This window comes from uncultured Henriciella sp. (genome assembly GCF_964005855.1).
Lineage (GTDB): Bacteria > Pseudomonadota > Alphaproteobacteria > Caulobacterales > Hyphomonadaceae > Henriciella.
The window spans coordinates 1-56,359 of record NZ_CAXFSW010000007.1; the positions used below are offsets into that span (position 1 = coordinate 1).

The window sequence follows — 56,359 nt, forward strand, 5'->3', positions numbered from 1 at the left end:
GGTCATCTTTCTGTTGTTTGCTCAAGGTTTTTCCGGTGCGTGCCTCTTCATTCGATATGCAAAAATTCCGCATTTCCTTAAATTTTCCATGTCTTATCAGAAAGCACGCAGCGCCTATCTCAAATATCATTCGAATTAGCGCTAGCCCCGAATATCGCGAGTCATAGATATCGTGGGCTTTAGCCTCATGAACTAAATCTAAAAACTTATCCGTGCAGTGAACTTCGTTGATGTCCTTAGGTAAAACGCTTCGATAGCCGATGGGCTTTGTGATCGGTTTTTGAGACGGATGTTGCTTAGCTTTTGGGGCTTGTGGCTTCGGAACTTTTGGTTTGGCTGGAGGCGGGTGAATGGGAGAACTTTTAGGCTGCCGCTTCATTGAAGAAATAAAGCGTCGCCAAGTTCGCGTGAAATTCCTCATATCTTCAAGAACTTGCTGATAGGTGTCATCAGAGACGACGACATCATTTTTAGGTGAGTTCCAAGGTAGTAGTTCCCCATTCTCTGCCGAGAACGAAACTGAACCTACAAAACCATTAAATTCGTTATGCCAATTCTGGTCCCATCCGGTCTTGGGGCTTCTGTCAGCCCGCACCACAACCCGACCATTACAGGATACAGACCAGCCATATTCACTACCCAGGGCCGTGTTTGTAGCTAAGTCGTAGTCTGGCTCTCGCTTGAAACGATGCTCTTCGTGCTGTCCTGCAACAATTGAGACTCTTACGCCCGATGGCGTTTGAAAATTTTTCGTGAGCGGCTTGAATAGGCCATTCTCCCTAACGACGACACTCCTTGGCTGAATGCTGTTCTTATTGATGTTCAGCGTGAGGCCGCGTTCTAAAAACCTGCAATACCTAATAGAGGCCTCAGTGGATAAGCGATCAACAAAGCTCGTATCCGAAAGATGTCGAATTATGGGTGCGGGCGGACTGGTGATCTCAATTGTGGTGCCGGCTTGGGCCTTAGAGGTTTCAGTTTCTCCCTCAATAAGCCATTCATCATCGTCTGATCGATAACTAGTCATATCGAGAGAGACGTGAGAGCGTTCCTTCCCTGTGTGGGTGCTGATCGTAGTGTGCTCGCCAAGTTTGAAGATCGCCCTGTTTAGACCGACGCCGTACATCCCAATTGAGAAAGGCTGCGCTGAACGATGACCAAACTTCAAGATGGAGTTTTCTAGGTCTGCCGACGACATTCCCCCGGAATTATCGACTATCTTCACTCCACGAGCCGATACAAATAGCTTAATCTCTATCGGGTCATAAGTTTTGAGAAGGCCTTCTAGATCTGGCTTTGCGCCTAAAGTTCTCAGATGCGCGCTGCCAGCATCAATTGAGTTATCTAATAAGTCAAAAATGCAATCAATGGCGGACGCATCGCGGGAGAAGGTGTCAATAAGAAACTGCTTGTCGGGCGACGTATCTACGCGGAGTTGTTTCTTGACCACTGGCTCTCACTCAGCCGCTAACACCCTATGATGTAGCTGCTTGCTTTCGATTCGGGTTTTGATTTTAGATAGAATTGACTTCGATACCAGCGGTGGAACGCTATTTCCTATCATTCTAAAGCTGTGCCATTTTGTTGGGTGAAAGACAAACCAGTCAGGAAAGCTTTGCAAACGGGCTGCTTCTCTGACCGATATTACCCGAGGTTCAACGGGATGTAGAGGACGCATAGACTGATAGCTGCCGCGGTCTGCGCCCGTACCTGCGCGAAGAGTTGGACATTGCCCATTTGAGCTTAGTCGCGGGTATCGGCTGACACTTTCAGTTTTGCCTGGCGGTGTATTACGAAACCGATCCACAACAGCGGGCGAATGTTCCGTTGCTAAATTTCCCGACGTTTGGTTGTTGAGCAATTTAGCGACAGCTTCTTTCCACCCTAGATGCTCATTAGGTGCTTGACGCATGAGTTGCGCATACGTGGAAGCTTCCTCAACCGCGCACGTGTACTCTCCCCAGTCGAACTGACCTCTCTGAGATTGCTTCGAAGGAGAAGGGAGGTCGCTGATTGCATCCGCGATGGTGACGAGTGACGTTTGTTTGGGGACGAAGTCGGATGGCTTGAGGTCGATGGCGGAATCGTTGCGAGCGCCAATTACTAGAACTCTTTTTCGCTTTGTAGGCGCCCCAAATTTTTCAGCAGAAATGGTTATCGGTTGCAAGATACGATAGTCATCGATGATCGAAGACATACTGCTTTGCAACATTTCGGAAAATTTCGGGTCTAAGATCCCTGCGACATTCTCCATTACAAAGAAGTCTGGCTGAATAATCGATACCTGCTTGAAAAAGCTCGCCAGCAAAGTGTTTCTAATATCGTCAGGCGCTCTCTTCCCGATTGTGCTGAAGCCTTGGCAAGGAGGCCCGCCAATGACCCCTGCTGGTCGCTTGCCACGGAGTATTTTTCTCCAGAAAGCATCATCAAGTTCATTCACATCCGAAACGACAGCGCGCGCCCTTGGAAAGTTTAGGCTATAAGAAGACTGAAGATCGGGATCTTTGTCGACCGCTACAATAGTCTCAAAACCTGCCCATTCCGCACCCAAGCCGAAGCCGCCGCAGCCTGAGAATAAATCAACTATAGAAGGCTTATCCTCTACCAAAATTCGCTCCTGCGCAAACCGTGGATTATTGACTGATTCTCCTCGATCATGCGGTTTTGTTAACATCAGATTGACCTTCCCCCGCCTCCCAAAACCCGCTAAACGCGGCGCCATGAGCGATACCCCACAAATTCCCGCGCAATTTACCGCTGAAACCCTGTCTGAGGCGCTGCCCTATATCCAGCGCTATGACCGTCAGACCGTGGTCATCAAATATGGCGGGCATGCCATGGTGGATGAGGCGCTGTCGGAGGCGTTTGCGCGCGATGTGGTGCTGCTGAAGCATCTGGGGGTGAACCCGGTCATCGTGCATGGCGGGGGGCCGCAGATTGCGAGCCTTCTGGACCGGCTGTCCATCAAGTCGGAGTTTCGCGACGGGCTGCGGGTGACCGATGATGCGACGATGGAAGTGGTCGAGATGGTCCTGTCGGGCCCGATCAACAAATCCATCGTGCGGGCGATCAACAAGGCGGGCGGCAAGGCGGTGGGGCTATCGGGCTCTGACGCCGACATGATGCGGGTGCGCCGGGCAACGCGCACGGCGCGCGACCCTGACAGCCATGTCGAGCAGGTGATCGACCTTGGCTTTGTGGGCGAGCCGGAAGCCGTCGATGTGGCGGTGCTGAAACTGCTGACCAATTACGACCATGACTTCATCCCGGTGATCGCGCCTGTGGGCGTCGATGCGTCGGGCAAGCGCTATAATGTCAATGCCGATACCGCGGCGGGCGCGATTGCCTCCGCGCTGGGGGCGAGCCGGTTGTTGCTGCTGACCGATGTGGCCGGTGTGCTGGACGGGAACAAGGAGCTGATCCGCGAGCTGAAGGCCGATGATGTGCCGATGCTGGTGCGCGACGGGGTCGCGTCCGGCGGGATGATCCCCAAGCTTGAAACGGCCGCGTCGGCTGTGAAGAATGGCGTCGGCGGGGCGGTCATTCTGGACGGACGTGCGAAACATGCGCTTCTCATGGAGCTTTTCACCGAACACGGGGCCGGGACGATTGTCCTTTAGGGCGCTGGCGGTTGCGGGTCTGCTGGCACCCCTGCTGGCTTTCGGGGCCGCTGGCGGGGCGGGGGCGCAGGAGGCGTCTGCGGATTTGCCGGAAAGCCCCGGCGGCTGGCAGCTGTGTAATCAGACAAGCTATGTGATCGAGGCGGCGACGGGCCATTATGAAGGCCAGGGCGTCACGGTCGAGGGGTGGACGCGGCTGCGGCCGGGCGGGTGCGCGGTGGCGCTGGAGGGCCCGCTGGAGCCGGGGGTGCATTATCTCTTCGCGCGCTCTTCGTCTGCCCATCGCGGCGGGCGCAAGGTGTGGGGCGGGGAGAGCGCCTATTGCGTCGACACGACGGGGAGCTTCTCGGTCGAGAGCCCGGCGGACTGTTCCTCCATGGGGCTGGCGGCGCGCAAGTTCCGCCCCGTGCTGATCGAGGCGGCGGGCGGCTGGACGACGAGCTTCACCGAACTGGACGAATATGACCTTGAAAAGGCGACGGCGGCGGGGGTGCAGCGGCTGCTGAATGAGGCGGAGGTCTATGAGGGCAATATCGATGGCTATATTGGCCGGCGCACGCGCGCGGCGATTGGCGAGTTCCTGGCGGAGAATGACCTCTCTGCCGAGACGAGCGATGCCGACCTCATCGACCTTCTGGAACAGATTGCGCGCGAGAAGGGCCGCGAGGTGGGCCTGACCCTCTGCAACCGGACGCATGAGCGGATCTGGGCGGCGATTGCGCGGCGCAAGGGCGAAGGCTGGGAGAGCCGCGGCTGGTGGCAGCTGGAAAGCGGCGGCTGCGCGCGGGCCATCGATGACGCGCTGCTGGCGACGCCGCATTTCGTCTTTGCCGAGATGGAGGGCGATGAGGGCGGCCTGCGCCACCTGAAGGGGGCGAGCGACGCGTTCTGTGTCGCGCGCGGGCGGTTTGCGATTGCGGGGCGGACCGATTGCGAGGCATCGGCCTATCGCACGGTGAATTTCAAGGGCACGGCGCCGGCGGCTGGCGGGAAGCTCACCTATGAGTTCTTCGAGCGCGATTTCGATGAGGGGGAGCGCTGATGGCTGGGACGGACGGGTTTGAGGCGCTGGCCGGGCGCGATGTCTGGGTCTTCGATCTCGACAATACGCTCTATCCGGCAGAATGCGACCTCTTCGCCGAGATCGACCAGCGGATGACTGATTTCGTCGCGCGCTTCCTGCGGATGGAGCGGGCCGAGGCGCGGGCGCTGCAGAAGCGCTATTATGCCGAACATGGCACGACGCTGAAGGGCATGATGACGATGCACGGCATGGCGCCGGAGGACTTCCTGGCGCATGTGCATGAGATCGACCTCTCGCCGCTGCCGCACCTGCCGGACCTCTGCGAGGCGATTGGGGCGCTGCCGGGCCGGAAGCTGGTCTATACGAACGGGTCGCGCCAGCATGCCGAGCGGGTGACCGAGTATATGAAGCTGGGCGCGAGCTTTGACGGCCTCTTCGGGATCGAGGACAGCGACTATACGCCGAAGCCGACGCAGGCGGCCTATGACGCCTTCTGCCGCCATCATGATGTCGATCCGGGCCGCGCGGTCTTCTTTGAGGATCTGGAACGCAACCTCGCGCCCGCGCATGCGATGGGGTTTGCGACGGTTCTGGTCCATTCGGCCAAGGACTGGAGCCATGAGCCCATCGAGGCGCGCCCGGCAAGCGCGGCGGATGCGGACCATCCGCATGTCGATTACCTCACCGATGACCTGACGGGCTTCCTGCAGGGGGTGCTGGGTGCGCTCAAGCCAGAGACAGGTTTGACTTAAGGCGTCTGCCCCCTAACTTTATACAGTGTATGCTTTCGCAGACGCTCACCCCTCCCGTGCACGGCTTCCCAGCCGTTCTTCTGCAAAACTGAGCACCAATTGAGTGCGGGTGAGACACCTGCCAACCCACGCGCGCGCCCTGCTGCGCGACCAAACCGACACATGACCCGATGGAGGTCCAATGACTGACTACAATCCCGACAAAGGCTATATCGCGCTCCTTGGCTGGAGCCTCAACGCAATCGACGCGATGGAGAAGTTCGACCGGCGGTATATCGTCGTCGCGCCGAGCTGGGCCAAGGACTATGCCGACAAGCACGATATCCCCTTCATGTCGTGGAATTTCGAGCGGCTGAACGAGAATTCCTTCGAGATCGCGCAGATGCTGAAGGATGAAGGTGTCGATGTCGCCGTGCCGCTCTATGAGGAGACGGTGGAATGGGCGGGTGCCGTCAATGCGGTGCTGCTCGACAATCCGCGCCTGCTGGCCCAGTCCATGCTGTTTCGCGACAAGTCGCTGATGAAGCGCCGCGCGCAGCTGGGCGGTATCCGGGTCGGCATTTTCGAGGAAGCCCATGACCGCGGCGATGTCGAACGCTTCCTGAAACGTGTGAACCAGACCCTTCTGAAGCAGGAAGGCGATGACAATGATCCGATCCACATCAAGGCCTTCGACCTGGCGGGCTGTATGGGTCACCGCGTCGTGCGGACGGTCGAGGATGTGGGCGAAATCCCGGACAGCGATTTCCCGGTCCTGATGGAAAGCCATCTGGACGGCTGGGAATACGCCGCCGAGGCCTGGATCCATGACGGCAAGATCCGCTTTCTCAATATCTCCGAATATGTCCGGCTTGGCTATTCGGTCTTCGTGCCGGCCAGCCCCGAGCTCGAAGCGATGCGGGCCAAGGTCGAGGCCGAGATCGAGAAGCTGATCAAGACGTTCGATATCAAGTTCGGCTTCATCCACCCGGAATATTTCATCGGGCCGGACGATGTCATGTATTTCGGCGAGGTCGCCTATCGCCCGCCGGGCTTCAAGGTGTTCGAGCTTCTGGAGCGCGTCTATGGCTTCAATGCCTATCAGGGCATGGTCATGATGTTCGACCCCAAGACCACCGAAGAGGAAATCGAGGCCTTCTTTCCCAAGCCCGTCGAGGATGCCAATGGCTATGCAGGCTGTTTTGGCGTCTATCCGCGAAACCAGGTCGTTTCCCGCCTCGAAATCCCGAAAGAGACCGAGGACCATCCCTATTTCGACTGGCATGAGCTTGGCGAGCCGATGGAAAACAAGGTCGCCAAACGCTCTGCGTTCGGCACGCATTGGGGGCTGGTCTATTTCCATGGCGAGGACGCCATCGAGATGCGCGATCTTCTGAAGGCACAGGAAGACGTCGATTTCTACGTCTGATGCCGCTTGCCGGTGCTGGTCAGGCCGGAACCGGTCGGCTAGCTTTTTAAAGCAAGTGACTCGAAGGGCACAATTGAGTTGAGCAAATTGAGCGAAGCCGAGGGCAGCGCTTCAGTGGATCCTGTTCTGCTGAAGCGGCTCGATTCCGCGATCGAGCGCCTGGCGAAAACAAGCGACAAGTTCAAGCTGACCCAGCAGGGGCCGGCCCTGGATCAGGCTGCGCGTGTCCTGCGCGCGCCGGGCGGGGTTGGCGCGTGCGCGACGCGTATTGGCGCCATGGTGGACGCCGGTATTTTCCGCGGCACCGACTGGGATGAGCCGGCTCGTCTGAAGCCTGTTCTGGTGCGTCAGACCCTGGAGTCTAACGACCCTCGCTCGCTGACGGTGGAAACGCTGAGCGAGCTGCGCTTTCTTGCCATCGCGCGCGGCGACAGGGTGAATCCCGGCGTGTCAGGCGAGCAGGCGCACCGCTTTCTTGCGCAGGTGCTGGGGCTGAATCTGGAGCGGCTTTTCGGCGCCTCCAGCGAGGCTGCGCGGGCACAGGATCCCGAATGGGGCGCGGCGCTGGGGGAGCTTTTCAAGCGCATTGGCGAAGAGGTCGGCTATACCCGCGTCTTCGACGCCGTCATCGATGAAATCTGGCGTATCCTGACGCAGCGGCCGATCCAGATCGACCGCGTCAGGACGATGATTGGCCAGCTATCGGTCTGGACGCAGGACGGGGCAAGCGACAGCTCTCCTTCCGGATGGGGCGCTGACCGCCTGACAAGTGCCTTGTTCAATCCGACAGCGGCCTGCCGTGAGGACCCCGGTATTGAGGTCTATGGCGAGCGGCTGACCGCCCTCGACAATATGGCTCTGTCGCAGGAGGCTGCCGGGATGGCCCGGGCCATGCACGATACCGGGCTCGTCTCTGCCTATCATGCGGTCCTGCTGCGCTATCTGCGGGAGACGCGGCGCGATCTCATCCCCGACTGTCTGGGGCTGACCGCCACGGGCCGTGACAGCTATTCGACCTATGCCGAACTGGTGGACGCCCTGATAGACCGGGCCATTACGGTCGAGACGGCGCAGGCGATTTATGGCCTCTCGCTTCTTCTTGAGCGGGGGATTCTTCACCTGAGCGCCATGCCGCCGGCCCTCTGGCGCCAGATCCGCCTGCCTCTCTCCGCAAGCGTGCGCGACCGGCTGAGCACAGAATTCGGGGCGAGCGACCCGGAAGCCTCTCTCCTTGCCGGCGTTGTCAGCGTCCTCGGACAGCCGCTGGGCGTGGGGCAGGGCAATAATCCGACCTGTCAGGCCGCGCGTGCGATTGCCATGTGGTCCTATACCGATCCGGACTATCTGCTGCAGCTGATCGCGTCGGCGGCCAGCCTGGATGACCTGCAGATGAATTTTGAGGGGACGCTTCTGTCTTCCAATGCGCTTTCGGGCGGCCTTGCCAAGGGCCGGCTTGTGGAGGTGGACCCCGTGTCGGCCGTGCTCGTGCCGCATCTCGACCGCCTGTATCTGGAGATGGGACGGCTTTGCGCGGACCGGGGCGGGGACCCGCATGAGTGGATCAATCCGGAGATGCATGGATGGTGGGTGCCGCGCCGCTTCAACATCGCCGTCGATGTCCCGACCGGCAAGCTGGTCGATATCGACGGATTCATTTCGCGGATCCATGCCACTTTCCATCCCGCCTATAATGGCGACCAGCCCCTGATCCATCCGAGCCCGGCAGGGATCGCGGTGACGGACAGTTCAGCGCGGTTTGTCGGCTGGCACGCGATTGCGTTGCTACGGGTGGCGCCGGACCCTTCGGGTGAGATGCGGTTCTATTTCTTCAATCCCAATAATGATGGCGGACAGGACTGGGGCAATGGCGTCCATGTCTCGACGTCCGGGAATGGCGAATTCTATGGCGAATCCTCGCTGCCCTTCGCCGATCTTGCCTCACGTCTCTACATCTTCCATTCTCAGCCGCACCCGGTGGAGAGCCACCCGGAAGTGAGCGCCGCAGAAACAGGGCGTATCCGTCAGATGATCGTTGAAAGCTGGGGCGCAGACCGGGTCTAGGGGCGCGGCGCGCTATAATTGCGCGCGTCAGGTGACTTTCTTGAACACGGTCAGCCCGAGAATGAGCAGGACCGCGAAGATCACCAGCGCGGCGATGAAGAGGAACATCGCGATATCGACCGCGACGCCGGCAATGCCGGTCAGGCCCAGAAGGCCAGCGATCAGCGCGATGATGAGAAAGACGAAAGCAAGCTTGATCATGTCGGGGATCCTTGGGTGGTGGTCTGAGAGAAAACAGGGCTGGCGGGGATAAGTTCCGGGCGCTGGCGTCAGCCGCGCTGATGGGCGGGCGTACACGTCGGTGTGTTTGGCGGGCAACGCGGTGCGGCGAATTTGCGCCATAGGCGCTAAAGTGCAAATAATTCTCATCCGCGCCCTTTACATCCGATCCGGCTTGACCCTATGCGCATGCGACTAAGTTGCAATTGCGTGGGCGAGGGGCCCGGAAGACCATGAAGAAAACCGTATTGATCGCATCGGCAAGCCTGTTGGCGCTGGCGGCAGGTGCCCAGGCGCAAACCCCTGAGGGGGCGGCAGATGATGAGGCCCGTCAGGATACGGTTATCGTCACCGGTCAGAAGATCGACACCGCGCTGCAGGATGTTGCGGCGAGTGTCGAGGTTGTCACCGGTCTTGAAATCGCGCGCGAGCCGGTCACTGACCTCTATGACATTGTCGAGCGTATCCCCAATGTCACGACATCCTATGGCGATCTCGGCTTTGCCATTCGCGGGATCGACCAGCGTGGGACTGGAGGGTCCAGTATAAGCCAGTTGTTGACGGTCTATGTCGATGACGCTTCCCTGGGCAACTATACGACGTTCTTCGGGCCGCTTGACGCGTGGGATCTTGGCCAGGTGGAGGTGTTCCGCGGGCCGCAATCGACCAATTTCGGGCGCAACTCGCTGGCAGGCGCGATCTATGTGCGCACGCAGGACCCGACCTATGAGAGCGATTTCCGCCTGCGTATGGAGGCGGGCGAATACGACACCTATCAGCTTGCCGCAGCCGCAGGCGGGGCGATCATCGAAGACAAGCTGGCCTGGCGCGTCGCCGCCCAGCAGCGCGGCAGCGATGGCTTCATCGATAATACCTTCCTGAACGAAGACGCGGATTCGAGTGAGCTCACCAGTGGGCGGTTCAAGCTGCTCTGGGAGCCGACGCAGGACATCCGGGTGCTTTCGACCACGTCCTATACTGACAATTCAGCCGGCGAGGATGGGATCGACCCGACCAACGGCTTCACCCGCGAGGCGCAATACGATGTGCGCGGCGAAGAAGGCACGGAGACCTTCCTGCAGTCAGTGAATGCGACCTGGTCGATCAATGAAAACTGGGAGGTCCAGTCGATCACCGCGTATCAGACGACCGACTACACGCGCATCGAAGACTACGACAAGACAATCGTGCCGACCTCCTCGCTCGAGCGGTTTGGTGAGGACGAAGCCATCTCTCAGGAGCTGCGCCTGAAATATTTCGGGGACCGGCTGAGTGGTGTTGTGGGCGCGTATTATGCAGATGCCTCGACCGACTATACCGACAGTTTCAGCCTGCCGCTGACCTTTGTCTATCCGCAGCTGCCGGTGGATAATCTGGTGGCGCGCGACAGTTTTATTGAGTTCGCGGTGGAGAACTATGCGGTTTTCCTTGATGGCGAATATGCGCTTTCGCCCAAGCTCGACCTTCTGTTCGGTGTGCGCTACGACAATGAAACCCAGACCAATGAAGCCGTGGCCGATACCCAGATTGTAGGTCAATTGCCCCCGCTGCCGCCCAGCATCCTGGCTCTTCTGGAGTCGCAGATTGGCGTGAGAGAGGAGCAGAGCGAGACCGAATATGACGCGTTCCTGCCCAAGGCGGGGATACGGTTCGAGCCCAATGACAATTCGACCTATGCCTTTGTAATCCAGAAGGCCTACCGCGCCGGTGGGTCGGAAATCTCCCAGCTTGACGGGACAATCAATTACTATGAGCCGGAATATCTCTGGAACTATGAGGCGTCCTCGCGCCAGCAGCTGATGGATGGTCGGCTGACCTGGAATACCAACGTCTATTATGCCGACTGGACTGACCAGCAGGTGTCGGTGCAGGTGCCGAACTTCCCGAACTTCTTCACAACAGCAAATGCCGGTGAATCCACAATCTACGGGCTTGAGAGCGATCTTTCCTATGTCGTGACACCCGAGATCGAGATCTATGGTGGCCTCGGCTATGCCCATACGGAATTCGAGGATTTCCCCGACCCCAACAATCCGGGTGAAAATCTTGCCGGCAACACTTTCCCGATGGCACCAGAATGGACTGCAAATGCCGGTTTCGACTACGAAGCCGCCAATGGTCTCTTTGCGGGCGTGGATGTGAACTATCAGGCCGCGAGCTATTCCGACACCGACAACCTCGAAAAGAACAAGGTGCGTTCGCGCACCCTGGTGAATGCGCGGATCGGTTATGCCTTCAATGAAAATCTGCGCCTGTCGCTGATCGGCCGGAATATATTCGACGAGGACTACTACACCTTCCTCAATCGTGAGCCGACAACGGGTTTTGCCCGGCTTGGCGATCCGCGGGTGGTGAGCCTGCGCCTCGACGCAGACTTCTAGGAGCGGAAGGGGAAGCGATGCTCGCGACGGCCACAGGAATAGGCACTCTGCTCGCCGGGATTGGCAGCCTGCGGCTGGCATGGGCGGGGCCGGCGGCGCGGCGGCCCTGGCTCATCGCCGGGGGCTGGCTGTTGCTCGGCGGCGCCCTGCTGGCCTTTGCCGCGGCGATTGGCGGAGAGACGGGCATACCGTTTGCCATCGCCATGTTCTGTGTGGCGGCGCTCGGCTTTGTGCTTGCCAATCGCGAGGTGCGCCCCCGCAAGGAGGGCCGCGAGCGCGAGGCGGTGATCGACCCGTCCGACCGCAGGCGCCGCTGGTGGCGCGGGGCTTTGCGGGTGATCCTGGCGGGTCCGCTCTCGGGCGCGGCGGCGATCCTGGTCGGCGTGGCGCTCGCCAAGCAGCTGCCGCTGAGCGATGTCGACGCAATTGCGATTGGCGGGCTGACCGTGCCGTTGCTGTGGGCGGGCGGTATGGCGTGGACACTGGCCGATGACAGGATATTGCGCGCGCTGGCGGCGCTTTTGATCGTGTCGGGCGTGTCCTATGCTGTGGCCTTCCTGGTCTAGAGGGGCGGAAGATGGCGCAAACGATCTGGCCGAAAGTCAAACCGAGCTTTGTCAGCGCCATGCTGGCGGGCCATTCGGCGCTGGGCCTTGCTTTCGCGGTGCTGATCTATGTGGTCTGCCTCTCCGGTACGGTTCTGGTAATGGCGCATGAGATCGACCGCTGGGAGACCCCCAATGCGCCGGTCATGGAAGAGGTCGAGACGCCCGTCCTGGCCGCCGCGCTTCAGGCCGGTATCGTCGAGGCGCGGGCGGCGGGAGTTACCGACTATGTAAACGTCACCACGCCCCATGACGGCACGCCGACGCTTTCGGTCCGCTATGCCGACTTCGAGACGGGCGAGGAAAAGACCTTCGCGCTGGATGAAACGGGCGCGGTTGTGGGCGAGCGGGCCGATGGCTTTGGCCACTTCATGGAGCATCTGCATTTCTATCTGCACCTGCCGCAGACGATCGGGCTGTTCGTGGTCGGCCTGATCGGGGTGGCGCTGCTCTCTTCGGTCTGGTCGGGTGTGCTGTCCCATCCGCGCATCTTTCGCGACGCCTTCCGCTTCAGGCGCGGCGGGACGAAGCGTCTGGAAGAGGCGGACCTGCACAACCGGCTGAGTGTCTGGGGGCTGCCGTTTCACATCGTGGTGCCGCTGACCGGGGCGATCCTCGGCCTGTCGACACTGGTGCTGGGTATTCTTGCCATGGCCGCTTTCGATGGCGACATGGCGCGCGCCGGTGAAGTTGTGGGCGGCCCGCGCGTGGAGGCCAATGACGCGCCCATGGCGCTGCCGGACATCGTTCCGCTGGTTGACGGGCTGAAGGCCGATCATCCGGATGCAAAGGTCGCGCGCCTCGGCATCCGCAGTGTCGGGACGAAGGGGCAATGGGTGCAGGTGGACCTTGCCACAGCTGACGACCTGACCGTGACGGACCGGTATATCTTCGACGGGGAAGGGGCCTATCTTGGCTCGCGCGGCTTTTCCGACGGGTCGCTCGGAAATCAGGTGATCGGGGCGCTCGGGCCGCTGCATTTTGGCTGGTGGGGCGCGGGTGTCTGGGCGGGCCTTGTGAAGGCGAGCTATGTGCTGCTGGGATTTGCGCTGACCGTCATCACCTCCAGCGGGGTCGCGATCTGGATTGCGCGGCGCAAGGCCAAGGGCAAGCCGGTGCCCGGCTGGGAGAAAGCGTGGACCGGTGCAGTCTGGGGCCAGCCGCTCGCCTATGCGGGGGTCGCGCTGGCGGCGCTTGCGGGGCTCCATGTGCCCGAAGTGGCGCTCTACCTTCTGTTATGTGCAGCCGCCTTTGTGCCGGCCTTCTTCGTCCCGGCGCTCACCCTTTCGCGCATGCTTCGCATCGCCTCTGCCGTGGCAATCGTGCTGGTCGTCGCCGTGCATGTGGGCGTTCATGGCCTCTTCCCGGCAGATGGCATGGCGGTGTTCATCAACCTGCTGCTGCTTCTGGCTGCAGGTCTGCTGGCCGGGTCTGTTGGCAATCTCCTCGGTGCCCTGTCCGGGCGCAGGCCTGCGGGCGTGCCCGCCGAATAGGACTGCGCCTGCCTGCGATTGAGGCGTCAGGTTTCCCCTGCGTTGGCGATTGTCAGAACGCGTTCCAGGCGCGACCATGACCGCAAAACACACAGGGAGAGACCGGTCATGAAACTGGACATCGCAACGACAGCCCTTCTTGCGCAGCTGGCGTCGGCGGAGGGGCCGCCCATGTATGAGATGAGCCCGGAGGAGGCGCGTCTTGTCGGCGAGGGCATGGCGGGGGCCTATCCTGACGGGCCTGAAATGGCTGAGACCCGTGAGGTGGAAATTCCGGCCAGTGACGGCGCGAAGATCCGCGCGCGCATCCACCGCCCCGTCGACAAGCCAAAGGGCGTGATGGTCTTCTATCATGGCGGCGGCTGGGTTCTGTCCAATATCGACCAGTATGACTGTGTCGGCCGCCAGCTGGCGGAGCGGACTGCCTGCACCGTGCTGCTTGTCGATTATCGCAAGGCGCCGGAGTTCAAATATCCGACCGCGCCGAATGATGCCTGGGATGCGCTGAACTGGGCGGCGGACAACAGGGACCAGCTGGGCGGCAAGGATTTGCCGATCATGGTGGGCGGTGACAGCGCGGGCGGCAATCTGGCCGCCATTGTCTGTCAGAAGGCCAAGGCCGCCGGGGCGCCGCAGATTGCGCTGCAGATGCTGGTCTATCCGGTCACCGATTGCGACATGACGCGTCCGTCCTATGCCGACATGGACAACCAGCTTCTGCTCAATACGCCGATGATGAAATGGTTCTGGGACCATTATGCCCCGGATGAGGCTGACCGGAAGAAGGTGGATGCCTCGCCGCTGCGCGCCGGAGACCTCTCCGGCCTGCCACCGGCCATCGTGGTCACGGCGGAGTACGACATCCTGCGCGAGGAGAGCGAGGACTATGCCGAGGCGCTGCGCAGGGCCGGCGTTCCGGTGACGTTCAAACAGTTTGACCGGCAGATGCACAATTTCTTCGCCATGCCGGGTCTTCTGCCTGCGCAGGCCAAAGCCATTGAATATGTCGGCGACCAGATCGAGCAGCATCTGGCGCGGTTTTCAGAGGCTGATGCTGTGATCGTCGGCGCGGGCTTTGCCGGTATGTACCAGCTCAAACGCCTGCGTGAGATGGGCCTCAAGGTGCGGGTCATCGAGGCTGGCGACGGTGTTGGCGGGACCTGGTACTGGAACCGCTATCCGGGCGCGCGCTGCGACATTGAGAGCATGGGGTATTCCTATGGCTTCGACCCGGAACTGGAGCAGGAGTGGAACTGGAGCGAGCGCTATGCAACGCAGCCGGAAATCCTGTCCTATGCCCAGCATGTCGCTGAGCGCTATGATCTGAAGAAGGACATCACCTTCCAGACCCGGGTGACCCGCGCGGTCTATGATGAGGATAGCGCGCGCTGGACGGTCTATACCGACACTGGCGAGGCGATCTCCACCCAGTACTATATCATGGCGACGGGCTGTCTGTCCGTGCCGAAGGATCCTGACATCGAGGGCAAGGAGAGTTTTGAAGGGGCGACCTATGTCACCGGCAAATGGCCCCATGAGGGCGTCGATTTTACCGGCAAGAAGGTTGCGGTGATCGGCACCGGCTCCTCCGCGATCCAGGCCATCCCGCATATTGCCGAACAGGCAAGCCACCTCACTGTCTATCAGCGCACGCCAGCCTATTCGCTGCCCGCCGGCAACCGGCCTCTCACAAATTCCGAGGTTTCGGAGATGAAGGACCGTTACCGCGACTTCCGCGAGGAGCAGAAGTATAATTTCGCGGGTATCCCGAAGCCGGAGCGCCATCTGGAGCCTGCGGCCATGGTGCCGGAAGAGGAGCGCCAGCGCCGTTATGAGCAGGGCTGGAAGGAAGGCCTGACGGGGCTGACCACCAAGTTTGCCGACGTGCTGTCTGACGAGACGGCGAATGAAGGCGTGGCGAATTTTATCCGCGAGCGCATCAAGGCGCGGGTCGAGGATCCGGAGATTGCCGAGGCGCTGACGCCCTATTCCTATCCCTTCGGCACCAAGCGGCCCTGTCTCGACACCAATTTCTACGAGACCTTCAACCGGGAGAATGTGACGCTTGTCGACCTTCGCAAGACGCCGATGGAGCGGATCACGCCGAAAGGGATCGAAACCAGCGAAGGCGAGGAGGCGTATGACGTGATCGTCTATGCAACCGGCTTCGATGCGATGACCGGGGCGATCCTCAATGTGGACATTCGCGGCAAGAGCGGGCTGGCGCTCGCCGACAAATGGGCAAACGGGCCGCACACCTATCTGGGGCTGGCCATTGAAGGCTTTCCGAACCTTTTCACCATTACCGGGCCGTCCAGCCCGTCGGTCCTTTCCAACATGATGGTCTCCATCGAGCAGCATGTGGACTGGGTCAGCGACTGTATTGCCTGGATGCGCGAGAAGGGACTTGCGGCCATCGAGCCGACCGAGGCGGCCGAGGATGAGTGGGCCGAGCATAATGAGGCGATGGCGGAGCAAACGCTCTTCCCGCAGGCAAACAGCTGGTATATCGGCGCCAATGTGCCCGGCAAGCCGCGCACCTTCATGGCCTATGTGGCGGGCGTCGATGTCTACCGGATCATCTGCGACCAGATCGCCGCCAGCGGCTATCACGGCTTCGAGACCAGGCGGGCAAAGAAGAGGCTGGAGGCGGTGCCGGCTTAAGTGCGCTTGAAGGACGAACAAAAAAGGGCCGGGCATGGCTGCCCGGCCCTTGCCTTGTGAGGGGGGAGACAAGGCCTTCTATTGCAGGAGCTGGCTGCGGATCGAGGCGAGTTCTTCGTCAGTGACGTCGACCTCTTCCTTCAGGAAGGCCATGACCGATCCGTATTCCTCTTCGATGTCGGCAAGCGCGGTCTCGATGTAGAACGGGTCAGAGCGCATCAGTGGTGCAACCAGTTCGGGCGGCAGCTTTGCGAGGAAGGCGTAGGGGCTGTCCTCATTGGCCGCGGCCTCATCCCCGGCAAAGGCTTCCATATAGTCCACATAGACCTCAGACAGGGCGTAGTCGGCAACGACCGTCTCACGCGGCACACCGAGCGCGGTGAGGAGAAGGGCGGCGCCGATGCCGGTCCGGTCCTTGCCGGCCGAACAGTTGAAGGCGAGCGGGATTTCACCTTCGGCCAGCCGGTCGAACATCTCCCGATAGGCGGGCGTCTGGTCTTCGGCGATGCCAGCATAGGCCTCGGCCATGGTCTGGCTGACCTTTTCCGGCGTCACGTCGGGATCCTGAAAGACCGCCATCAGGCCCATGGAGTCGTCTGAGGATGGATCGGGAAAGGTGATGTAGTCGATCTCGGAGCCTTTCCACTTTGTCGGCTCGTCTGCGCGTTCCTCTGCGGTGCGCAGGTCGCAGATTACCTGAATGCCAAGTCCGGAGAGATAGGCGTAATCCTCATCCGTCAGCTCTGACATGACGCCTGAGCGGTAGAGATGGCCCCAGCGGACGGTTTGGCCGTTTTCGGTCTCATAGCCGCCAAGGTCACGGAAGTTGCGGCCGCCCTCGAGCGGCAGGAGGCGAAGCGCGGTGCGCACCGGCTCACCCGATTGCGGGACGAGGGTGAAATAGTGGCGGGCGTCGAGGGTGTCGGCCGTCCATTCATAGCGGGAGGCTTCGGGCTGTTTGACCAGACGCTGGCCCTCGCCCGCCGGGGTGTCCGGCGAGGATGAGACTTCGAGGTAAAGGTCGGTGCCGATCTCTTCCGGCCAGTCGATGGTGTAGGTCTTCGATGCCTTGTCGAGGGTCACCGTGACGCCGGCCGGATCCTGAACGGGTTCCTGGGCGGAGACGGACAGGGCCAGGGCAGCCGTGGCCGACAGGGCGACAAGGCGAAAGCGCGACATTCTTGAGAACTCAGTCATTCTATTTTTCTCTCTCTGTGGTTTTTTCTAGAAGTCGACGCTGACGCCGAACATGTAGGCGCGGCCGAAAGCCTCGACCTGATCGGGGGTTGCGTCCGTTTCGATGTAGCGCCGGTCGCGCGCGTCGGTGAGGTTGTTGGCTTCTGCGAATATGACTGTGCGGGCCCCGCCATATTCGAAGGGCAGGGTGTATTGGATTTTGGCGTCGAGGCGTTCGGTCTCATCCCAGTACTGGTTGAGGTTCGGCCCGCTTTCGGTGGTCGAGAGCCAGGCGTCGCGCCACTGATAGGAAAGGCGGGCCGACACGCCGTACTTCTCGTAGAAAACCGAGGCGTTGTAGATGAGGTCCGATGTGCCCGGAATAGGGGCGTTGATGCCATTCGCCCCGATTTCCGGCGCGAAGAACTCGCTGTCGAGAATGGTGAGGTTGCCCGACGCGCCAAACCCGTCGAACGGACCGGGCAGGAAGTCTGCGGCTGAATAGATGAGGTTGAACTCGACACCGGTCAGGCGGCCATCCTCGCCGTTGAGGAAGGTGTTGTAAGGGACCTGCTCGCCAGCCGCGAAGACGCCAGGCGCAAAGTCAGATCCGTCCACGGTGGCCCCGCCTGGATAGATGACATTGTCGATGCGGCGGTGGAAGACGCCGGCCGAGAGGATGCTGGCGGTATCGAAATACCATTCCAGGGAAGCGTCGAAGCCAAGGGATTCCTCTGCCTCAAGGTCCGGATTGCCACCGCTGATCGTGCGGTTTGTCGGATCGACGGACTGTGAGGCGCGCGCTTCTGTATAGGTCGGCCGGCTGATCCCGGTCGTGGCTGAGAGGCGCAGTTTCCAGTCCTCAGCGAGGTCCACATTGAGGTGCAGGCTGGGCAGGACATTGGTGTAGTCATTGGAGGCGTCGATATCGGTCGCGACGCCGTCGATCACCTGATTGCCGGATGTCGAGAAGTCGGTGCGCTCGACGCGCACACCGTAGACCAGATTTGCGCGGCCGAACTCGGTCGTGCCCATGGCGTAGCCGGCGAGGATGTCCTCCTCGATGCCAATGGCGTCTTCGGGGGTGAATTCAGGTATTGGCGAATAGGTCGGGTCCGCCGCGAGGAGAGCGTTAAAGGTCGAGTCCCGCAGCGCTTCATTGCGGTAGTAGACGCCGCCAATCGTGTTGGTGAACTCAGCGTCCCAGAGCGTATCGGTGGCATAGTCATTGACGTTGACCGGCAGGCCCACGGTTACGACCTGCGCATTGTTGCCGGTGGCCTCGCGCTGGTCATAGCTGAGGCCGGCCTCGAATTTGGTGTTTCCGAAATCACGCTCGACATCGATGATGCCCTTGGTGGAGTCGGTTTCCAGCTTGTTGAAGATGTTGATCAGCAGGCTGAGATTTGGCGACAGCGTGTTGACATCGACCGGCGTGCTGGTGCCCAGCGCGAAGGGGGTCAGTACCGGATCATCAAGGTCGCGAATGTCGTAATTGGCCGAGATCGGCGTGAAATTCATCGTCTGCACGAGCGGCAGGCGCATATAGTTTTCGGTCTCGGTATAATTGAGGCGCGGTTCGACCAGCCATTCGCCGACCTCGAAATCGGCCCCGATCGTGTTGGTGAAGGTGGAAGTCTCATAGCGGCCCTGTTCGAGCAGGCGGGTGACCGAGATGCCGTCGATGCGGCCGGCTGATTTGAGCGGCACCGGGTCAAAGTCGAAGACAAGCTGGTTGCGTTCTTCCTCATCGGCGAAGCCGTAATAGATGCTGGAGGCAAAAAGGCGGTCCAGCGGGCCTTCAGCGGGGCGGTACTCGGCCTTGGCGCCGTAGGAATTGTTCTCGCGGTAGCCGCCATACTGGCGGTAGTCGAGCGATTCCAGACTGTCGAGCGTGCCGTTTCCGGTGGTATCGACAGGGGCGAATTCGCGGTTGTCGACGTTGCGGTCGCGCTTGTCGAGCGTGCCGAAGGCGAGGACGCCGAACCGGTCATTCGACCAGGAGGCGCGAAGGGCGTAGCGCTGCGTCTCGGCATCGTTGAGGTCGCGCGTGCCGGCGCCAACGGTAGCCGAAAGGCCGAAGCCCTCGGTCTCGAACGGGCTGAACGTGTTGATATTGATATGGCCGAGGATAGGCGCGCCCGGCAGGTCTGGGGTGACAGCCTTGTTGGCTTCGACGGAGCTCGTGATGACGGCCGGGATGGAGTCGAAGCGGGGGATGCGCCCGTTTTCGGCGCCGAGGACGTCAATGCCATCAAAGGAGATGGTGGTGTAGCGGAAGCGCCCGCCGCGGAAGTTCACAAAGCGCGCTTCGCCCTGGTCGCCCTCAACGGCGAGGCCGGGCACGCGGGTCAGCGCGGCGGCGAGCGTCTGGTCTGGAAACCGGCCGATCGTGTCGGCGGCGATAATATCGACGACATTGTCGGCATTGCGCTTGGCCTCGATGGCGGCCTGCTGGCTGTCGCGGATCGGTGAGGCGGTGACGAGGATGACCTCCTGGCGCGCTTCGGCGTCAATCTGGGCGTCGCCGGCTTCGGCGAAGGCGGGCGAGACGGCGATGGATGCCGCGCCGACGAGCAGCGCCGCCTTGATGGATGACTGGCTCATGTCTTTAAGCTCCCCTGTAAGACTGAGCCGCGCCATTAACAATTTCTGTTCAAATGTACCAAAACAGCTTCGTGAATTTTTTGGTGCGGATTTGTGACAGCTTCGGCGTGCGTTACCGTCGCTTTGGCCTAAACATAAAGCGAGAATGTGCGTGCACGGATCGAATCGAAGCAGAGTGGGTTGCGGGCGCGAAAACTTAGGTTATGGAGCGCGTTAAAAGCGTAAATCACGGATATACTGTTCTAATGTACCAAGATCGGGATGCAGGAGAGAAGGTCGAGGATCGGGACGCCATTCTGCTGGTGCAGGCGGGCGGCCTGGTCATGGAGGGCGGCCTGCCAAGCCTCACGCTGAGGAGTCTGGCGCAGGCCGCGGGCGTAAGCCCTTCGCTGGTGACCTATCGCTTCGGCTCGCGCGAGATGCTGGTCCGCCGCATGTTCGAGGCGGCGCGGGTGCGTGACGGGGCTTTCTGGCAGCGCATGGAAGAGCGAACCGGCGGGCTGGCCTTGTCGCCCGGGGGGCTGGCGGGGCTCATGGCGGGTCTTGCCATGACGGCGGTGACGGCAGGCGCGCGCGAGCAGGTGCTGCGCTGGGCCTGCGCGTCAGAGGCGGCGCGTGTGCCGGCGCTTCAGGATATCTCCCGCGACTGGAGCAGGCATGGCCTCGCCTTCTGGCGCAGCATCCTCGCGCGGGCCGGTTGCGATGAGGCGCTGGCGCCCGCCATGAGCGCCTGCATGCTCTGGGTGATCCGTGTCGGTCTGACCGCGCCGGGAGAGGCCCTCTTGACCCATAGCTGGATGATGGACCTTGCGCACCGTCTTGCCGCGCGTCTGTTTGGCGAGGGGGTGGTTTCGGCGGCGGACAGTCCTGCACGCCAGCAGATAGAGGCACTGGCGCAGCGCGGCCGCACGCCTGCCGAAGGGCCGCGGAAGCCGACGCCGGAGCGCATCATAGACGCGGCTGCAAAGCTTGCGGGCGAACGCGGGCCGGGCGCGCTGACCCACAGGCTGATCGCGAAAGAGGCGGGCGTGTCGCTGTCCTCCATGACCCATCATTTCGCCTCGCTGGGCGAGATCCAGCATCGTGCTTTCGCGAAGCTTTATGAGCACGCCCGCAAGGCCTCTGTGCCGGACCTGCCGGCAAACCTCTCCATCGACACATTCACCCGTGAGATCATGCCCGCTATTCTGAGGCGGGCCGAGGCGCAGGGGCATAGCGCAATCGCCATGGATGAAATCATCCTGGCGGCCAGCCGTGCGAGCCACACCGAAGCGCTCGGCAGCGGTCTGATGGCGCTTGTCGGCCAGTCGTCGACTGTCATGCTGAAGGCGATGGCGGGGGATATGGAGACCGACCGGCTGGACGGTCAGCTGTTCCGCTTTGTCATCACAGGGCTGAACGAGCAGGCGGACCTTCAGCCGGAAGACCAGCGCGACACATGGTTTGCAGAGAATTGCGCCCTGCTCCTGCGCCGCTATCTCAAGGGGCGTGCGTCAGACGATACGCAGGGGAGGGCAGGCTGACGCAGGATCAGGGCTGGACGGGCGGCCTGGTTGCGGGTGAATGGCAGGCAAAAGAGGAGGCCCGATTTGGCTGCCAATGACATGTTCGCGTCACTTAGCTTTCCGCATGGTCCGGCCTGGAAAAGCCGGCTTGCGCTTGCTCCGCTGACCAATCAGCAAAGCCATGCCGATGGCACATTGTCCGAGGAGGAATTTCGCTGGCTGACCATGCGGGCCGAGGGCGGCTTTGCCATGGTGATGACGGCGGCGGCCCATGTGCAGGCCTGCGGGCAGGGCTTTCCGGGGCAGCTAGGTGTCTGGGATGACAGGCATATTGAGGGGCTAACGCGCCTTGCCGATGCGATCCGGGCGGCTGGGTCGGTGTCCTCGCTACAGCTTCATCATGCCGGGATCCGGGCAGACAAGACGGCCGTGAAAGAGCGGGTCGGACCGTCGGATCATGCTGAAACCGGCTCGCGCGCGCTGTCATTGGAGGAGGTGGCCCAGGTTCGCGACGATTTCATCGCGGCCGCCAAACGCGCTGAGACCGCCGGCTTTGACGGCGCCGAGATCCATGGTGCGCATGGCTATATCCTGGCCCAGTTCATGTCGCCGGATACCAATCAGCGCGGCGATGAGCATGGCGGCAGCGTGGAGAACCGCACGCGGCTGACGCGTGAGATCACTGATGGCATCCGGGCGGCCTGCGGGCCGGACTTCCAGCTGGGTATTCGCCTGTCGCCGGAGCGGTTCGGCCTCAGCCTGCCGGAGAATGTCGACTTCGTGCGCGCGCTGATGGCCGAAGGCAAGCTCGATTATATCGACCTCTCGCTCTGGGATTATAAAAAGCTGCCCGATGACGAAAACTTGCGCGGCAAGAGCCTGCTTGCGCATTTCACCGATATTCCCCGCCATGGCACACGGCTTGGCGGGGCTGGCAAGATCCGAGATGGCGAGGACATTCGCAATGTGCTGGAGGCGGGGCTCGACTTTGCGCTGATCGGCCGGGCGGGGATCCTGCATCACGACCTGCCCAGGCGTGTGGAGGCTGACGCCGGTTATATGGCGCCGCAGACGCCGGTTTCGGTGGCGCATATGGAAGCTGAGGGCGTGAGCCCTGTTTTCGTGACCTATCTGCGCGACACCTTCCGCATGGTTGAGCCGCTTTAGGCCGGAAGTACAGGCGGAAGTCACATCGCAGGCCCTTGCCCAGAACGCTCAATCGCGCTTGAAGACGCGGGCTATAAGAACAGGACGGAGACCGCCATGACTGCAGCCCTTGAAACCGCGATTGAACAGGCGTGGGAAGACCGCGCAAACGTCTCGACCGAGACCAAGGGCGAGGTGCGCGATGCTGTCGAAGAGGCGCTCGCCATGCTGGACAGCGGCAAGGCGCGCGTTGCGGAAAAGGGCGCAGATGGCGACTGGATGGTTCATCAGTGGCTGAAGAAGGCGGTGCTTCTCTCTTTCCGCCTCAACGCCAATGGCCCGATCAAGGGCGGCCCGGACGGCTCGACCTGGTGGGACAAGGTGCCGAGCAAATTCGATGGCTGGAGCGAGAAGGACTTTGCCGAGTCTGGCCTGCGGGCTGTGCCGAACGCTGTGGCGCGGCGCGGCTCCTATATCGCGTCCGGTGTGGTGCTGATGCCGTCATTCGTGAATATCGGCGCCTATGTCGATGAGGGCACCATGGTCGACACCTGGGCGACCGTCGGCTCCTGCGCGCAGATTGGCAAGGGCGTGCACCTGTCGGGCGGCGCCGGGATTGGCGGCGTGCTTGAGCCGCTGCAGGCAAACCCGACCATCATTGAGGACAATTGCTTCATCGGCGCGCGCGCCGAAGTCGCCGAAGGCGTGATCGTGCGCGAAGGCTCCGTGCTCGCCATGGGCACCTTCCTGTCGCAGTCGACCAAGATCGTGCACCGCACGACGGGCGAAGTCGTGATGGGCGAAGTGCCGCCTTATTCTGTGATCGTGCCAGGGAGCATGCCGGCCGCGGATGGCAAGGGGCCGGGCCTCTATTGCGCGGTGATCATCAAGACGGTGGACGAGCGCACGCGCAGCAAGGTGGGTATCAACGAGCTGCTGCGGCCTTGATCGACCGCGCGCGCCGTTTCAAATTCTGGCGCGTGATTGATACAATCCAAAGTTTCGTAAGGGTGAGCCTTCCTGCCCTGATGCTTGTTTGCCTGCCGGGCGCAGTCGCGCCGGCTGCGGGTGAGGCTGCCGGTGTCAGCTATCCGTTGCAGGCTGGCACGCCATGTCCGTCCGGCCGTACGGTCAGCATTGCCGGCCCCTCCACGCTGCGCTTCTGCGGTCAGATCAATGATGAGACTGTCGACCTGGCGATCCGCGCGCTGGAGACGGGATATTTCGATAAACTCCTGATCGACAGTCTCGGGGGCTTCACGAAAGCCGGTGTCCGTCTGGGGCGTTATCTGAATGGTCAGGATATCGATCTCTATGTGGATGGTATTTGCATGTCTGCCTGTTCTCAGTTTGTGATGCTTGGCGCTCGCCGGGTGGCGCTTCGTGAGAACTCGATTGTTGCGATGCACGATACGCAGATGGCGACCAATCTGCTGACGGGGCCGCGCCTTCGATCACCCGAAAGCGATGCTGATCCTGCACTCGAGGCAGGCTTTTATGAAGAGATCGGCGTGCCGGAAGAGATGCTTTATGTCCCGCTGGCGCAATTAAGACCCAGCTGTCTCGCTGGGGCGGTGGAGATCGATGGTCATACCGGACTCCGCATAAAGACCCGCTATAGCTACTTCATGCCCGACGAGCGCTATTTCAAAAATATCTATCCGGGTTTGCTGCTGACCGACTGGCCGGACCGAGAGATGGTTCTCGACAGAGCCGCAGAGATAAATGCACGCTCTCCTGAATTCGACTTGAGACTGGTGTATGGTTATCCTGACAGGTCGATGACAGTGGAACGTATTCCAGATTGCGACAGGTCATGAGGAGGGGCACATCGCAGACACGATTGAGCGCACCAAGGCGCAGGCGCTGGTCGGCGATGCGCAGCCAGAGCCGAATGGCCGTTGGGAATTGCGGCTGACGATCCGGACAAAGATGATCGGGGTGGGCGCGATCAAGGCGGTGGCGGACTTCTTCCGGATCGGCGCGCAATTTGCCGGGCAGACGCAGATTGCCATCGGTGCGAAAGGCCAGGAGCTTCCGAGCCGTCCCGCCGACATTGAAGGCGAGATGACCGATAGCGAGGTCAGCCTCGACCTGCAGGTCCATGAAGGACTGCTCAAGGCCTATCGTTTTCATTGCACCGGCACGGCGGTTGCAGATGGCAATCGCTATGAAGGCAGCTGGCACGCGCCCTGTGTCCACCCCGGCGATTGCGGCTGTGAGGGCACGCGGAATGATTTCGTCATGGTGCGGCTGGACTGAACTCAGAAGCTTGAGCTTGCTGCGAAGCCGGTCAAAGTTCACGCTTCAGGCCTGTTGAAGCTGAAGAGTGTGCCGTGTTTGCCAGACTTGTGATCAGTTTCGCCGTCCTGCTCGTCAGCTTGCCGCTGTCGCAAGCTCAAACTTCAGAAGACGGCGATCCGCTGGAAAGCTATCTCGCATATCAGGGTGAAAACTTCCTGATCGAAGGCGTGAAACTCGTGGATGTCGGCAATGGGACCGCCGGGGACACTTACGATGTCCTCCTCCTTAATGGCTGGATCGCCAGGGTCGCGCCTGCCGGATCGTTAGAGGCTTCAGAAGGCACAATAGTGGTGGCCGGGCACGGCAAAACACTGATCCCCGGACTTGTGGGGATGCACAATCACCTGCACATGCCGGGTGCACCCTCAATGGCCGCTGAGGCGGCGCGCCTTTATCTGGCGTCCGGCGTCACCACCATCCAGACCGCTGGTAGCGCGGACCCTATCGGCGAACTTGCCTTGCAGCGAGACATCGAAGCTGGACTGGCGCCGGGCCCGCGCATCGCGTCATCTGCGCCTTATATCACCGGGCCGGGCGGAAATGGCCCGATGGAGAAGCCGCTCGACGAACTTGCCGCAAGGCGCTTCGTCGATGAGTGGGCAGGACGCGGGGTCAGCACGATCAAGCTTTACCGGCACACCGATCCAGTGATCGCCGAGATCATCATCGAACAGGCTCACAAGCGAGGGCTGAGGGTTGCAGGGCATCTCTGCTCGATAACGTATGAAGAGGCGGCCCGGATGGGCATCGATTCCATCGAGCATGGCCTGCACCCGGCCAGCGATTTCGTTGCGGAAAAGTCAAAAGGCGTATGCATTCCGAGCGTCGATGCAAAGGCGGAACTGGCCGTGAATGATCCAAGGCTGGACGAGCTTATCTCTATTCTGGTGGAAAAGAACGTTGCGCTGACCTCTACACTCGCCATTCAGGAATCGCGGTTTCCCCAGCGCCCGCAGGCCGATGACCGGGTTCTTGACCTGCTGGCGCCCCATCTTGCTGAAGCCTCCCGTCAACGCACTGAGGCTATGGCCGGAATGGACGTGACCCCGGCCATCTCTGAGGCTTATTGGGGGCTTTTGCTTAGCTTCGAGCGCCGCTTTGTTAAGGCCGGTGGTACCTTGCTTGCGGGGCCCGATACGGGGCGCCATGTTTTGCCGGGATTGGGTGATCAGCGAAATTTTGAACTGCTGCGCGAAGCCGGATTTTCAACGCAGGACGTGCTGAAAATCATGAGCCAGAATGGGGCCGATGCACTCGGTCTGGGGAAAGAAATTGGTGGCGTGCAAACTGGCCGCCGCGCTGAGCTCGTGCTTCTAAATGGAAATCTTGAGGCCGATCCATCCATTATTCGTGAAGTTGTGGTCGTGTTCAATGGCGGGCGGGCCTATGACCCGGCCCGTCTGATAATGGGCCTTGAGGGGATGATCGGAAAGTGAGGCTACTCATTTCGCCTGCGGGCCGCGATGGTGATAATGCGCCATCAGGGTCAGGGCAGGGGCATAGTCCGGATCGAGCCGAAGCGCGGCTTCCAGCGCGTCGCGGGCTTCATTTTTCTGTCCGGTTTCGTGACAGGCGAGGGCGAGGACCATCTGATCCTGCACGCGGTCGGCCGGGCTGCGGTCCGGGGCGCCGCCTGGCGCGCGCGCGAAGGCTGAGATCGCGAGGAAAGCTGCGGCGGTGGCTGTGAGGCCGAGACCTGTTCTGCGTCCGATATTTGCCATGTCCTGATCCTTTCCGGGGGTATCTGGCTTCGATGCTGGAAAGATGAGGGGTTGAACCGGCAGCGGGTATTGGCGATAAAGACATCATGTGGTCATTTTTCGCCAAATCGCTTCGCGTCGTTTTCGACCGGCGGGGTGTGTCATGAGTGGGGTGGTTTCCGGCAAGGCGCACCGTGTGGTCGTGCTGGCCTATGACCAGCTCTGGCCTCTGGAATTCGGGATCGCGGTTGAGATCTTCGGCTGGTCGCGTCCGGAAATACTGGATGTCGGCTGGTATGATTTTGCCGTGGCGGGCCCCTCCGCGCCCATCCGCAGCCTGGGCGGAATGACGCTGCAGCCCGATCACGGCTATGACATTGCTGCCGAGGCCGACACGATCATCATTCCGGCCTGGCGCGATGCCAGCGAACGCCCCCCGGAAGATATGCTGGACGCGGTCCGCGTGGCCGCCGCCAGTGGCGCGCGGCTGGTGGCATTCTGCACGGGAAGTTTCGTCCTTGCACATGCCGGGGTGCTCAGCCGCAGGCGGGCGACCACGCACTGGCGCAATTTTTCGCTGATGGCGCAGGAATTTCCCGACATCCAGCTGGTCGACGATGTCCTTTATGTCGATGATGGCGACGTGATTACTTCTGCCGGCTCAAGCGCCGCGGTTGATTGCAGCCTGCACATCATCCGGCGCGACTATGGCGGCGAGATCGCCAACCGCATCGCCCGCAGCCTTGTCACGCCGCCGCACCGCGAAGGCGGCCAGTCACAATATATCGAGGCGCCCTATCAGGAGCGGGCGGGCCAGTCTGTGGCAGGTGTGCTCGACTGGGCCCGGGAGCATCTTCATGAGCCCATCGATATTGCGGACATGGCGGATGTCGCGGGCATGAGCGGGCGCACTTTCCTGCGCCGCTTTCGCGAGGGGACGGGGACGACGCCGCTGAAATGGCTGCGGCGCGAACGGGTAATGCGGGCCATGCGCCTGCTTGAGAAGACAGGGATCGGCCTGTCGGACATTGCCGACCAGTGCGGCTTTGGCTCTGTCGAGACCTTCCGCACGGCGTTTCGCGATATCGCCGGGGTCGCGCCCTTCACCTATCGCAAACGCTTCGACCCGGCGCGGGTATCTGAGCCTGAACCGCGTATCAGCTAAGGTATGACCGGCGGGCGCAATTTGTCGCCCGTGATCGCGCTTGCAGCTGACGGCGGATGTTGGGACAGTCGGCCCTCACGCAATTGAGGGATATGGAATGCGTAAACTGGTGATGGCGTGCCTGGTGGCGATGTCGGTTGCGGGTCTGGCCTGCGCGCAGGAGAGCGGCGACGAGGCGGCGGTGGAAGCTGCAAGCGGGACGGAGAAGCCAATTCCCGACCCCGTCATGTTCGAGACCACGCATAGCGGGACCTTCAATGGCAAGCGCATCTCCTACCGGGTCGAGGCGGGGGAGACCTATATCACCAATGAAGAGGATGAGCCGGCGGCGAGCCTCTTCACGATCTCCTATATCAAGGAAGATGCGGGCGCGGACCGCCCGGTGGCTTTCGTGTTCAATGGCGGACCGGGGTCGGCGTCGGTCTGGCTGCATCTGGGGCTGCTGGGGCCCAAGCGCGCTGTCGTGGCGAGCAATGCGGACGCGGATGATGGGGCCGCCCCCTACCGCATGGTGGATAATCCGCTGAGCCTGCTGGACGTGACCGATCTGGTTTTCATCGACCCGGTCGGCACGGGATTCAGCCGCGCCATCGGCAAGGGCGAGGGCAAGGATTACTGGAATGAGGATGGCGACAAGGGCTCTATCGGGGAGTTCATCCGTCTCTGGCTGAACACGCATGGGCGCTGGAATGCACCGAAATACCTGATCGGGGAGAGTTTCGGCACCACACGGGCGGCCTATATCGCCGAGGATCTGACGACGGGCGATGTGAACATCGCCCTCAACGGTCTTCTCCTGATCTCACAGGCGCTGGATTATGAGGGATCAACCTCGGTCCATGACAATGTCTATTCCTATATCACCTATCTGCCGAGCATGGCAGCGGCGGCCCAGTATCATGGGCGTGCGGGCCAGGGCGTACCACAGGCGGAGTTCCTGGCCGAAGCGCGGGCCTTTGCGCGCGACGAGTATGCGCCGGCGCTGCTCAAGGGGGCGGGGCTGAGCGCGGCAGAGCATGACCGTATCCGGGACCGGCTGGCCTATTTCACGGGGCTGGACCCGGTCTATATCGAGCGCTCGGACCTTCGCATCCTGATGCCGCGTTTCCAGAAGGAGCTGCTGCGCGATCAGGGCCTCGCCATCGGGCGGCTGGATGGGCGCTATGCGGGCGATGAAGCCGATGATGTCGCCGAGCGCCCGGAAGGGGATGCGGCGAGCTATTTCGTCTCCTCAGCCTATTCGGCGCTGATGAACCAGTATCTCATCGATGAGCTCAAGGTGGAGATGGACCGGCCGTATATCACCTCCAGCCGCGAGGCCGGTGAGGGCTGGAGGTTCGGGCCTGAGGATGGCAGCGGGGAGCCGAGCTATGTCAATTCCGCACGCCAGCTGACCACCGCGATGCGCCGCAATGGCGCGCTCGAGGTCTGGGTGGCGAATGGCTATTACGACATGATCACGCCCTTCTTCGACGCGGAGATCACCTTTGCGCGCTATGGCATTCCGCAGGATCGGGTCACGATGAGCTACTACCCGGCAGGCCATATGATGTATCTTCATGAGCCATCGCTTGAGGCGGTCGCGGGCGACATGCGCGCCTTCCTGCGCGGTGATCTGGAAGATGCGCGGCCCTGAACGCGCTAGCCGGTTGAGACCTGTATCGCCATGAGGCCAACATAGGCGGCAAGGATGCCGAGGCCTTCGACGCCGATGCCGCGGCGTTCGCGCAGGATGAGCCCCATCAGAAGGATGGTGGTGATGACGGTCGCGCCGATCAGCATCAGCGCGTCGGCCTGCGTCATCGCATGATAGATCGAGCCCTCGCGATAGGCGATGTCGGAGAGCGAGAGGAAGAGCACGTCAAAGGTGTTGCCGCCGATGATGCCGCCGACGGCGAGCTGAAGCGCGCCGCGGCGCACGGCGGCGAGCGTCGTCACAAGTTCCGGCAGGGAGGTCGCGACAGCCGTGAGCAGGCCGCCGACCACGGTTTGCGAGATGCCGAGATTCGCCGAGATGACCGCGCCGCTTTCGGCAATGGCAAAGCCGCAGGCCGCGAGCACCAGGCTGAGGCCGACAAAGATGGCGATCATGACGGGCAGGCTGTGGATCTGGGCTTCGGCTTCATCCGGCTCATCGTCGCGCGTCTCATTGGTCTGGCGCGGGCGCCACATCGGTCGGTCCCGCAGCTGGACGGCGGCACGCGTGCCGAAAAAGTAGACCGCGAAGAGCAGGATGGAGACCGGGTGGATGCCGAAGAGGGCGACTTCAGGCGCATAATTGGCGGCGAGCGGCAGGCTCATCAGGAGGACGAGCATGGCGGCCATCAGCATATTGTTGGCGTCGGCTGCGGCGTGTTCGAGATTGACCCGCTTGTAGATCATGTCAGCGATGACAAGGAAGGATGTCTGCGCGGCGATACCGCCGACGGCATTCGAGACAGCCAGTGAGGCCATGCCCTGAGAGGCCGCGGTCAGCGATGTAACGATACCGGAGAGCGAGGTACTGGCGCCGAGAAGGACGCCGCCGAAGACCGCTTCGCCGAGACCGGTCCGGTCTGCCAGCCTGTCAGCGGTGGAAATGATACGGATACCGGCCAGCGCGACGACGAAGGTCGCTGTCAGGAAGACAATGATAGCGATATGTGTCGAGATGGTGTGCGTCCCTTCAGCCCGGCCGGAGTACCCTTGCTGAATGCACCTGCCGCCCCAGTGTTCCGGCGGGGTATCTGGCTAGCTGTTGCGGGCGCGGATCGACCAGCAGCTGGCAGTATAGCGAACCATGCCGTCTTCGATGAAAGGGTCATAGGCCTCGCGCACGGCTGCCTGGAGCGCATCGCGGTGTGCCTGCGGGTTCATCTCAAGTAGACGCGGCAGGGGGCCGAGCTTGTCTGTAAAGAGCGGGAGGTCGCTCTCTGGGAAGCTGCAGGGGAAATCTTCAGGCGTGATCTCGATGCCAGTCCAGCCGGCCTGGTCCAGTATGCTGCGGACATAAGCGTCATCCTCAAAGCCGAACTGGCCGGGGGCGTTCTTCTCACGCTTTGGCATGTCGTCGAGATAGGGCGCGGCGGCGCGGGTGGCCGTTGTCATGAAGGCGTTTTCTGCCGGGCTGCGCCAGGCATAGAGATGCATGCCGGCACGCGGGGCGGCGGTGGAGCGAAGATTTGCGAAGGCGCGCACCGGCTCTGCGAAAAACATGACGCCGAAGCGCGAGAGCAGACAGCCGAACTGGTCCTCGCCGAAATCATGGGCTTCGGCGTCAGCCTTGATGAAACGGGCTTCAAGACCGGCAGCTTCGGCGCGCTGGCGGGCGAGTGCGAGCATCGGGCCGGAAATGTCTATGCCGGTGAGGCGGGCGGCAGGCGCGGCGCGGGCTGCCGCGAGCGTCACAGCACCCGTGCCGCATCCGATGTCGAGGATATGATTGGCGCGGCTTTCGCGGGCCGTTTCCGCCAGCTGGTCCTCAATGGCGGAGAACATGGTGTCCATGACGGCCTGGGCCTCGACCCATGTCTGGCCGCCCTGGCCGTCCCAATGCGATTTTTGCTGTGCGCGGATATCCTCAGGTGTACTCATGCGGCGGGCTCGTCCTCAATCGGGGCGTCGGGATTACGCACCTTGATAAGGCCATTGCCAATGAAGCGCATCACCAGTTCGTCATTCTGGTTGTAGACCCGGTTCTCTGAGCGCGTGAGGCCCATGTCGGGACGCGATTTCATACGCCGCTTGGACAGCATTTCCATCTCAAGGCGGATCTCGTCACCTGGATAGACCGGCTTGATCCATTTCAGTTCATCGACGCCGGGAGAGCCAAGACCGGCCTGCGGCTCACCCTGCTGCATGGTCTCGACCATGAGGCGCATCGTCATGGCGGCGGTATGCCAGCCAGACGCCGAGAGCCGGCCGAAGAAGGTCTGTTTTGCGGCCTCGTCATCAAGGTGGAAGGGCTGGGGGTCGTATTTTGAAGCGAAGTCGATCACCTCTTCGCGGGTCACCTTGTAGGCGCGGGGCGAGTGCGTAAGCGTGCCCGGTTCGAGGTCTTCAAAATAGCGCATGTCTGGGTCTTCCTCCTTTTTATCCGACTAGATGCGTGAAGGCAGGCCCCGGTGCAAGATGGCGGAGGGAAGCTTGCCAAATGCCGTGCCGGGCTGCTTCATGACGGCATGAATGATTTGCTTCCCCTTGCCGAGGAGATCGGCACCATCCTCAAGGCGCGCCGCCAGACGATTGGCGTTTCGGAATCCTCCAGTGGCGGGCTGGTGTCGGCGGCGCTGCTCGCGCAGTCAGGGGCATCGGCCTATTTCAGGGGCGGCGGGGTTATCTACGCGCCTGCGGCCTTCAAGGGATTGATGGGGCTGTCGAAGGAAGACATCGGCGACATGCGCTCGTCCAGTGAGCCTTATGCGCGTTTCATGGCCGGGCAGATGCGCGAGCGTCTGCGTGCGGATTGGGGCCTCTGCGAGACGGGCGCGGCTGGCCCGTCCGGCAATGGCTATGGCGATGCGGCCGGACACACTTGCGTTGCTCTTGTCGGGGAGGGCACGGAGATATCGCGCACACTGGAAACCGGCCTCAGTGACCGCGTAACAAATATGCGCCTCTTTGCGCGTGAGGCGCTGGAGCTGCTTCTGGAGACGATCCGCCAGTCCTGAGGCGCGCCGGCTAGTTCAGCGGCTCACACCCTCTATCGTGATACGGTGCATCACGCGGCGCTGGCCCTGATAGTCATTGAGGGCCCAGTGCCAGGTCGAGCGGTTGTCCCAGAAGGCCACCGAGCCCGGCTCCCATTTGAAGCGGCAGGTGTGTTCCTCGCGCATGGCATGCGCGAAGAGCTTCTGGAGCAGCGCCTTGCCGCCAGCCTCGTCCATTCCGTCAATGCCGATGGTGAAAGCCGGGTTCACAAAGAGGGCTTTCTTCCCGCTCAAGGGGTGGGTGATGATGAGAGGGTGGGCGACATCGCTCAGCGTTTCGACAGCATCGGCATTTCCAATCCGCCCGCGGCCCGCGTCAGACTGCGAATAGTAGCTGTCGTCCTGACCCCCGAAGATGTGGCGGGCTGAATGGATGGCGCGCTTGCCTTCGACCGCGCGCTTGAGCTCATCTGGAAGCGTTTCATAGGCCCGGTACATGGAGGCAAATCTTGTGTCGCCGCCGGTCTTCGGGAGCTCCCGTGCCACAAGAACAGAGCCGAGGGCGGGAATTTCGTCATAGGAGTGGTCGGTGTGCCAGCCGCCGCCAATATTGTCGGTATCGCCAACATCCTTGGCGACCATGGCGATCTGCGGATAATCGGGATGAGCGGCGAAGAAGCGGTTCACATTGATCTGCCCGAACCGCTGCGCGAAGGCGATATGGTCTTCCTCGCTGAGCGACTGGTCGCGGAAGAAAATGACGCCCTGCTCGGCGAAAGCGTCTCGAATGGCTGTTTCTTCAGCTCTGCTGAGGGCTTTGAGATCGACACCCGTAATCTCGGCTCCGACACCTTCTAAGGGTCGTATGTCCATGGCCGGCATTGTTTCCTCCCATTATCTTTGCTTTTCGACATTGTGTGGACAGGGGCGAAGTTTGACAATCACCTGCGCGAAATAGGTCCTATCACCTTGCTCCCATGTTGGACCGGGGTGGAGGGGAGAGGGGGCAGACCCTTAAATGGCACCGGGGAGAAGATGAATTGGAAATCAGACCCTACCGGCCAGATGATGAGCCTCACCTTTTTGATATCTTCCAGGCCGCGATACGCAGCATGGGCGCGCGGCACTATTCCCCAGAACAGATAGAGGCGTGGGCGGGCCCGCGTGTCAGCGCTGCGCGGCTGGGCGCCATGTATGGCGATGGCCGGACAACCTTTATCGCGGTGGATGTGAAGGATAAGCCGGTGGCGTTCAGCGACATGGAGGCCGACGGCCACGTCGATATGCTCTATTGCCATCCCGCGCAGGCAGGCCGGGGCGTTGCCAGCTTGCTGCTGGCCGCGATCGACGGGGCTGCACGGCAGGCGGGTCTTTCCCGGCTGCATGCCGAGGCAAGCGAAACAGCGAGGCCCGTATTCGAGCGGGCGGGCTATAGAATGGTGATGCGCCGCGACTTCGAGATAGAGGGGGTGGCCATGCATAACTGGAAAATGGAGAAGCAAGTTTGACTGAGCTGCCGGACGGTCCACTGCGCCAGAGCGATATTGCGATCCGCCTCAACACGGCCAAGGCCGATGCGCTGGAGCCGGTTCTGAAAGAACGCTTTCCAGAGATCGAGGTGACAAGGGCGCCGCTCAAAACGGCGCGAAAGCTGCGCATCCTCGTGACGTTTCACACGCCGGATGATGAGGACCTCTCTGGCTATCAGTGGGTGCACTCCATCGGCGCAGGCGTCGATGCCATATGCAAGCGGCTGGAAGGCGCCGCCAATGTTCCTCTGGTGACCCGCACGACAGGCCGGATGGGCGAACAGATCGGCGAATACTGCGCGGCCTATACGCTGGCGCATCTTCAGAAGATGGCAGTGCGGCGGGCGCTTCAGGTTAGTGAGGACTGGGACCGCGAGCGCGCAGCGCCGGCCTATCTGTTCGAAACGCGTATCGGGGTGATCGGCACCGGCTCCATCGGGAGCGGTGTGACGCGTGCCCTGTCTGCGCTGGGAGGCAAGGTTACAGGCTTTTCGCGCTCTGGCCGGCCCAGCGGCGGCTTTGAGACGGTCAAACGGCTGGATGAGCTGCAAGCTGGCGACCGGCTCGATGTGCTGGTGGCGGCGCTTCCCTTCACAGAAGAGACCGATGGCGCCCTGAATACTGAGGTTTTCGCTGCGCTTCAGGGGGGCTTGTTTATCAATGTCGGGCGTGGGGCGACGCTGGACGAGGCGGCGCTGCGGCGCGCGCTAGAGGCCGGACAGGTAAGCCATGCCGTGCTTGACGTCTTTCGCGATGAGCCGCTGGAAAAGGGGCACTGGCTCTGGAAGCATGATCAGGTCACCATCACCCCTCATGTCTCCGGCCTGACCCTTGATGAAGACGGGGCTTACAGGCTGGCGGAGTTGCTGGACGGTGTGCTGGCCGGGGACTGGCCCGCGCCGGATGTCGATGTGAGGCGTGGCTACTAGCTGGCACGAAGCGGTAGGCCGAGACTGCGCAGCATGAAATCGGCGCGCGCTGGCGTGCTGGCTTTCGGCAGGTGGATGAGGCGGTGCCCGCGCGACGGATAGGCAAGGCACAGCCAGTTATATTCACGCACCGCGTCTTCGAAGGGGAGAGGGCGTTCCTCATCCTGCTCATAGAGGTCAGGCCAGGGCGGCGCCATGAAGACGGGGCGGGCATAGATGCAGGTCTGCCCTGCCGATCTCAGTGCCTGCGGGATCTGGATCGAAAGCCGGTCGAGATGGGCAAGCGCATCGATGGCGGAACGGTCGAAGAAAACCGGCCCGTCATGGGGGGCGTGAGCCTCAAGACTGGAGCGGGCCTGTATCACGGCCTTCTCGACAAAGGCCACCGGATTTTTCCAGGGCAGGGCATCCGAGCCGGTCTCCAGCGCTTCGCGGACAATGTTGCGGCCGGGCTCCTCCACGGTGCGAAAGCCACGCGTGGCGAGTTCCGCAAGAAGGGTGGATTTGCCGCCGGACGAACAGCCGGAAATGACAATCCGCCGCCGGTCCATCTCAGATCTCCTCATCATACATGACGCGCTCGAGATAGAGCCCGTCCGCCGGGGCGACAGGGCCGCAGGCGGTGCGGTCGCGCGCCTCAAGGATCTCCTTCACCCAGCCGGGCTCGTGCATGCCGCGGCCGACTTCGACCAGGCTGCCCGTGATGGAGCGTACCTGGCGGTGCAGGAAACTGCGGGCCGTGGTCGTGATCTCGATCCGGTCGGCAAGGCGGAAGACTTCCAGCGTGTCGAGCGTCTTCACCGGGCTCTTGGCCTGGCAGGCGGCATCGCGGAAAGTGGTGAAGTCATGTTCGCCGAGAAGGTACTGGGCTGCTTCCTGCATGGCATGCACATCAAGATCGAAAGGCGTGCGCCAGACAAGGCCGCGATCAAAGGTCAGGTGAGCGCGCCGGGTCTGGATGAGATAGCGATAGGCGCGGCCCGTGGCGCTGAAGCGGGCATGGAAGCTTTCATCGACTTCCTCGACGGCCAGTACGGCGATGGGGTTCGGGCGCAAATGATAGTTGAGCGCGTCCGGCAGTTTCCGGACGGGGCGCGGGGTCGAGAGGGTGAGGTGGGCAACCTGTCCGGTGGCATGGACGCCAGCATCGGTGCGGCCGGCGCCCTGGACAAGGACAGGCTCGCCGCCATTCAGCGCCGCGGCGGCGCGTTCCAGTGCACCCTGAACGGTGGGCTGGCCTTCCTGCCGCTGCCAGCCATAGAAGGGGCGGCCGTCATATTCGATAAGGAGGCGAAGACGCTGGCTCATTCTGTCTCCGTGAAGGCGCGGGGGTAGGTGAGCGTTCCGGATCGCGGGGCGGTTTCGCTAAGCTCGATGGCCATGAAGGCCTCGCCGGACCATGGCGCCTCATAGCGCGCGGCGACGGCGGGGTTGAAGCCGAAGCGGGGATAATAGTCCTTGTGGCCCAGTACGAAGACGAGCTGGCGGCCGAGCGCTTCCACCTCCGGCATGCCCGTCTTGATAAGGCCATAGCCGATGCCGCGTTTCTGCTGGCCGGGCAGGGCGCACATGGGGCCGAGGCCTGCGGCGACATCCTTGCCGTTCACGAGAATGCGGAAGAATTCGATATGGCCGATCAGCCGTCCATCGGAGTCTTCGGCGACGAGAGAGACAAGGCTATCGCCATCGCTTGCCAGCTGGCGCACGATCCGGCCTTCGTCATCGCTGGCGAAAGCGGCTGTGTTGAGCGCGGCGATGGCGTCGAGATCGCCTGCCTGTGCGGCGCGGATGGCCGGTCTCATTGGAAGCGCGCTCCGGCTTCGACCTTGTTGCCGCGCAGGAAATCATCGGCGTCCATTGCGCGCGATCCCGGTTTCTGCAGCCGCGTCAGCCGCACGGCCTTGCCTCCGCCGCAGGCGACCAGAAGAGCATCGTCCAGAAGTGTTCCCGGCGCTTCGTCATGGGCCTGGTCCACATATTCGCTCATGAGCGCCTTGATACGCAACGGTGTCTCTTCGCCGGGCGGCGTCCAGTGAAAAAAGGCGCCCGGAAAGGGCGACAGGCCGCGGATCTGCTGGTCGATTTTCGGAGCAGGGCCGGCCCAGTCGATACGCTGGTCGGCAGCCGTGAGTTTGGACGCATAGGTCACCCCGTCATCGCTTTGCGGTTCTGGCATCAGCATGCCCCCGGCGAGCCCTTCAAGGGCGCGGGGAGCAAGCTGCGCCCCAAGGCTTGAGAGACGGTCATGCAGGCTGCCGCCAGTTTCATCCGGTGCGATTTCAGTGGTCTCACTGGCGAGGACGGGGCCGGTGTCGAGCCCGGCTTCCATCATCATGGCCTGCACGCCGGTCACCTTGTCGCCAGCCATGATGGCGCGCTGGATAGGCGCAGCGCCGCGCCAGCGTGGCAGGAGGGAGGCGTGAATGTTCATGCAGCCAAGCCGGGGCGCATCCAGAACGGCTTGCGGCAGGATGAGGCCATAGGCGACCACCACAGCCGCATCGAGGCCCAGCTCAGCAAAAGCGGCCTGCTCATCATCGCCCTTGAGCGATCTGGGCGTGCGTACCTCGATGCCCTGTTCCTCGGCATAGCGATGCACTGGGGTCGGGGTCAGCTTCTTGCCGCGTCCGGCAGGGCGCGGCGGCTGGGAATAGACGCAGGCGACCTCATGGCCCGCCTCGATCAGGGCGGCGAGGACGGGCACGGAGAAATCCGGGCTTCCCATAAAGGCGATACGGAGTTTTTGGCTCATGGGCGCGGATTTATCGGCAAATCCGGTCCTTGCAAAGCGACAGGCTGCCGACTGCCCTAGACACCAGGATTGGCGGCGACTTCCAGCACGACCTTTCCGGTCCCCTTGCCCGAAAGGGCCGAAACCATGGCCTCGCCGAACTGGTCGAACGGATAAATACTCCCGACCGGCGGCTTGATCTTGCCCTCGCCAGCCCAGGCGGCAAGCTCCTTCAGGGTGGCGATCGCCTGAGGGAGCTCGTACTCCATGTGCTGACGGACATCGACACCCATTAGGGCCGCGCCCTTCATCAGGGTCAGGTTGGACGGCAGGGCCGGGATCGGTCCGCCGACAAAGCCAACCACCATGTGACGCCCGCGCCATTTCAGTGAGCGGAAGGCCGCTTCAAATAGCGGTCCACAGACAGGGTCGAAGACAACGTCCGGGCCTTTGCCCCCGGTTAGCGCCTTGAGACGGTCCCGCCAGCCATCGGTGTCTGTATCGATTGCCTCGTCAGCACCGTGCGCGAGGGTAAACGCCCGCTTCTCTTCAGTGGAGGCGGCCGCGATGACGCGGGCGCCAAGGGCCTTGGCAACCTGGATGGCGGCCGAGCCGACGCCGCCGGCCGCGCCGAAGATGAGGACTGTCTCACCCTCTGCCAGCGCAGCGCGGTCCTTCAGCCCGTGAGAGGCGGTCAGGTAGTTCAGGGGCAGGCTTGCCGCTTCGGTAAATTCAAGCGTCTCAGGAACGGGAATGACCATGGCCGCCTGGGCCAGCGCGTATTCGGCGAACCCGTTGGCTGCCATCGTCATGACCCGGTCACCGGGTTTCACATTCGTGACGCCTTCGCCCACCGTCTCCACAATCCCGGCGAGTTCCCGGCCGGGCGTGTGCGGCAAGGGCGGTTTTACCTGATAGCGTCCAAGCGCGACGAGGGCATCCACATAGCCGACGCCGCAGGCCGCGACGCGGATGACGACCTGACCCTTCTTCGGCTCAGGTTTGTCGACGTCCTTGAAGGCATAACTTTCGAGCGACTCAAGCGTTTCAGCGACAACGGCTTTCATGGGGCACATCCCTCTTTTTCAGCTGCTTTCGGCTTTAAGTCAGGGCGCTCGGCGAGTGAAGGGCCTGCGCTGATTGCCCAAGGGGAAAGCGGTGGGGCCTAGGGAGGGGTTGTCAAGGCTGTGCGGCCCTAGCGCATCGCCCCAGCTATACCGTTTCCGGAGAGGCCATTGCCAGCGCAAATAATCACGATGAGCGCTGCTATAATCATCACAAAGGTCCAGCGGACCCAGGCCCTTGCGAACAGCCGGCCCATCAGGCCGCGCTTTTCGATTTCGATTTGGCGGCTTTGTCAGCAAAGCGCTTGGCCTTCTTCACTTTGTCGACGGCGCGCTGGCGTTTCAGGCGCGAGAGGTGGTCGATGAAGAGCGTGCCTTCGAGGTGGTCCATCTCGTGCTGGATGCAGACGGCGTACATGCCCTCGGCGATCTCATCGACTTCCTTGCCATTGTAATCAAGGTATTTCACGCGGCAGCGGGTCGGGCGCTCGACCTCGTCGAACACGTCCGGTACGGAAAGGCAGCCCTCTTCATAGGGGGCAAGATCCTCGGTCAGCGGCAGGATTTCCGGGTTCACGAAATAGCGCGGCTGCGGCTCTTCCTCAGGGCCGGCAAGGTCCATCACGATGACGCGCTTGGGCACGCCGATCTGGATCGCCGCAAGGCCGATACCGGGCGCGTCATACATGGTTTCCAACATGTCATCCATGAGCGCGCGAAGCTCATCGGTGACGCCGCCTTCGACGGGCGTGGAAACTTCCTTCAGACGCGGGTCCGGGACGGTCAGAATTTCGCGAATAGCCATAGCCGGAATTTAGGAGGAGAAGGCGGCAAAATCAACGCCGGGGCGCTGCTGACGCGTTGAGGGCCTAGTCTTCGGTCTGGTCGAATTCCAGCTCGCCCGTGCGGTCTGGCAGGGTGGCCCGCTTTTCGATACTTTCGATCTCGGGCACGGATTTTTCCGGCGGCGCGATCTGGAGGTCCTCGAACTTCCGGGCGGCCGGCAGGACGCGGGAGGTGAGGCTGGAGCCCATCTTGTTATAGGCGTCGACAGCAGAATTGAGCGACTTGCCCATCTTCTCCACATGGCCACCAAGCGTTGTGAGGCGCGAATAGAGGTCGCGGCCAAGCTCCGCGGCTTTCTTTGCGTTTTCGGTGGCCTGTTCCTGGCGCCAGCCATAGGCGACGGCTTTGGCAAGGGCGAGGAGGGTGGACGGCGTGACGACGATAACCTGTCTTGCGGCGGCAAAGTCAAACAGATCCGGCTCATGCTCGAGCGCGGCGACATAGAAGCTCTCGCCTGGAATGAAGAGGGCAACAAAGTCCACGCGTTGGGAAAAGGCGCTTTGATAGTCCTTTGAGCCAAGTGTCTTGATATGGTCGCGCACCTTGCGGGCATGGGCGCGCATATAGGCGTCGCGGCGGGCCGGGTCGCTCTCATCCAGGGCTTTGAGATAGTCTTCAAGTGAGACCTTGGAGTCGATGACGATCTCGCGGCCGCCGGGCAGTTTGATCACGACGTCCGGGCGCTGGCGCCCGCTTTCGGTCTCGCCGTGTACCTGTTCGGAAAAGTCGCAATGGGCCGAGAGCCCGGCATGCTCCATTACGTTGCGCAGCGTCGTTTCCCCCCAACGCCCGCCGCCGCGCGGGGCCGAGAGGGCGCTGACCAGCTTGTTGGTCTCGCTGGTATGGACTTTCAGGCTTTCGCCAATGGCTTTGACCTGTTCCTGCAGGACCGATTTGTCGTCGGCGCGGACTTTCTCGATTTCCGAAACCTTCTTTGCAAACTCCTCAAGGTTCTTGGTGATCGGTGTCATCAGTTCTTTGAGGTTTGTCTGCGCGCCTTCCTTGTGGCGTTTGAAATGCTCGTCAGCGAGTTCGAGGAACTGGCTATTGGCGCGGCGAAGGACGCCCTGGGCAAGTTCTGCGAACTTCTTCTCGTCCTCCTCACTGCGCGCTTCGGCCTTTGCGAGGTCGATCCGGGCCTGTTCGGCGACGACGGACTGCGTCTTCAGCTGCTGGCGGAGATCGTCGCGCTCGGCTTTCAGGGTGTCGGCTGTGTCTTCAGCATATTCCAGATCGCGCCGGGCATTGGCGGCGCGCGCCTCAAGCTGGCCGCGAACGACAAACAGGCCGACCGCCAGACCGATCACGGCCAGCACCAGGACAAGGTGAATGAGGTCGAGCCCGACCGATCCGATTGTGACGAAGGCTTCCATGGCTTTCTCCTAATCCGATTCGGTGCTTGACCTTGGGGCGGAAAGTCTGAACATAGGGGGAACAAATGCGCGCGTCCAGATACGGCGTGACAGGCGGCGCGCCGGGGCGGGGTGATGAGTGAGAGCTGGGTGAGAGAGTTGAGGGTGGCGGCGCGGCGTCATGCCGGGCGCCGTGATGAGGCCGACGACCTTGTCCAGGCGGCCTGTCTTGCAGCCGTGGAGGCCGGGCGGACCGATTTTACGTCGCCGGAGACACAAGCCTGGCTGCGCGGCGTTCTGCGTAACAAGGCGCGGATGACTTCGCGCGGCGCTTTACGCCAGCGGGCGCGGGAGACGCGGTGGGCGAATGAAAGAGGGGATGGGGCTGGCAGTGAGGGGGCCGGCCCAGACCTCACCGCGCTGCCGCGGTCGCTGCGGGTTACAGCGCTTCTCTCGCTCAACGGGGCGACGCGGGCCGAGATCGGCTGGTTGCTGGGGCTCTCGGATGCGGCGCTGCGCCAGAGAATATCGCAGCTGAAGCGGGCGATAGACCGTGCGCCAGACGTGGATCTTACACTTCAGGGCGCCTTGCCATTTGGCGTGATGCGGCGAACGATGCTGGAGCGGTTTGGCAAACGGGACGGCTTTCTCGCCAGTCACGACCCGGACGGACATTTCTTTGTCCTTGCCTGCTCACAGAAAGATGGCGCGCGGCAACATAGAGGCTGAGCACCCATCACGAGGAGGACATCATGCTCAAGCAGACAGGACTCGGCGCCATTGTGTTCTATGTCGCCGACATCGACAGGACGGAAGGTTTCTATGGCGAGACGCTGGGCCTTGAGATTACGCGGATGCCAGGCGAGCCGGGAGAAGCCGGCGGAGCAGACTGGCTCATGGCCGAGCTTGCGAATGGTGTGAGCCTTGTCTTTTTCCAGATGGAGGGCAAGCGAGGGGACAGCCCCGTTATTGTGTTCGACCTTGGCGAAGGGGGCATTGACGCCGTCGTGGAGGGGCTGGCCTCAAAGGGGGTGACGATTGTGACGCCGGTGTCCCATGCGCCGGATGGCGGCCTGACGGCTGACTTTACCGATCCGGATGGGCACGTGCTGTCGCTTCATCAGGGGGCGGACAAGGCGCGATAGCGGGTCGCGTCAGCGCCTGCGGAACGGGGCTTCCATGCTGCCGTTGGTTTTCTTTGCAAAGGAGGTGTCCATGACATCTGGCAAGGAGAATTGGTCACAGGACGTGACCGGGAAGAGCGACGCGCTCAATCTGGAAGACAGTGTCTTTACCAAGGAGGACCCGGCCGAGATTGCCGCTTCGCTCAAGCGGTCGGCGGAAAAGAGTGGCAAGCGCAAATCATCGCCCTATGCCTCGGCGATGTCGATGCTGACATTTCATATCAACCGGGCAGGCAGCAATCTCTCCAAAAAGGATCGCGACCGGCTGGAAGAGGCAAAGGATGAGCTGCGCAAGCAGTTCGGGCGGGAGCCGAAGAGCGATTAGGCGTGCGGGGGGATTTGACGCTTCACCCTTCGACTGGTCCAGGATGAGCTTCCGCCCGGGCAGATGAGGTGGTCAGAAGACCCCCATCGCCAGACCAGCCGCCATGGCTTCGCCAAGCTCGCGGCATTTGTTCAACTCGTCCTCGCTGATTGTCTTGTCGGCGAGGATGTCTTCCTTTGTCTGGGCATGCGTGCAGACGATGAAGGGCTCCTGCGCGATTTTCAGTCGCCAGCCTTGTGCAATGCGGGCGGTCTGGCGCATCGCGTTTTCACCGTCAGAGCCTGCGCAGATCATCTGGGCGTAGGGGCGGCCCTCGATCTTTCCCAGCACCTCATAATAGGAGCGGTCAAAGAATTCCTTCATGCCACCGGCAATCGCGGCGAGGTTTTCCGGTGCGCAGAAGATGTAGCCATCCGCATCGAGGAGGTCGTCCGGGCCGGCCTCGGTTGCAAATTTCAGGATGGTCTCGCAGCCCTCTTCGGACTGCGCGGCCTCATGGGCGGCCTTCGCCATCTGTCCGGCGCCGCCGGTGCGGGAGAAATAGACGATGAGAAGCTGGGGCATGGGCGTGATGGTAGAAGCCGTTTAGGATCCGCCAAGCCCTTCCAGACGCCTAATTTTCCACGTTTCGCTACACGTTAAAGCGGAAATGCAGGACGTCGCCTTCCTTGACGATGTATTCCTTGCCTTCCTGGCGCATCTTGCCGGCTTCTTTCGCCCCGGCTTCACCATTGTTCGCGATGAAATCGTCAAAGGCGATGGTTTCGGCGCGGATGAAGCCCTTTTCGAAGTCGCCATGGATGACGCCGGCGGCTTGCGGGGCCGTCCAGCCTTCGCGGATGGTCCAGGCGCGCGCTTCCTTGGGGCCGACCGTGAAATAGGTCTGCAGGCCGAGAAGCTTGTAGCCGGAATGGATCAGGCGGTTGAGGCCGGGCTCTTCGAGGCCCTGCATTTCAAGGAATTCAGCGCGCTCTGCCGGGTCGAGCACGGCCATTTCAGCTTCGATCTGGGCGGAGATGACGACGGCTTCGGCGCCTTCCTTTTCGGCGCGTTCCATCACCATGTCGGAGTATTTGTTGCCGGTGGCGGCGCTGTCCTCGTCGACATTGGCGACGAGGAGGACGGGCTTGGCGGTCAGAAGCTGGAGCATGCGCCAGGCCTTCATGTCCTCTTTGGGGACATCCGCCATGCGGGCCGGGCGGCCTTCATGCAGTTCGGCCAATGCAAGGTCGAGAAGGGCGAGCGTTTCCTTGGCCTCCTTCTCGCCGGACTTGGCTTTCTTTTCGACGCCGGCGCGGCGCTTTTCGAGGCTTTCCATATCGGCGATCATCAGCTCGGTCTCGACGATATCGAGGTCTGCGATGGGATCGACGCGGCCGGCGACGTGGGTGATGTCATCATCCTCAAAGCAGCGCAGCACATAGAGGATGGCGTCGGTCTCGCGGATATTGGCAAGGAACTGGTTGCCGAGACCTTCGCCTTTTGATGCGCCCTCGACCAGACCTGCGATATCAACAAAGTTCATGCGCGCCGGGATGATTTCCTTGGAGCCAGCGACCTTGGCCAGTTTTTCCAGGCGCGGTTCTGGCACGGCGACCTCGCCGACATTGGGCTCGATCGTGCAGAAGGGATAGTTGGCGGCCTGCGCGGCGGCCGTCTGGGTCAGGGCGTTGAAGAGGGTGGACTTGCCGACATTCGGCAGGCCGACGATCCCGCATTTGAAACCCATGTGCGCGCTCCTTCGTCCAGTTGATGCCGGGCTGGCCCGGTCTGGCGCGCGGCATAGCGCATTTTCATCTTTAGAACAGGGGGCAATGTGGGACCGGGCTGGTATTCGGTTGCTTACAGGATAGGTCTTTGCGTAAACAGGCCCCGGTTCGAAAGAGAGTGTCTATGGCTTTTGACGTCCTGCTGGTCTCGGCAATCGGGGACCGCGACAAGGCAACGATTATTGCAAGGCGGCTGCGCGCGCTGAAATTCCGCGTGCGCCACGACGCCAACCGGACGCACAAGACGCCAAGCGCAAGAGACCTCAGCGACTGTAACAAGGCCGTGAGTGTCCTGGTCCTCTGGTCGAAACACTCCTGCGACACCAGCAAGCCGGACAGCGACTGGGTCCATGCCATGGCGCATCTCGCCCGCTCACGCGGCGACGCGCTTGTGCAGGCAGATCTGGACGGCACGCTGCCGGATGATCCGTTCGACAAGGATGACCGGTTTGACCTTTCAGGCCTGACGGCCCGCAGCACGCCGGAGCCGTTCCGCGAACTGGTGGAGACGCTGGGCGAAAAGGAAGGGCGCAGCGATCTTGGCGACTGGATGGCGCTCAAGGCCAGCGATGAAGCGGGTAAGGCAGCCTGGCGCGAGGCGCACCCCAATGATCCGCTCTCCCAGACAGGCCGCGCCAACCGCGCTGCGGCGACGGCAGCCGTCGCCAGCGCCGCCGCGACGGCGCAGATTGCGGACGCCTCGGCCGGTCACAAGATCGAGCTGAACCCGCCGCGGCCGGAGGTCGAGTTTGCCGACAACATGTCAGGGCGCGGCGGCACCAGTCTTTTCATGCTGGGATCAACAGGGCTGGTGGTGGCGGGAATGCTGGTTCTGGCAGGCCTGTTCGGTACCTCGCCTGTCCAGGCGGGCTCCTCTGTGGCCCAGGCCGGTATCCGTAATGTGGTCGAGGCCTGTCCGGCAGGCCAGGTGCCGCGTTCGCTCATCCATGGCTCATTGCTGGCCGACGAGGAGGCCGGCGCAGGCGAGAATGAGACAGGCGGCAGCGACTAGCTGGTCTGTTTCGGGTCGCGTTTTGGGGCCGGGGCAAGGCGCATGACTTCGCTCTGATAGCGGTCTTCATTGCCTTCAAAGAGAAGCGGCAGGGCGCGTGAGCACGCGTCTAGCAGGGCTTCGACCCAGTCTTTTTCCGCCTTGGCAAAATCGGCCAGCACATAGGGCATGACCAGCGACTTGTCGCCGGGATGGCCAACCCCAAGGCGGATGCGGCGTACCTCCGGCGAGAGATGGGCGAGCATGGAGCGGATGCCATTGTTACCGGAATGCCCGCCGCCGCGTTTCACGCGCAGTCGGCCGGGCGCAAGGTCAATCTCGTCGTGGAAGACCGTCACATCTTCAGGCGAGAGCTTGTAGAAGCGGGCCGCCTCACCTGCGGCGCGTCCGCTTTCATTGTAATAGGTCTGGGGTTTGAGGAGCAGCAGCTTGACCGGTCCATTAGCGGTCTGCAGCGTGCCTTCGGACGCCTCGCTCTGGAAGCGCGATTTCCACGGGCCGAAGCCATGGTCGGCAGCGATCCGGTCGAGGACCATGAAGCCGAGATTGTGCCGGTTTCCGGCATATTTTGCGCCAGGATTTCCCTGTCCCGCAAGGATATGCATGACAGGCTCCGTGGGACCGGCGCCCGAAGTGACGGGCTGGCCTTTCAGCCGGCCCGTCAGCTTTCGGACTATTCCTTGGATTCGTCTTCGCCTTCAGCGTCGCCCTCGGCTTCGCCTTCACCATCCTCATCGGACTGATTGATGGCTTCGACGTCGTCGGCCTCGAGCTCTTCTTCGTCCTCTTCGACGACTTCAGCCATCTGGCCGACAATAGTTGCGATGGTGAAGTCGCGGTCGGTGATGGTCGGCTCGGCGCCTTCCGGCAGCTTGATGTCGGAAATCTTGACGTTGTCGCCGATTTCGAGGCCGGTGAGATCCGCCTCGAGGGAGTCAGGAATGCTGTCGGCGCGAACGTTCAGCTCAACAGCAAAGCGGACGATATTCAGTGCGCCGCCTTCCTTGATGCCCGGGGCTTCTTCTTCATTGGTGAAGTGGACTGGCACTTCGACGGCAATGATCTGGCTGGCGTTGACGCGGTAAAGGTCAACGTGCACCGGCATGTCGGTGACCGGGTGAAGCTGGATCGCCTGCGGGATCACAAGCTGCTTCTTGCCGTCATGAACGAGGTTAGCCGTGGAGGTCAGGAAGTGGCCGGAATTAATGCCTTTGATGACTTCGTTGAGCTTGAGGCTCACAGCCACCGGATCTTCGCCGCCACCATAGAGGACGCCCGGCACCATGCCGTTACGGCGGGCTTCGCGTGCACCGCCCTTGCCAATCCGCTCACGGATCTGGACGTTGTAATTCAGTTTTTCCGACATTTTCTTTTCCTTTCGCCCTGAAGTCCGCCGCCGGTCTCTTTCCGGTCGGTGACAGCCTGACAGGCACGGCCTCGCGCCGCCCTTTCGAAGCGGGGGCCTTACACCAGCGGGCCTGGCTTCGCAACCGGCCAACTGAAAGGGCCGCTGACCCGGATGGATCAGCGGCCCCTTGTGTCAGGTCTTCGCCGGAGGCCTAGCCCATGATGTTGATGGCCTTGACGTTGACGAACTCCTTCATGCCAAAGCCGCCATGTTCGCGGCCATAGCCGGAATCCTTGACGCCGCCGAACGGCATGTTGGGCTGGGCAAGGCCGAAGCCGTTGATGAACACCATACCGGTATCGAAATACTTCTCAGCCATCTCGATGGCGCGGTCATTGTCGCCGGTGAAGATACCGCCGCCGAGACCGAACCGGCTGTCATTGGCGATCCGCATGGCATCGTCTGCATCCTTGGCGCGGATAAGCGCAGCCACAGGGCCAAACAGCTCATCATCATAGGCCGGCTGGCCGGGTTTGACCTCATCCAGCACCGTTGCCGGGTACCACCAGCCCGCATCGGACGGCTTCTCGCCGCCGCAGAGAACCTTGGCGCCGTTCTTGACGCTCTTTTCGACCTGCTCGTGCAGATCGTCGCGAAGATCCTCGCGCGCCATGGGGCCGATATCGCCTTCATTGTTGAGCGGGTCGCCCATCTTGACGTCCTTCATGGCCTTCACGAAGGCATCGCGGAACTGGTCGTAGATGGCATCGACAACGATGAAGCGTTTGGCGGCGACACAGGTCTCACCATTATTGAAGACCCGGCCGGTCACGCACTGCCTGACCGCGTTTTCGAGGTCGGCATCGTCAAGCACGATATAGGCGTCATTGGAGCCAAGCTCGAGCACGGTCTTCTTGAGCTTTTCGCCGGCTTTCTTGGCGATGATCTGGCCGGCAGAGGCGCTGCCCGTGAGCGTGACACCGCGCACCAGCTTGTGGTCGATGACCTTGTCGGACTGGTCGTGTGTGATGCGCAGGACAGAGAAGAGGTTCTCCGGCAGACCTGCATCGCGGAAAATCTTCTCAAGCATCAGGCCTGAGCCAGTGACCGACTCGGCGTGCTTCAGCAGAACGCCATTGCCAGCCATCAGGTTGGCGATGGCATAGCGGACCACCTGATAGGCGGGGAAATTCCAGGGCTGGATGCCATAGATCACGCCGATAGGCGAATAGGTGATGATGCCCTTTCCGCCATTCGGCAGTTCGCGCTCTTCATTCCTGAGTTCCTTCGACCCATTCTCGGCCGTCCAGTCGCAGATGCCGATGCAGAGATCCATTTCGGCTTCGCCCTGCTTGAGGACCTTGCCCATCTCATTAGTCATCATGCGGGTGAGTTCGGTCTTCTTCGATTTGAGACCTTCACCAATCTTTTTGATGATCTCTGCGCGGTGCTCCGGCGTCTCGTGGCGCCATTCAAGGAAGGCTTCGTGGCACTTCTCGATGGTGTCGTTGAAATCGCCATCGCTCATATAGGGATAGCGTTCAAGCTCCTCGCCATTGGAGGGATTGATCGTGATGAGCATGTCGCTCAGTCGCTGACTGTCAGCCATTTCTTGGCCCTTCCTTCTTGCTGGATATGTTGCTTTACCAACACGAAGAAGGGGCTGGACGTTCCGGCCAGCGGGCGGCTGGCGACATTACAAATCAGTCGAAGAGTTTCGAGACACTCTCATTGTTGGCGATGCGGCGGATGGCTTCGCCCAGAAGCGGCGCGACAGAGAGCACGCGCAAACTGCCGGACTTGAAGTCTTCCTCGGTCGGGCGGATCGTGTCGCAGATGACAATCTCCTCCATGACGGAATCCTCGATCCGCTTGACCGCATTGTTGGACAGCACGCCATGGGTGACATAGGCGCTGACGCCCGTCGCCCCGGCTTCTTTGAGGGCTTTGGCCGCATTCACCAGCGTACCGCCCGAGTCGCAGATATCGTCGACCAGGATGCAGCGCCGGTCGGTCACGTCGCCGATAATGTTCATGACTTCCGACTTGCCCGCTTCCGGACGGCGCTTGTCGACAATGGCAAGATCGCAGCCGAGACGGTTTGCGAGGTTACGGGCACGCACCACCCCGCCCACATCCGGCGAGACGACCATTAGGTCGGCGCCATTATGGGTGGTGCGGATATCGTCCTCGATGACCGGCATGGCGACGAGATTGTCGGTCGGCACATCGAAGAAGCCCTGAATCTGGCCGGCGTGCAGGTCCATGGTGAGGACGCGATCTGCGCCCGCGGTGGAAATGAGATTGGCGACCAGCTTGGCCGAGATCGGTGTGCGGCCATCGGTTTTGCGGTCCTGACGCGCATAGCCGAAATAGGGGATAACAGCGGTGATGCGATCTGCCGAGGCGCGGGCCAGCGCGTCGATGGCGATCAGCAACTCCATGAGATTGTCATTGGCGGGTTTGGAGGTCGACTGTATCAGGAAGACGTCTTCGCCGCGGACATTCTCATTGATCCGCACGAAGATTTCGTCGTCGGCGAAATTCTTGATTTCAGCCTTGGAGAGCGGGCAGTCGAGATGATCTGCAATAGCTTCGGCGAGGGGGCGGTTGGCATTGCAGGTAATGAGTTTCATCGCGAGAGCAGCCTTCTCCTGAGATCGGTTTCGACGTGCTTTTGGCGCAAGGGCGCGAGAGTCGCAAGGAAAAGGGTGCAGGCTTTTATCAGCCTTCCAGCATGATGACAGATCCCTGCCGGCCATAATCGGGCTCATCGCGGTGATTGCGGCGGCGGTTGGAGAAGTACATGTCCTCCAGCTCGCAGGTGTCGTGGCCGATGACATCGACGAAGGCGAGGCCCGCTTTGACGAGACGGTTCTTCACGAAGGTCTCGATATTGAAGTGGAAACGGTCGCCTTCGCCCGGATGGAAGAGGTTCGCGCTCCAGGGCGCCTCCTTCAGGAAAGTGTCGCGGAATTCCGGGCCGACTTCATAGCTTTTCTGGCCTATACAGGGGCCGACGGCGGCGTAGATGTCCTTGCGGCTCGCGCCGGTCTCTTCCATCTTGGCGATGGTCGCCTCGCAGATGCCGCCAAGCGCCCCTTTCCACCCGGCATGACAGGCGCCAATGACGCTGGCCTTGCGGTCGGCAAAAAGCACCGGCACACAGTCCGCCGTCAGGATGCAGAGCGCGATGCCCGGCACATTGCAGACCATGCCATCGGCCTTTGGTCTGTTTTCCTCATCCCAAGGCATCGTCGCAAGGATGGCCGTATCGGAGTGGACCTGATAGCAGGAGAGCAGATTTTCAGGCCCAGACGCGCCAATGGTTTCTGCGACAATCGCCCGGTTCCGCGTCACGGCCTTTGGACGGTCGTCCGAACCGGGCCCGACATTCAGGCTGTCATAGATCCCCTCCGACACCCCGCCGCGCCGGCTAAAGAAGCCATGGCGAATGCCTTTCATGCTGGCCAGGTGCGGGGCGAAGATGTGGGGGACGGTGCTCATAAGCGCGATGTAATGCGGAATGAGCACAAAAGAAAACGCCGCTTGCAGGGCCGGTCCTAGCGGAAGCGCCGCATTGCCGGGTCGTTCAGAGGCACGTCGGGCAAGGCGATGGTGCGTACTTTCCCCTGCCGCCGGTCAATCGCGAAAATGGTCCGGCTACCATCGGCGGCAAAGTCAAAGGCCTGGCCTTCGGCCTCCAGGGTGATTGTCGCGACATGAATCATGACCGGACCCATCGCGGGTCTGGCGAGGACGTAGAGTTCCGGGCGGTCATGGCCGAGTATGTAAAGCAAGCCGTCCGGACCAATAGCGCCGCCGGATGCGGCATAGGGCGCCATGCGGTCGATGGCCGATTGCGGGAAAAGCCAGCCGCCGGTGCGTTGCCAGTCGCGAGTGTAGGTGACCACGCTGGAAAAGGTCGCGTCCTTGAAGGCAAGGCCGCCATTGCCGCCATAATGGGCAAAGCCGGTAATGTAGCCGCCCTCAATATCGTCCACCCAGGTGAGGGAGCCTTCCTCCGTCATACCAAGGGAGTGTGTACCCGCATGGCTCATGGTGACCGTGTCGAAATACTCCACTGAGGAGCCCATCGGGGTGAGGGAGTAGTTTGAATTTGCGCAGCGCAGACGGTCGCCGGAGACGCTCTTGCAGGAGTTCATGTGACGCAGAAGGCCGTGCGAGGGCGCAGCGAAACGGGCGACAAGCTCGCCGGTATCGATGCGGTACTTGCCGATGACGGAATTGTCGACGGGGTAGAAATGGGTGGCATCCGCGGTGACGCCCTGATCGGCTTCGGGCGCGTCATAGACGCGAAGGGTCACCGCACTCAGCGACTGGATGGCGGGCGCCTCATATGGCTCGACCTGCCATGAGGGAATGGACGCCGGCGGCTCGGCCGCGGCGCAGGCCACCGGGAGAAGCAGGACAGCGAGGACAGGGATGCGTTTCATGGCGGGCTCCACTGGAAAAACAGGGTGCGGCGCCCGGACAGGCCGGACGCCGCAGGCGGGTGTATCTGAGCGGACCTAGAAGCCGTAGCTCAGGCCCAGATAGACGGTCGTGCCGACATATTCCCATTCGGTGCGCTGGCGGTCGTCACCGCCCTGGAATTCGCTGGTCGGCTCATTGTTGATATTCACCGCTTCAACGAAGAGCTTGAGGTCTGTGACCGGCTCGTAGGAGATGCTCGCATCCCAGCGGCCGAATTCGCCCTGGTCGAGATTGACCGACGGATCGTCGAGATTCACGTCCGTGAGGAAGCTGTCATTATAGGCGTAGCTGACCGAGGCATCGATGCCATGGTTCTGGTAGAAGGCGGTGACCGAATAGGTCTTCTCCGCCTGGTTCAGGAGCGGCAGGGTCTGTCCGTCTACTTCGGTCTCACCATCAAGGAAGGTGGCGGACGCGCTGATCCCGATGCCGTTCAGCGTGTCGGGCAGGAAGGGATCGAACTGCGTCTGGGCGATGAGTTCGAGGCCTTTCAGCTCACTGCTGCCTGCGTTCACGGTGGTTGAGACGTTGAGCTCTGTCACGCCCGACGTGTCGACCGCGCCGCCAAGGCCGCGCGCTGCAAGGGCGGCGTTGATGCTCTCGGTGGTCGTGTAGCGCTCGGACAGGCCGACGAGATCATCGGAAATGTCTTTCAGGAAGACGGCCGCCGAAAGAAGCGTCAGGTCATTCGGGTACCATTCGATGCTGGCGTCATAGTTCCAGGAGACGCGGGCTTCGAGGTCGGGATTGCCGATGGAGAGGCCTGCGATGCCGAGTTCTTCGGAATAGGAAGAGCGCGGCGCGATGGCGTCATAGTCCGGCCGCCCGAGGGCGCGGGTGACCGAGCCGCGGACCTTGAGGGCATCCGTGACATTGTAGTTGGCGAGCAGGCCCGGCAGTACGGTGACATAGTCGCCGCCATCACTGATACGCCGGGCTTCGTCATCTTCAAGCAGGTAACCTTCAGAGTCGACATCGGTCGCCTCGACGCGGACGCCGCCGATCAGCTCCAGCGGGCCAAACTGGCGCACGCCCATGACATAGCCGGCAAGCACGGTCTCGGTGATGTCATAGTCGGACGCAAAATCCTGCACGAAGCTGTCGTCATCATTGGCTTCGAAATAGGAGGCATTGGCCGGGTCTGCGAGGAAGGCATCCATCGCATCGACATCCATGAAGAGGTTCGGCGCGCAGCTTTTCTCGAAACAGTTCGTGAAGGCGCCCTTCGTGAGGGCCGGCGACGTCGCGAGTGTCAGGTCGGCGCTGCCGGGGTCAAAGCGGGTCCGCTCATAATCCCAGCTGCGATCGGTCTGCCGGGCCTTGGCGCCTGTCTTGAACCAGGTCACCGCGTCCATGTCCCAGCGAAGGTCAATCTGGCCGGTGAGGCCGTCTTCTTCCATGTCGGAGTCCTGGAAACGGGCGCGGCGGAAGTCGAAAAGGGACGGGTCCTGGCGGTCTGGCGAGCCGGCATCCGGGGTAATATCGACGACGCCGTCGCCGGAGATATCAAAGCTGCCAGGGAAGATGCGGCCCGTGCGCCATTCCCAGTAGGAGTAGGGCTCGTTGATCTCGTTGCGGTTCGCGGTGACTTCGTAATTCAGGGTGAAGTCATTGAAGATGTTCTCGCCGCCGGCCGACACGGTGAAGATTTCCTTCTCGGCATTTTCCAGCCGGATATTTGCCGCGACACGATTCTCGCCAATCGTGCCTGTCGTCGGCGAGTTGAAGACGACGTCCGTGTCGAAGTTCTGCTCGTAACGGTTGCGGTGCTGGAATTCATCCCAGCTCGCATAGAAGGCGCGCGCGAAATATTTCGAATTGTCGTCCGGGCGGAATTCCACAGTGCCGTTGAGGTTCAGCCGTTCCCGGCCGATGACGTAATAGTTGTTCTTGACGTTCTCTGGCGCTGCACCGCCGACCGAACCGGTTACGGGGTCGGCCTCATAGTCCACCCAGTCATCGGCATAGTAACCGGGCGCGATGTACTCGCGGTCAGACCAGGAGCCGCCGACGAGCCAGCCAAACTTGCCATCCATGGTTTTGCCCGAGAGGGTGGCATCTATGCCGTAGGGATCCTCGCCGCCATAGGCGCCGGCTTTCGGCTCGATGTCCTCAAAGCCGTAGCGGGCTGTAAGATAGCCATAGAAATCGTCTGTGCGGTCGAAGGGCGACTTGGTTTCTACGTTCACGGTGCCGCCAATGCCCTGTGCATCCATGTCGGGGGTCGGGGCCTTGATGACCTGGACAGACCCGAGCACGCCGCCAGCGATGATGTCGAGCGGGGCGTTGCGGCCGCCCCCTTCGGTTTCAGGCGAGCCGAGATTGGCGCCATTGATTGTGACATTGTTCAGGGAGGGATTGATGCCGCGGATCTGGACGTAGCGGCCCTCGCCCTTCTCGACCAGCATGCTGACACCGGCCAGACGATTGAGGCTTTCGCCGACATTCTTGTCCGGCAGCTGACCGAGTTCGTCGGAGCCGAGCGCCTCGATGATCTGCAGCGCGTCGCGTTTTTCCTCGATGCCGCGCTGGCGCGAGAGAAGCGAGCCTTCCACGGTTATGGTGTCGAGCTTGTATTCCTCATCCGTATCGGTCGATGCAGCCTGGCCCATGGCGACGCCGGCAAGCGCGAACGAGCTTGTCAGCAAAAGTGCGTGTCTGAACATTGTTAACCCCTCAGTCAGATTTGACGGGGGCCTGATAGGGGACTTTCTGCGTCGCGCTTGTGACGCTTTTCTGAACTATTTGTTGCAGGGCAGCCCGTCGAAAACCTGTGGTTTTCAGGCGCCGCTGATTTGCCGCCTTGTGTTGCAGACCGGCATCAGGAGAAGGCTGGCGTGTCCTCTTCTGACATGGCGCCAGTGGCCGGGTCTGGGGTGTCGCGCATCTTGCGGCCAAAACGGCCTTTGATCCAGCCGGCGCGCTCTTCCATCTTGCGAAGTTCGCCATCCAGCTTGGCCATGGTACGCGACAGGTCGCTGCTGTCTTCCTTGCGCCAGGCTATTTCTGCCTGTGCAAGGGCCCAGGCGATGGCGCTCTTGCGCACAGGCTTGGGAAAATCACCGGCGCTATCAAGCCCGGCGCAGGCGAGGGCCCAGTTCGCGGTTTCGTGACGCGCGGCAATCAGGTTGAGGATACGGACAGGCTGGGTCTGACGCCACTCCTGTAGCGAGAGGAGGGCCTCGCGGTGTTGTTCCATCCTGTCGAAGCGCATCATGATGACGTCGAAGAGGCGCGTGCGGGGCGCTTCGTCCTCGCTGGTGGACCCTTCGCTCATTGCGCGGTCCAGCCAGGGTTCGACGGCGTCGGAAATTTTTGCCTTGTCCGCGACACCGTGGAAATCCTCAAGCGAAAGGCTGGCCCGCTCTGCTATGGCGCTGAGGGTGAGGTCACGCCAGTCAATGGTCTTGGTAAGATGGAGGGCCGCCTCGACGCCCTTGTCGAGAATCTCTCTGCGCGCATCGCTCATGGTTCAGTCTCCTGAAAGTTCGCGGTCGCGCTTGATCGCTTCAGCAACCGCCTCCTTCATGAGAGATGGCATGGCGCCGTCGCGCATCAAGACGTCGAGCGCCGCCTTGGTCACACCGCCCGGAGACGTGACGTTCTCGCGCAGGGTGGAGGGGGGCTCGTCGCTGTCCATCATGAGGGCACCAGCACCCTGTACGGTTTTCTGCGCCAGCCGGAGGGCAAGATCGCGGTCGAGACCATGGGCTTCACCTGCAGCGGCCATGACTTCGGCAAGCAGGAAAGCATAGGCTGGGCCGCAGCCAGACAGGGCCGTGGCGGCCGAAATCTTGTCTTCGGGGATCGGGCCTTCGACGGCGCCGAGCGGGGTGAGGAGATCCCGCAGATGGGCTGCATCCTCATCGGATGCACTGCTGGGCAGGCAGAGAAGCGTCATGCCTTCGCCGACAAGGCCGGGTGTATTCGGCATGGCCCGGGCGACCCGCCCCGTTCCAAGCCTTTCGGCCAGGCTGTCGAGCGTGATACCCGCCATGATCGAGAGGACGAGCGTGTCCTTGCCCACAAAGGCGCGCAGGTCATCCAGTATCTTCGGGAAGATCTGGGGTTTGACCGCGACCACCAGCGTATTGGCAGGTGCGGGCGCCGGATTGAGGTGTATCTTTCCAGCCTCCGCCCACCCCTTCAGCAGGTCGGACGGTGCCGGGTCATGGATTGAGATCGCGCCTTCATAGCCGGACTTGATCCAGCCGCCAGCGAGCGCTGATCCCATACGGCCGCCGCCAACGAGGGTGAGGCCGGACTCAGGCCTCGCCATCGGTTTCGAACATGGCTGCGTCGATGGCTTCTTCCGGTGTCTTGCCGGCCCAGATGACGAAGTTGAAGGCCGGAACGAACATGTTCACGGCATCGGTTGCCGCCGCGATCACGGCGCGGATTTCGCCTTCTTCCGGCTCGACCCGGTCCAGCATGGGCAGGGTGTGGCGGAAGAGAAGGACATTGTCCTCAACCCAATAGTCGAAGTGGCCGAGCCACAGGCGCTCATTTGCCATCAGCACAAGTCTGGCGATGGCGTTCGTCCGCGCGGCCGTCGGTTTCAGGTCGAGCGTAATGGTGAAATGGAGGGCAGGGGGTTCGCGCCGAGAAGCAATCAGGGCGCCCATCTCACCCCAGCGTGTCTGGGCGATGCACTGGACGGCGTAGTCGTCGTCGCGCTGGTGTTCCCAGCCTGCATGTTCGAGACACGCTTCGACCATGTCGAGCGGATCGGCATTGAAGTCCCGGGATTGTTCGAGATTGAGGCTCATCGGCGATTTCCTCCGAATCAGCGTGGCAAATCGCCACTGGCCGGAACGGTAACACGGGGACCAGCCCCTGCAACCTAGCTTCCCCTCTCACTTGTGGAAGCCCGGCACAGCTTCCCCTCGCATGCGGGGGTGAGGGTTTCAAATGGTCAGAACAGTTGCAGCACAGCGCGGCTGGTGCGAAGGCAGGGTGCGCGTGGGCGCACTCAGCGTTGCTGCGCACCAGGGCGGGTGCTAGACCATTGAAATGTCGGGACTGAACTGGATCAGAAAGGTCGGCGCTGCCCTTGGTCTGTCAGCCGCCTTGCTGACCGGGTGCAGCCAGCCGCATCGCGGCGATGTCATGCTCGCCGTCGCCACCAATTTTCTCGCCACAGCCGAAGCGCTCGAAGTGGAATTCGAGGCAGAGACCGGACTGGAGCTCGTCATTTCTTCTGGATCGACCGGCCAGCTCTATGCCCAGATCGACAATGGCGCACCTTATGACATCTTCCTTGCCGCCGACCGGGAGCGTCCGCGCCGTCTGGTCGAAAGCGGCCGGGCCATGTC

At 61.7% G+C, this 56,359-nt stretch carries 54 protein-coding genes (1 of these 54 cut by a window edge); 25 read left to right on the forward strand and 29 right to left on the reverse strand.

Annotation, left to right across the window (positions count from 1 at the left end):
• Together ABNU55_RS09735 and ABNU55_RS09740 are read right to left on the reverse strand one after the other, a co-directional pair.
• A partial coding sequence (locus tag ABNU55_RS09735) for an ATP-binding protein (RefSeq protein WP_348764339.1) occupies positions 1-1,450 on the reverse strand: 1,450 nt, incomplete at its 3' end.
• A 6-nt stretch (positions 1,451-1,456) separates the two neighbouring features.
• A complete protein-coding gene (locus ABNU55_RS09740) occupies positions 1,457-2,674 on the reverse strand; it encodes a DNA cytosine methyltransferase (RefSeq protein WP_290760516.1) in 1,218 nt (405 codons plus the stop codon).
• Between the two features lie 46 nt (positions 2,675-2,720).
• Here ABNU55_RS09740 and argB point away from each other — a divergent pair, with 46 nt between their 5' ends.
• The 5 genes from argB (at position 2,721) to ABNU55_RS09765 (ending at position 8,865) form a co-directional block, all read left to right on the forward strand.
• On the forward strand, positions 2,721-3,620 hold the full coding sequence (gene argB / locus ABNU55_RS09745) for an acetylglutamate kinase (RefSeq protein ID WP_290760513.1): 900 nt from the start codon (positions 2,721-2,723) through the stop codon (positions 3,618-3,620).
• Positions 3,610-4,662: a DUF1036 domain-containing protein gene (locus ABNU55_RS09750; protein ID WP_290760509.1), complete on the forward strand. Its 1,053-nt coding sequence runs from the start codon at positions 3,610-3,612 to the stop codon at positions 4,660-4,662. Before argB ends, ABNU55_RS09750 begins: the two co-directional genes overlap by 11 nt.
• Positions 4,662-5,396, forward strand: a complete 735-nt coding sequence (locus tag ABNU55_RS09755) for a pyrimidine 5'-nucleotidase (RefSeq protein WP_290755221.1) — start codon at positions 4,662-4,664, stop codon at positions 5,394-5,396. Before ABNU55_RS09750 ends, ABNU55_RS09755 begins: the two co-directional genes overlap by 1 nt.
• A 181-nt stretch (positions 5,397-5,577) precedes the next feature.
• On the forward strand, positions 5,578-6,804 hold the full coding sequence (locus tag ABNU55_RS09760; RefSeq protein ID WP_290755224.1) for a carboxylate--amine ligase: 1,227 nt from the start codon (positions 5,578-5,580) through the stop codon (positions 6,802-6,804).
• 114 nt (positions 6,805-6,918) lie between these two features.
• Entirely contained in the window at positions 6,919-8,865 is a 1,947-nt protein-coding gene (locus tag ABNU55_RS09765) for a hypothetical protein (RefSeq protein WP_290760507.1), read from the forward strand.
• 27 nt (positions 8,866-8,892) lie between these two features.
• On the opposite strand, the gene ABNU55_RS09770 is transcribed toward ABNU55_RS09765, so the two are convergent.
• Positions 8,893-9,066, reverse strand: a complete 174-nt coding sequence (locus tag ABNU55_RS09770; protein ID WP_018148113.1) for a DUF1328 domain-containing protein — start codon at positions 9,064-9,066, stop codon at positions 8,893-8,895.
• Positions 9,067-9,317: 251 nt separating this feature from the next.
• On the opposite strand from ABNU55_RS09770, the gene ABNU55_RS09775 reads away from it, so the two are divergent.
• From ABNU55_RS09775 to ABNU55_RS09790, 4 genes are all read left to right on the forward strand, one after another.
• Positions 9,318-11,465 (forward strand): TonB-dependent receptor, encoded by a 2,148-nt coding sequence (locus tag ABNU55_RS09775; RefSeq protein WP_290754665.1) that lies wholly within the window; start codon positions 9,318-9,320, stop codon positions 11,463-11,465.
• A gap of 17 nt (positions 11,466-11,482) precedes the next feature.
• Positions 11,483-12,031: a hypothetical protein gene (locus ABNU55_RS09780; protein WP_290754667.1), complete on the forward strand. Its 549-nt coding sequence runs from the start codon at positions 11,483-11,485 to the stop codon at positions 12,029-12,031.
• Positions 12,032-12,042: 11 nt separating this feature from the next.
• A complete protein-coding gene (locus tag ABNU55_RS09785) occupies positions 12,043-13,563 on the forward strand; it encodes a PepSY-associated TM helix domain-containing protein (protein WP_290754669.1) in 1,521 nt (506 codons plus the stop codon).
• Positions 13,564-13,671: 108 nt separating this feature from the next.
• Complete coding sequence (locus ABNU55_RS09790) at positions 13,672-16,227, forward strand: alpha/beta hydrolase fold domain-containing protein (protein ID WP_290754671.1); 2,556 nt, start codon at positions 13,672-13,674, stop codon at positions 16,225-16,227.
• Between the two features lie 78 nt (positions 16,228-16,305).
• Here the strand turns inward: ABNU55_RS09790 and ABNU55_RS09795 are convergent, their stop codons facing one another.
• On the reverse strand, positions 16,306-17,424 hold the full coding sequence (locus ABNU55_RS09795; protein WP_290760494.1) for a tyrosine-protein phosphatase: 1,119 nt from the start codon (positions 17,422-17,424) through the stop codon (positions 16,306-16,308).
• 27 nt (positions 17,425-17,451) lie between these two features.
• On the reverse strand, positions 17,452-20,010 hold the full coding sequence (locus tag ABNU55_RS09800; protein ID WP_290760492.1) for a TonB-dependent receptor: 2,559 nt from the start codon (positions 20,008-20,010) through the stop codon (positions 17,452-17,454).
• A 245-nt stretch (positions 20,011-20,255) separates the two neighbouring features.
• On the opposite strand from ABNU55_RS09800, the gene ABNU55_RS09805 reads away from it, so the two are divergent.
• The 6 genes from ABNU55_RS09805 to ABNU55_RS09830 all read left to right on the forward strand — a co-directional run bounded on the left by ABNU55_RS09805 (position 20,256) and on the right by ABNU55_RS09830 (position 26,401).
• Positions 20,256-21,533, forward strand: coding sequence for a TetR family transcriptional regulator (locus ABNU55_RS09805; protein ID WP_290754271.1), 1,278 nt, complete (start codon positions 20,256-20,258; stop codon positions 21,531-21,533).
• Positions 21,534-21,614: 81 nt separating this feature from the next.
• Positions 21,615-22,682: an NADH:flavin oxidoreductase gene (locus ABNU55_RS09810; protein WP_290754273.1), complete on the forward strand. Its 1,068-nt coding sequence runs from the start codon at positions 21,615-21,617 to the stop codon at positions 22,680-22,682.
• A gap of 96 nt (positions 22,683-22,778) precedes the next feature.
• Positions 22,779-23,609, forward strand: a complete 831-nt coding sequence (gene dapD, locus ABNU55_RS09815; protein ID WP_290754275.1) for a 2,3,4,5-tetrahydropyridine-2,6-dicarboxylate N-succinyltransferase — start codon at positions 22,779-22,781, stop codon at positions 23,607-23,609.
• Complete coding sequence (locus tag ABNU55_RS09820) at positions 23,534-24,481, forward strand: hypothetical protein (RefSeq protein ID WP_290754277.1); 948 nt, start codon at positions 23,534-23,536, stop codon at positions 24,479-24,481. Before dapD ends, ABNU55_RS09820 begins: the two co-directional genes overlap by 76 nt.
• 88 nt (positions 24,482-24,569) lie before the next feature.
• Positions 24,570-24,923, forward strand: coding sequence for a hypothetical protein (locus ABNU55_RS09825; protein WP_290754279.1), 354 nt, complete (start codon positions 24,570-24,572; stop codon positions 24,921-24,923).
• Positions 24,924-25,012: 89 nt separating this feature from the next.
• The gene (locus tag ABNU55_RS09830; RefSeq protein WP_290754281.1) at positions 25,013-26,401 is read left to right on the forward strand and encodes an amidohydrolase family protein; all 1,389 of its coding nucleotides are present in this window, start codon (positions 25,013-25,015) and stop codon (positions 26,399-26,401) included.
• Positions 26,402-26,407: 6 nt separating this feature from the next.
• Here ABNU55_RS09830 and ABNU55_RS09835 read toward each other — a convergent pair whose 3' ends face one another.
• Positions 26,408-26,686, reverse strand: coding sequence for a tetratricopeptide repeat protein (locus ABNU55_RS09835; RefSeq protein WP_290754283.1), 279 nt, complete (start codon positions 26,684-26,686; stop codon positions 26,408-26,410).
• 142 nt (positions 26,687-26,828) lie between these two features.
• Between ABNU55_RS09835 and ABNU55_RS09840 the strand changes: the two genes are divergently transcribed.
• Together ABNU55_RS09840 and ABNU55_RS09845 are read left to right on the forward strand one after the other, a co-directional pair.
• Positions 26,829-27,830 (forward strand): helix-turn-helix domain-containing protein, encoded by a 1,002-nt coding sequence (locus ABNU55_RS09840; protein WP_290754285.1) that lies wholly within the window; start codon positions 26,829-26,831, stop codon positions 27,828-27,830.
• A gap of 97 nt (positions 27,831-27,927) precedes the next feature.
• Complete coding sequence (locus tag ABNU55_RS09845) at positions 27,928-29,466, forward strand: peptidase S10 (protein ID WP_290754286.1); 1,539 nt, start codon at positions 27,928-27,930, stop codon at positions 29,464-29,466.
• A 5-nt stretch (positions 29,467-29,471) separates the two neighbouring features.
• On the opposite strand, the gene ABNU55_RS09850 is transcribed toward ABNU55_RS09845, so the two are convergent.
• The 3 genes from ABNU55_RS09850 to ABNU55_RS09860 are packed head-to-tail and all read right to left on the reverse strand — an operon-like array spanning position 29,472 to position 31,882.
• Positions 29,472-30,524 carry a sodium:calcium antiporter gene (locus tag ABNU55_RS09850; RefSeq protein ID WP_348764349.1) on the reverse strand — a complete coding sequence of 351 codons (1,053 nt, stop codon included), beginning with the start codon at positions 30,522-30,524 and terminating at the stop codon, positions 29,472-29,474.
• 36 nt (positions 30,525-30,560) lie between these two features.
• Entirely contained in the window at positions 30,561-31,403 is an 843-nt protein-coding gene (locus ABNU55_RS09855) for a class I SAM-dependent methyltransferase (RefSeq protein ID WP_290754288.1), read from the reverse strand.
• A complete protein-coding gene (locus ABNU55_RS09860) occupies positions 31,400-31,882 on the reverse strand; it encodes a MaoC family dehydratase (protein ID WP_290754290.1) in 483 nt (160 codons plus the stop codon). The genes ABNU55_RS09855 and ABNU55_RS09860 overlap by 4 nt, the downstream gene beginning before the upstream one ends.
• 108 nt (positions 31,883-31,990) lie before the next feature.
• Between ABNU55_RS09860 and ABNU55_RS09865 the strand changes: the two genes are divergently transcribed.
• Positions 31,991-32,479, forward strand: coding sequence for a CinA family protein (locus ABNU55_RS09865; RefSeq protein ID WP_290754292.1), 489 nt, complete (start codon positions 31,991-31,993; stop codon positions 32,477-32,479).
• Between the two features lie 15 nt (positions 32,480-32,494).
• Here the strand turns inward: ABNU55_RS09865 and ABNU55_RS09870 are convergent, their stop codons facing one another.
• Positions 32,495-33,331, reverse strand: coding sequence for a TauD/TfdA family dioxygenase (locus ABNU55_RS09870; RefSeq protein ID WP_290760478.1), 837 nt, complete (start codon positions 33,329-33,331; stop codon positions 32,495-32,497).
• Positions 33,332-33,498: 167 nt separating this feature from the next.
• Here ABNU55_RS09870 and ABNU55_RS09875 point away from each other — a divergent pair, with 167 nt between their 5' ends.
• On the forward strand, positions 33,499-33,966 hold the full coding sequence (locus ABNU55_RS09875; protein WP_290754295.1) for a GNAT family N-acetyltransferase: 468 nt from the start codon (positions 33,499-33,501) through the stop codon (positions 33,964-33,966).
• On the forward strand, positions 33,963-34,916 hold the full coding sequence (locus ABNU55_RS09880) for an NAD(P)-dependent oxidoreductase (RefSeq protein ID WP_290754297.1): 954 nt from the start codon (positions 33,963-33,965) through the stop codon (positions 34,914-34,916). The genes ABNU55_RS09875 and ABNU55_RS09880 overlap by 4 nt, the downstream gene beginning before the upstream one ends.
• Here ABNU55_RS09880 and ABNU55_RS09885 read toward each other — a convergent pair.
• From ABNU55_RS09885 to rmuC, 7 genes are all read right to left on the reverse strand, one after another.
• Positions 34,913-35,485, reverse strand: a complete 573-nt coding sequence (locus tag ABNU55_RS09885) for an AAA family ATPase (protein ID WP_290760470.1) — start codon at positions 35,483-35,485, stop codon at positions 34,913-34,915. The genes ABNU55_RS09880 and ABNU55_RS09885 overlap by 4 nt on opposite strands.
• Positions 35,469-36,224, reverse strand: coding sequence for a tRNA pseudouridine(38-40) synthase TruA (gene truA / locus ABNU55_RS09890; protein ID WP_290754301.1), 756 nt, complete (start codon positions 36,222-36,224; stop codon positions 35,469-35,471). Before truA ends, ABNU55_RS09885 begins: the two co-directional genes overlap by 17 nt.
• The gene (locus tag ABNU55_RS09895) at positions 36,221-36,718 is read right to left on the reverse strand and encodes an N-acetyltransferase (RefSeq protein WP_290754303.1); all 498 of its coding nucleotides are present in this window, start codon (positions 36,716-36,718) and stop codon (positions 36,221-36,223) included. Before ABNU55_RS09895 ends, truA begins: the two co-directional genes overlap by 4 nt.
• Entirely contained in the window at positions 36,715-37,668 is a 954-nt protein-coding gene (gene fmt / locus ABNU55_RS09900; protein ID WP_348764340.1) for a methionyl-tRNA formyltransferase, read from the reverse strand. Before fmt ends, ABNU55_RS09895 begins: the two co-directional genes overlap by 4 nt.
• A 56-nt stretch (positions 37,669-37,724) precedes the next feature.
• A complete protein-coding gene (locus ABNU55_RS09905) occupies positions 37,725-38,714 on the reverse strand; it encodes an NADPH:quinone oxidoreductase family protein (protein WP_290754980.1) in 990 nt (329 codons plus the stop codon).
• A 253-nt stretch (positions 38,715-38,967) separates the two neighbouring features.
• Positions 38,968-39,516, reverse strand: a complete 549-nt coding sequence (gene def, locus ABNU55_RS09910; RefSeq protein WP_290754982.1) for a peptide deformylase — start codon at positions 39,514-39,516, stop codon at positions 38,968-38,970.
• A 64-nt stretch (positions 39,517-39,580) separates the two neighbouring features.
• The gene (gene rmuC / locus ABNU55_RS09915) at positions 39,581-40,930 is read right to left on the reverse strand and encodes a DNA recombination protein RmuC (protein ID WP_290754984.1); all 1,350 of its coding nucleotides are present in this window, start codon (positions 40,928-40,930) and stop codon (positions 39,581-39,583) included.
• A gap of 114 nt (positions 40,931-41,044) precedes the next feature.
• On the opposite strand from rmuC, the gene ABNU55_RS09920 reads away from it, so the two are divergent.
• From ABNU55_RS09920 to ABNU55_RS09930, 3 genes are all read left to right on the forward strand, one after another.
• The gene (locus ABNU55_RS09920) at positions 41,045-41,638 is read left to right on the forward strand and encodes a sigma factor (protein ID WP_290754986.1); all 594 of its coding nucleotides are present in this window, start codon (positions 41,045-41,047) and stop codon (positions 41,636-41,638) included.
• Positions 41,639-41,661: 23 nt separating this feature from the next.
• A complete protein-coding gene (locus ABNU55_RS09925; protein WP_290754988.1) occupies positions 41,662-42,054 on the forward strand; it encodes a VOC family protein in 393 nt (130 codons plus the stop codon).
• A 70-nt stretch (positions 42,055-42,124) separates the two neighbouring features.
• Positions 42,125-42,418 carry a DUF3175 domain-containing protein gene (locus ABNU55_RS09930; RefSeq protein WP_290754990.1) on the forward strand — a complete coding sequence of 98 codons (294 nt, stop codon included), beginning with the start codon at positions 42,125-42,127 and terminating at the stop codon, positions 42,416-42,418.
• Positions 42,419-42,490: 72 nt separating this feature from the next.
• Here ABNU55_RS09930 and ABNU55_RS09935 read toward each other — a convergent pair whose 3' ends face one another.
• Positions 42,491-42,982 carry a flavodoxin family protein gene (locus ABNU55_RS09935; protein ID WP_290754992.1) on the reverse strand — a complete coding sequence of 164 codons (492 nt, stop codon included), beginning with the start codon at positions 42,980-42,982 and terminating at the stop codon, positions 42,491-42,493.
• A 67-nt stretch (positions 42,983-43,049) separates the two neighbouring features.
• Entirely contained in the window at positions 43,050-44,147 is a 1,098-nt protein-coding gene (gene ychF / locus ABNU55_RS09940; RefSeq protein WP_290754994.1) for a redox-regulated ATPase YchF, read from the reverse strand.
• Positions 44,148-44,311: 164 nt separating this feature from the next.
• Here ychF and ABNU55_RS09945 point away from each other — a divergent pair, with 164 nt between their 5' ends.
• The gene (locus ABNU55_RS09945) at positions 44,312-45,199 is read left to right on the forward strand and encodes a hypothetical protein (RefSeq protein WP_348764341.1); all 888 of its coding nucleotides are present in this window, start codon (positions 44,312-44,314) and stop codon (positions 45,197-45,199) included.
• Here ABNU55_RS09945 and pth read toward each other — a convergent pair.
• The 10 genes from pth to ABNU55_RS09995 all read right to left on the reverse strand — a co-directional run bounded on the left by pth (position 45,196) and on the right by ABNU55_RS09995 (position 55,813).
• Positions 45,196-45,804, reverse strand: a complete 609-nt coding sequence (gene pth, locus ABNU55_RS09950) for an aminoacyl-tRNA hydrolase (RefSeq protein ID WP_290749591.1) — start codon at positions 45,802-45,804, stop codon at positions 45,196-45,198. The two genes, ABNU55_RS09945 and pth, sit on opposite strands and share 4 nt — an antisense overlap.
• A 68-nt stretch (positions 45,805-45,872) precedes the next feature.
• Positions 45,873-46,565 (reverse strand): 50S ribosomal protein L25/general stress protein Ctc, encoded by a 693-nt coding sequence (locus ABNU55_RS09955; RefSeq protein ID WP_290749588.1) that lies wholly within the window; start codon positions 46,563-46,565, stop codon positions 45,873-45,875.
• Positions 46,566-46,758: 193 nt separating this feature from the next.
• Positions 46,759-48,156: an NAD-dependent succinate-semialdehyde dehydrogenase gene (locus ABNU55_RS09960; RefSeq protein WP_290749586.1), complete on the reverse strand. Its 1,398-nt coding sequence runs from the start codon at positions 48,154-48,156 to the stop codon at positions 46,759-46,761.
• A 94-nt stretch (positions 48,157-48,250) separates the two neighbouring features.
• Positions 48,251-49,183, reverse strand: coding sequence for a ribose-phosphate pyrophosphokinase (locus ABNU55_RS09965; protein WP_290749583.1), 933 nt, complete (start codon positions 49,181-49,183; stop codon positions 48,251-48,253).
• Positions 49,184-49,271: 88 nt separating this feature from the next.
• On the reverse strand, positions 49,272-50,054 hold the full coding sequence (gene pgeF, locus ABNU55_RS09970) for a peptidoglycan editing factor PgeF (protein WP_290749580.1): 783 nt from the start codon (positions 50,052-50,054) through the stop codon (positions 49,272-49,274).
• Between the two features lie 56 nt (positions 50,055-50,110).
• Positions 50,111-51,004 (reverse strand): hypothetical protein, encoded by an 894-nt coding sequence (locus tag ABNU55_RS09975; RefSeq protein ID WP_290757494.1) that lies wholly within the window; start codon positions 51,002-51,004, stop codon positions 50,111-50,113.
• A 75-nt stretch (positions 51,005-51,079) separates the two neighbouring features.
• On the reverse strand, positions 51,080-53,710 hold the full coding sequence (locus ABNU55_RS09980; protein ID WP_290757496.1) for a TonB-dependent receptor: 2,631 nt from the start codon (positions 53,708-53,710) through the stop codon (positions 51,080-51,082).
• Positions 53,711-53,865: 155 nt separating this feature from the next.
• Positions 53,866-54,513 carry a hypothetical protein gene (locus tag ABNU55_RS09985; protein WP_290752520.1) on the reverse strand — a complete coding sequence of 216 codons (648 nt, stop codon included), beginning with the start codon at positions 54,511-54,513 and terminating at the stop codon, positions 53,866-53,868.
• 3 nt (positions 54,514-54,516) lie between these two features.
• Positions 54,517-55,323, reverse strand: coding sequence for a pyrroline-5-carboxylate reductase (gene proC, locus ABNU55_RS09990; RefSeq protein WP_290752523.1), 807 nt, complete (start codon positions 55,321-55,323; stop codon positions 54,517-54,519).
• Positions 55,310-55,813, reverse strand: coding sequence for a YbjN domain-containing protein (locus ABNU55_RS09995; protein ID WP_290752526.1), 504 nt, complete (start codon positions 55,811-55,813; stop codon positions 55,310-55,312). The genes proC and ABNU55_RS09995 overlap by 14 nt, the downstream gene beginning before the upstream one ends.
• A gap of 244 nt (positions 55,814-56,057) precedes the next feature.
• On the opposite strand from ABNU55_RS09995, the gene modA reads away from it, so the two are divergent.
• Positions 56,058-56,359 carry the start of a molybdate ABC transporter substrate-binding protein gene (gene modA / locus ABNU55_RS10000; protein ID WP_290752529.1) on the forward strand. Its footprint extends 490 nt past the window's final position, so the window shows 302 of its 792 coding nt (coding positions 1-302); its start codon is at positions 56,058-56,060; its stop codon lies off the right edge, out of view.

Coding starts and splice junctions, on each gene's coding strand:
- ABNU55_RS09740 (WP_290760516.1), bottom strand. CDS start 2,674: ATGTTAACAAAACCGCATGATCGAGGAGAATCAGTCAATAATCCACGG.
- argB (WP_290760513.1), top strand. CDS start 2,721: ATGAGCGATACCCCACAAATTCCCGCGCAATTTACCGCTGAAACCCTG.
- ABNU55_RS09755 (WP_290755221.1), top strand. CDS start 4,662: ATGGCTGGGACGGACGGGTTTGAGGCGCTGGCCGGGCGCGATGTCTGG.
- ABNU55_RS09760 (WP_290755224.1), top strand. CDS start 5,578: ATGACTGACTACAATCCCGACAAAGGCTATATCGCGCTCCTTGGCTGG.
- ABNU55_RS09770 (WP_018148113.1), bottom strand. CDS start 9,066: ATGATCAAGCTTGCTTTCGTCTTTCTCATCATCGCGCTGATCGCTGGC.
- ABNU55_RS09775 (WP_290754665.1), top strand. CDS start 9,318: ATGAAGAAAACCGTATTGATCGCATCGGCAAGCCTGTTGGCGCTGGCG.
- ABNU55_RS09780 (WP_290754667.1), top strand. CDS start 11,483: ATGCTCGCGACGGCCACAGGAATAGGCACTCTGCTCGCCGGGATTGGC.
- ABNU55_RS09785 (WP_290754669.1), top strand. CDS start 12,043: ATGGCGCAAACGATCTGGCCGAAAGTCAAACCGAGCTTTGTCAGCGCC.
- ABNU55_RS09790 (WP_290754671.1), top strand. CDS start 13,672: ATGAAACTGGACATCGCAACGACAGCCCTTCTTGCGCAGCTGGCGTCG.
- ABNU55_RS09795 (WP_290760494.1), bottom strand. CDS start 17,424: ATGACTGAGTTCTCAAGAATGTCGCGCTTTCGCCTTGTCGCCCTGTCG.
- ABNU55_RS09800 (WP_290760492.1), bottom strand. CDS start 20,010: ATGAGCCAGTCATCCATCAAGGCGGCGCTGCTCGTCGGCGCGGCATCC.
- ABNU55_RS09805 (WP_290754271.1), top strand. CDS start 20,256: ATGTACCAAGATCGGGATGCAGGAGAGAAGGTCGAGGATCGGGACGCC.
- ABNU55_RS09810 (WP_290754273.1), top strand. CDS start 21,615: ATGTTCGCGTCACTTAGCTTTCCGCATGGTCCGGCCTGGAAAAGCCGG.
- dapD (WP_290754275.1), top strand. CDS start 22,779: ATGACTGCAGCCCTTGAAACCGCGATTGAACAGGCGTGGGAAGACCGC.
- ABNU55_RS09835 (WP_290754283.1), bottom strand. CDS start 26,686: ATGGCAAATATCGGACGCAGAACAGGTCTCGGCCTCACAGCCACCGCC.
- ABNU55_RS09840 (WP_290754285.1), top strand. CDS start 26,829: ATGAGTGGGGTGGTTTCCGGCAAGGCGCACCGTGTGGTCGTGCTGGCC.
- ABNU55_RS09845 (WP_290754286.1), top strand. CDS start 27,928: ATGCGTAAACTGGTGATGGCGTGCCTGGTGGCGATGTCGGTTGCGGGT.
- ABNU55_RS09855 (WP_290754288.1), bottom strand. CDS start 31,403: ATGAGTACACCTGAGGATATCCGCGCACAGCAAAAATCGCATTGGGAC.
- ABNU55_RS09860 (WP_290754290.1), bottom strand. CDS start 31,882: ATGCGCTATTTTGAAGACCTCGAACCGGGCACGCTTACGCACTCGCCC.
- ABNU55_RS09865 (WP_290754292.1), top strand. CDS start 31,991: ATGAATGATTTGCTTCCCCTTGCCGAGGAGATCGGCACCATCCTCAAG.
- ABNU55_RS09870 (WP_290760478.1), bottom strand. CDS start 33,331: ATGGACATACGACCCTTAGAAGGTGTCGGAGCCGAGATTACGGGTGTC.
- ABNU55_RS09885 (WP_290760470.1), bottom strand. CDS start 35,485: ATGATGAGGAGATCTGAGATGGACCGGCGGCGGATTGTCATTTCCGGC.
- truA (WP_290754301.1), bottom strand. CDS start 36,224: ATGAGCCAGCGTCTTCGCCTCCTTATCGAATATGACGGCCGCCCCTTC.
- ABNU55_RS09895 (WP_290754303.1), bottom strand. CDS start 36,718: ATGAGACCGGCCATCCGCGCCGCACAGGCAGGCGATCTCGACGCCATC.
- fmt (WP_348764340.1), bottom strand. CDS start 37,668: ATGAGCCAAAAACTCCGTATCGCCTTTATGGGAAGCCCGGATTTCTCC.
- ABNU55_RS09905 (WP_290754980.1), bottom strand. CDS start 38,714: ATGAAAGCCGTTGTCGCTGAAACGCTTGAGTCGCTCGAAAGTTATGCC.
- def (WP_290754982.1), bottom strand. CDS start 39,516: ATGGCTATTCGCGAAATTCTGACCGTCCCGGACCCGCGTCTGAAGGAA.
- rmuC (WP_290754984.1), bottom strand. CDS start 40,930: ATGGAAGCCTTCGTCACAATCGGATCGGTCGGGCTCGACCTCATTCAC.
- ABNU55_RS09920 (WP_290754986.1), top strand. CDS start 41,045: ATGAGTGAGAGCTGGGTGAGAGAGTTGAGGGTGGCGGCGCGGCGTCAT.
- ABNU55_RS09925 (WP_290754988.1), top strand. CDS start 41,662: ATGCTCAAGCAGACAGGACTCGGCGCCATTGTGTTCTATGTCGCCGAC.
- ABNU55_RS09930 (WP_290754990.1), top strand. CDS start 42,125: ATGACATCTGGCAAGGAGAATTGGTCACAGGACGTGACCGGGAAGAGC.
- ABNU55_RS09935 (WP_290754992.1), bottom strand. CDS start 42,982: ATGCCCCAGCTTCTCATCGTCTATTTCTCCCGCACCGGCGGCGCCGGA.
- ychF (WP_290754994.1), bottom strand. CDS start 44,147: ATGGGTTTCAAATGCGGGATCGTCGGCCTGCCGAATGTCGGCAAGTCC.
- ABNU55_RS09945 (WP_348764341.1), top strand. CDS start 44,312: ATGGCTTTTGACGTCCTGCTGGTCTCGGCAATCGGGGACCGCGACAAG.
- pth (WP_290749591.1), bottom strand. CDS start 45,804: ATGCATATCCTTGCGGGACAGGGAAATCCTGGCGCAAAATATGCCGGA.
- ABNU55_RS09955 (WP_290749588.1), bottom strand. CDS start 46,565: ATGTCGGAAAAACTGAATTACAACGTCCAGATCCGTGAGCGGATTGGC.
- ABNU55_RS09960 (WP_290749586.1), bottom strand. CDS start 48,156: ATGGCTGACAGTCAGCGACTGAGCGACATGCTCATCACGATCAATCCC.
- ABNU55_RS09965 (WP_290749583.1), bottom strand. CDS start 49,183: ATGAAACTCATTACCTGCAATGCCAACCGCCCCCTCGCCGAAGCTATT.
- pgeF (WP_290749580.1), bottom strand. CDS start 50,054: ATGAGCACCGTCCCCCACATCTTCGCCCCGCACCTGGCCAGCATGAAA.
- ABNU55_RS09975 (WP_290757494.1), bottom strand. CDS start 51,004: ATGAAACGCATCCCTGTCCTCGCTGTCCTGCTTCTCCCGGTGGCCTGC.
- ABNU55_RS09980 (WP_290757496.1), bottom strand. CDS start 53,710: ATGTTCAGACACGCACTTTTGCTGACAAGCTCGTTCGCGCTTGCCGGC.
- ABNU55_RS09985 (WP_290752520.1), bottom strand. CDS start 54,513: ATGAGCGATGCGCGCAGAGAGATTCTCGACAAGGGCGTCGAGGCGGCC.
- proC (WP_290752523.1), bottom strand. CDS start 55,323: ATGGCGAGGCCTGAGTCCGGCCTCACCCTCGTTGGCGGCGGCCGTATG.
- ABNU55_RS09995 (WP_290752526.1), bottom strand. CDS start 55,813: ATGAGCCTCAATCTCGAACAATCCCGGGACTTCAATGCCGATCCGCTC.